Raw genomic sequence first — 56,503 nt, forward strand, 5'->3', positions numbered from 1 at the left:
TGATCGATGATCTCTCCCGTCACGGGATCGATCATCGCGTCTTCCAACAACTCGGTCGTGTCAGCCACGGCCGTCTCCTTTCGGATCAGGCCGGACCCCACACACCGTTATTCAGACAGTCCCACTGCAGGGTACGCGATCCGAGGTGCCCTCGAGAGCAGCACGACCCGGGTGCCCGCGTCGACGTCTGCGAAGACTCGTTCCCGCAGCGCACCCATGGCGACATCGGGGTTGGCAACTGCGATGGTCTCCATCTTGTCGACGAGGACAGTGCCTTCTACACGCTCCCGGTCGGGCTTCATGTAGTTGCGGACGGTTTCAACCTTCAGGTGCGATGAGGTCAAGGCGCGGCGGGCGGGTTCGTTGCTGGAGCCGAGTTGCAGGAACACCACACGTAGCTGCTCGACCTTCTGGTGGATGAGGTCCACCCACGCGGAGTAGTCGACGGCGCTCACACCAGCTCCAGGATGACGCTCGGCTGATACTCGCCATCGCGCTCGTGAATCAAGCCGAGATCTTTGAGCCGGCGCACGGCAACGTGCTCACTGGGGGCGAGTTCTTTGAAATCCCCGGGGTCGTCCATCAGCAGTTCGAGCATCACTGCCTCGGTCGCGTAGTAACGCTTGACATGCTGGATCATCTCTTCGACGTTCCCTTGGACGCGACTCCTCCAGTCGTCCAGTTCGGTCAGCACCGCCGAGCGGATCATGGTGCGTTGAAAGACATCCGTGGGTAGGTGTCCGACAACTGCAGAGCTGAGGTTTCGGTAGAGGTACGCGTGGCCTCCGGAAGCCTCGTGGAGAGCTTCCAGGGCGCCAGGCTCGATCTGTATCCCCATTTTTCCGCCCACGGTGCTCGCGAGCTCATCAGCTTCCTCACGTTTCAACGGTTTCACGTACACCGCTTTGGCCCACGAGAACAGAGGGTTTGGGCGTCCATAGAGTCGGCCGCCTTCGACGATGGCGCTGGTGAGCCCGGAGAGAACGAAGGTGAAGTTGTCGGACTCCTGAACGATGCTGCGCAGCGCGGACAGCAGCTGCGCCACGCGTGGCATGTCTCCTTCAGCAATGTCGATCCGGTCAGCTGGGGTCAGGTATTCGATCTCGTCCAGGAGCAGAAGAATGCGGTAGCCGTCCTTCCACAGGTGCTTGAGGATCACTTGCAGGGCATTCTTCAGTTCGAGAATGGACGGCCGTTCGGACAACTGCGACAACTCCTGGGTGCGAAGCTTATGCGTCTTGAGCTCGGCGATAAGCCGGCGGCGCAGATCGCTGACGATGTCGTCGGTGGGGTCCTCCGGTGGCGAGGGGAAGGCTTCGAGATCCATCAGCACGGTCACGATGTGATCGTCGTGAAGTTCCTCCTTCAGCTGCATGAGGATGCTCGTCTTGCCGGACTTCCGTAGCCCGAACACTCCCGTCACCTGCTGATTGAAGACATCGTCGCGCAGCGACTGCAACAAGGTGCGGCGGCCGAAGAAGCTCGCTCCGAAGACCGGAGTCGTCATGTAGAACAAGTCCCGCGCGTAGATATGGTTGCGCAACAACGTGATCAGGGACAGCTCATCCTCGTCGTCGATCAGGAAGGGGATGGCGAGCTTCGACGGTCGAGACCAATCGTTGAGCTTGATGCCCAGTCGCTGATCAGGGGACCACATGAAGAAGATGTCCGGAGTGACCGGCTGGTCCTTCCTCGCCAGCTCGCGAGCGGCCGCCTCGAACGTGCGGACTTGCAGGTCCTCGTGAGGGCTGTAGAACAGCATCACCTCACGCGTGAAACCGAACCCAGTTTCGATCGCCCCGCTGAATCGCACATGCACGATCACGCAGTCCCTGAAGCCATCCTGCCTGCACGGCCCGGCGTACACGACCTGTGACCCGAGACTGCGCAATGCGTCGAGATGATCACCGAAGGCAGGGAACCGCTGCCTGGTCTTCTGGATGTTCTTGAGCAGATCGGGGTGACGCGGCACGGGTACTGCACCCGCGCGCCACCCGTGTTGTCGTGACGACGGCGCAGTGGGGTCGAAGGTGGGGCTGTCCACGTACGGGTCGACGTGATCACGGCGTACGGGCGAGGGGCGTGGCGCGGGCCGAGGTGTGCGCACTCCGAAAGTCGCTCTCACTTTCGCGGCAACCGGCGCTTCGATGGTGGACGATGGGCTCTTGACGTACTCGCCAAGCAGCTTCAAACGCGCAAGTACCGTTGCGGCGTCGACACCGAGCTCGCTCGCGAGTTCGTGAACTCGAATCTTGGCCATGAATCTCCTCTCGAAACACGCTCTCGCCAGCGTCCTTGCGCGCCCCTGCCCGTCAGGCGGCGCACCACGTTAACCAGACTGCTCGGGTCTGCACGTGGGCCAGATTCTCTCGATGACCGCCGAGTTCGCGGACGTAGTCGTAAGCGTCGTCTGCCGTCAGCAGGCCGATGCGTGCGGCGAGTCGGAGCAGATCCCAGGTCGTGTAGGTGCGGATGCCGTGCTCCTGGGCGCGTTGAGCGGCAGACCGGTCGTCGGTAACGAAGAAGGCGCTCAAGCCGCGGTTGGTGATGATCGATATCGTCTCCGCTTCTCCGAGATGGCGAGTGGCTGGGTCACCGGGCGCGGCGAGGGAGGTGCGGATCGTGGTGGTGTCGACGATCTCTTGACCGGTCTGGAGGCGGAGGGGTTCGCCGAAGATGTTGTGAGCCTGAGTCATGGACTCCAGCCCCGGCTCCTGAGAGCTGCGAACGCACTCGCCGGCAACGGTGCCGCACCATCTGCCGTTGTCTCGGACGAGCGCGGCGAGCAGGTCCATTCGTTGGATCCGTGCGAAGCGGACCAGGACGGTGTTGTCCGGGAAGAGGAGGTGGGTGGTCACGTCGCCACGAACCCGAGTGCCCGCGCAAGTTCGTCGATATCCGCGTCGGGTGTGTCGGGTTCGTCGATCTCGATTTCGTCCTCATCCACGTCGAGCATCCATGCCAGGGTCGCCTTCGGAAGTCGCCCTTGGGAGATGAGTTCGACGTGCGCCGCTTGCAGTTCGAGGGGAAATCGTCGGGAGGCGGCGGCCTCCATGCGTTCGGTGATCTGATCGGTGCCGTCGTCATTCCAGCCGGGATACCGGCGCAGAACCTTCTGTGTCGTCCACCCGAGCACCTGATCCGTCGCCGCTGATGTCGGACATCGCAAGGCGGTGAGGCGGCGGCGTAACGCGTCCGTCGAGACTCCCCACTCCCAGAGTGCGGCCGCGACCTCGTCGCCAGACACGTTCAACCAGTCGACAGTCCTGAGGAGTTCGGTCGGGAGCAGCAGCTCCGCTGCGAACGCGTTAGCGGCGGTCTCCTGCACGTCGTTCTCAACTGGAGTGGGAGGCTCCGGGGCGTTCGCGTGGCCGTGAGCGAGGTGGCCAAGCTCGTGAGCGAGGGACCAATTCTGGTGGAACCAGTTGCCGGTCTCATTGAGAATGATGACCCCGCGCCCGGCGATACTCACAGAGCAGGCGTTGCGCAGCCCGCCGACGCGGATCACATCAATCCGGTACACATCCGCGAGCCTCTCAGCGAAGGGCCGAACGAAACCCCCGCCGAGCGCCTGACGCACGGCGGTCGCGTCGACGGGAACATCGACCGACTTGTCGGTCAACCGCGCCTGTCGGTAGGCGAGGGATACCTTCTCGATGGTGGACTTCAGGTCGTCCCAGTCCGCGTGGCGGCTCCGGGTGTCATGATCAAACTCATGACGGGCGACGACCAACGCTTCGGACGGGTCGCGCTCACCGGTGGCCAGCCAGTACATCGACGTGTTCAAGACCTCAGACAGGGCGGCGAGCTCAGCGGCAGAGAATCCACGACCGCCGTTCACAGCGCGGGAGAACGCATCGGGGGTCATCCCGATCTCTTCCGCAATGCTCGCGTGGGTGCGCCCTGGGAGGGCCTCGCGAACGCGCGCACGGACGCGCTCCCCAACCTCCATAACGACTATGCTACCAGAATTGGGATTATCCCAATCGACTGAGTTGGGATGGGTTCGAGGGCGTAGGGCGGGCATGGAGAAGTTCGAAGAGGGACTGCGGTGCCAGGACGTGCACTCCGGACTGCGGAACATCGACCCGAACTCCGCGATCCTGACGCCGCTGACCGAGACGCAGAAGATCGGTATGGCGGCGAGCCTGGCGGCCCTGGTCCGCGGGCAGGACGTGGTCTCCGACGCGGAATCACTCCGGGCGGTCGCGGCGGAGCAACTGGATGTGAGCCCGTATGCGTTCAACGACGTCATCTACTCGTTGGAAGCCGCCGGGTTCGTCACCAACATCAAGAGGTCCTCGACCCGGATCGTGTCGTTCAATGAGCAGGTCCCGATGTACCGCAACATGTACGAGGGTCTCGGCACGGCCTGGCGTGACAACGCGCCCACCGAACTCGAGCAGCAGGTAGTCGGCCTGGTCGACGGGCTGGCGTCCGCACCGATCCCGGTCGAGGAACTCTCCGCGCGGCTCGGACTTGATGAGGCGGAACTGCCGCAGGTGCTCGACGTCGCGACAGAGTCGAACCTGGCTCGACTGGTCGATATGAAGGACGGTCGGATGGCGATCTCGCCATTCATGGGCTTCGAGCACCCCGACGCCCTCGCCGACCTCGTCTCCGAACACGGTGGTCACGAACTCGCCGACGCATTCGCGACGCTCCGCGGGGAGCAGGGCATACCGCTGTCCCGCGCCGGCGACGTCATCGGGCAGGCGGTCGCCGGCGGACTGCTGATGGCCCCGTCGGTGGACACCCCCGGTGGGGTCGCCGAGTCATTCCCGGTGCTGCCGTACTCCGTGGACCCTGGGCTGCTGCGGGAGCGCAAGCCGGTGCTGGAGAAGGCTCTCGCGGTGATCGCGAGCCTGAAGTGCGGCGAGTACTACGGGGGCGCCACCTCGCTGGACCGTGCCCAGCTGGTACGGGTGATCAACAAGTGGCTGGACCCGAACCGCGGCTCACTTCCCCCGCACAGTTCGCACCGCCGCCAGTATGGGCTGATGCACTGCATGGGGATGATCCGGTTCGACCCCGACACGATGCCGGGCGGGTCCTGGGTGGTGCCGACGTTCATCGACTCCGCTGACAACCGGACCGCCCTCGAACTCGCCCGTGACCTTCTCACCTTCGGCGAGTCGGTCGGGAATCGGGTCGGGGATGATCAGGCGCGCGCGGCGCTCGCGCTGGGCAGCACGTACGTGTCCCCGATGCAGACGATTGGCCGGGTCCGGGAGAAGAAGAGCATGAATGTCGCCCAGTGGGAGCACGTCATCAGCGCCGCATACGGGCGGGCGGCGCTGTGAGCGAACTTGACCTCGGCCTGAAAGTCGCCTCCCGCCGGCTGCTGTGGCGGATGGGCTACTCCACCCGCATCGACGTGCCGCTGCGCGCGTTCGGCTCCGCCAGCACCCCCGCGCCCGGCCCGCGCACACCCATCGAGTCATACACCGACCTCGACGTGCTCGGCGTCACCCTCGCCCCCGGCGCCGCCGTCGAAACTGCGATCATCGACTGCAAGACCGGCGGCAGCAGCGCGATCAGCCGCATGTTCTGGATCCGCGGGCTCTCCGAATTCTTCTCCGCCACCTCGGCGTACATGGTCCGTGAGCGAGAGATATCCCGCGGCGGCCGGCAGCTCGCCGCCAGGCTACAGATCACGGCACTCACCAGCGAAGAAGTCACCGCGCTCGAAGCCCTCCACCCGACCGAGCTGCCCGTCGACCAGCTGCCCCTGTCTCACCTGTTCGACCGCGCCCATGTCGCCACGGTGAAGGAACGGTGGGCGGAGCAAGACCGCAAGCTGAAGTCACTGCTGGAGTACCGCGAGTTCGACTACTGGATCTACGACCGGCATCTCAACCTGATCCAGATGGTCGAACACCTCCGCGGCGTTCGCCGCCACCTGGACGGCCGCAACCCGCAACACCTCGCTATCCTCTTCGACTGCGCATGGCTCTACCTCGTGGCCGCGCTGCACGCTATCCAGACCATCCGGGGGGTGCACGTGTCCAACGTCGCCCTCGGCCTAAAAGAGTACGTGCTCGGCGGTGCCGAGCAGGTCCGCGAGAAGGAGAACCTCGGCTCCCTGCTGGCCGAGCTGCGTCGGGAAGGCAAACTCCCCGACACGGTCAGCATCGACCCGCTCCCGCAGTACTTCCCAGCCATGATCGACCTGATCACCCGGATCATGCGACGAAGCGACACCACGATCACGTCGCTGCAGTACCTCGAGTACCTCGCCAGCGCGACGATGGTCGCCGCACGCACCACCACCGCCGACGGGTTCGGCACAGTCCACGACGACATCGCGGCAAAGATCGCCGAGAACGTCGTCGCGTTCCTTGTCGAAGCCGCTGAACTGGACGGGCGGATGCTCGTCGCCGCACGCACCCGCCTCTTCGGCCCCGGCGCATCACCCACGCCCCCCGCAGGTGCCACGGCCCCCGCCTCTCGTAAGACCGACCAGCCCGTGACGCCGGACACACCGCAGGAACTGGACCTGGGGATCAGCGACCCCCCGGCGCCGTAGACGAGTGCCGCCAGGAGGACGGATGCGCGGATTCTGGGAAACCCACCACGCCGAGGCGATCCGCTTCACCCGCCGCCGGGGCGAGGCGCTGCAGTTGGCGTTGCCGCTCGAGCCGCCGACCAAGAAGACCCGAGCCGGAACTCGGCGGAAGGCCAGCGACCTGCTCGACGAGGCATTCGAGACCGACGCACTCGTCCAATACGCACGGCAGCGGACACGCTGGCCCAAGCCCCGCGCGGCGATCGCCCTCGATATCGAGGTGTTCGGTGCCAGTTCGAATGGCCCGCGCATCGACAGCATCTGCAAGTGGCTGCTCGACGAACTAGCCGGGCGGGTCTACACCGATGACCGGCAGGTGAAGCTGCTGTTCGCGCGCACCTGGCGGCCGCAATCAGTGTCATCCGTCGACCTTGTCACGTTCTGGGGTGACGCCGCCCCACCCCTCCCGGATGCCACTGGGGAGCGATCGGCGATGACGTATGTCACCGCGCAACCCCGCGCCAACGTCCTCGCTGACCTTCGGGCAGCGTCCCAGCTGGACGAACGATGGGATCCGTTCGACGACGACGACAGCGGGCGGTACGCGGATCCGCTCCACGCCAGCTTTCACCGCGATCACCTCGTGGACCATCGGGCACTGTTCGACCAGAACGATGAGCGTGACGCCGGCGAGCACCGCCTGCTGGGGCACCAGATCGACTACACCGACCAAGTACAGCAGCAGCGCTTGGTGGACCTCATCTTCTCGTCCCTGTTCACCCGGCTGCCCGTCGACGGACACAACCTGTGGGGGCGGGTGCGGGACTGGCTGGCGTACAGCCCCTACATCTTCCACCTCGGCGTGCTGCCCGAACGAGGTGGAAGCCGGGCATTCCAGCTCAACCTTCAGCAGCTGCTCGCAACCCGACGTGACCAGTTCCCGGGGTTGTTTCCCATGCGCTCCACGAGCGGGATCTCGATGATCTTGTTCGAGGACCCCGACACTGGCAAGGATCTCGACAACCTCGTCCGAACCGTGCTGCCCGACGTGCTCACCGTGCTCCGGCCGCCACGTACCGACCTGCCCGGCTGGATCGCCGAGGAAGCGGACCCCGCCAGCGGATCGGTCGACATCCCCTTCCTCGAGGTTGCCGCACTCCCGTCCCAGGGCACGGACATGCCCGCCGGTTCCGTCATCTTCGGGCTGTCCAGTGGGCATCGCCACCAGAGCTGGTGGGAATGCATCGCGGAACACCTCGAGCGCACCCTCGACCCGGACCGGCTCTGACCCCGCTCCCGTGGACACCGCGTCACCGGCGTGACAGACTGCTCTGTTCTGCTGGGAAGGGGGAACCACTGTGACGCACGCAGAAGAGAACAGCGACTGGGAACGGATCATCCGCGACATGATCGCGCGCAACACCGCGTCCGCACCCACCGAGCCGGGCGTCTACCGGATGCCGTGCGGGAACTGCTACGTCGACTTCTTCCACGGCTCCGACGGCACCGAACGGTGGCTCGTCCCCGGGGATGAGCGCAGCTACACCCGCGACACCGTCGCCACCTTCCGGCACGGCGATCACCCGTGGGAGCGGATGTACACCCTGGCCCACGCCGCCGCCGAGATCCGGTGCCGCGCGACCGCCGATGGCACACCCATTCATGTCCTGGTCGAGGAGCTGGCGGCGATCGCTGCGGCGGAGGATGCGGCCGAGGAGGAGGAGATCGCGCGCATTGTCCGTGAACGTCCCGTCGACAGTGATGAGATCCCGCTGGCCGACCTCGCCGGGAAGTTCGGGATCGACCTCGACGAGCTCTAGCGAGATCCATCAGGGTCTACCAAGACGCTAGACATCGCTAGATTCTGCAGAACACCCATCACCTGCGAGAGGGGCGTGGCCGTGGGCCAGTATCCGTGGTTCGACTTCAATCAGGTCGACTTCGTCACCGCGGACACCCATTTCAGTCACGCCAGGATCAGCGAACTCGCGGAACGCCCCTTCGCGACCGTCGAGGAGATGAACACGGAACTCATCCGCCGATGGAACGAGACGGTCAGCCCGACGGATGTGGTGCTGCACCTCGGGGATGTCGCGCTCGGCCCCATCGAGGAATCGATCGCCCTGACCGCGCAACTGAACGGTCGCCGATTCCTGGTACCCGGCAACCATGACCGGGTGTCGCCGGCGACGCAGTCCACGAAGGCAATTGAACGGTTCGCGCCCCTCTACGAGGCCGCGGGATGGGTCGTCCTTCCGGAAGTCATCGCGGGCACCCGGCGCGGGTACCGGATCCTCGCATCCCACTACCCCTACAAGGGTGACTCGCAGGAGTCGGACCGGCACACCACGCACCGACCGCGGTGGGACGACGGGATCCCGCTTCTGCACGGCCACACCCACGCCCGCGACCACGGACCCAACGGGCACCAGTTCCACGTCGGCGTCGACGCCCACCAATTCGCCCCCATCCCGTTCACCGTCATCGACGCCTGGATTCGCGGCCTGCCGGACGTCGAACCGCGGCTCGACGTGGCGATCCGCGAAGCCCGCCAGACCATCGCGGACCTCGACGGCAGCGAAACCTCGAACTCCGACGCGCTGTTCTACATGATGGGCTACAACGAACTGCGGGTCGTGCTGGAAGAACTCCTCGGCGCGCTCGACTCCTCCCACCCCGACTCGCCCCCGAACATCACTTGAAGGGACCGCTGCGGTGGTATGCCCCACGGCGCGGTAGATGTGAACCGTTCGCCGCCGGCGGGACCGGATTGGGAGACTTCGCGGTTCAGCTCGGAAGCGGATCCAGCTGTCGCGCCGCCAATGCATTATCGTCACGTTCCGCCCCGACGGCGACGTCGACGCCTTTCTATGCGTCACCTCAGCGTGATCCTCCGGCTACTTCCACATCGATGGCATCCATCACGGCCTCCACGCCGTTCAGGGCAAGTACGTCGATGGGGCGGGCTCCATCGAGATGCGAGTTGGGGCTGGTCAGCCAGACATCGATGGCGGGATCGGTCCAGAGCTCGCGCAATCTTGCCCGAACGGCGGCGATGTCGTGCGCGATGCTTTGCTCGACGATGTCGCGTCCGAGCCGCGCGGCATCGTCGCCGAACAGCGGGCTCTCGCCCGTGGTTGTGTTATCGCCGGTCATGCTGACGTCCTTCCCGGTTCGAGGTGGCCGCTCCCGTCCGGCAGTATTCTTTGGAGTTCGCGGGCCAGGCGCGCGCCGAGGGGTGTGAGAGTCATGGGGCGGCCGCGGGCTCCTGGGGTCAGAAGGGGACCGCCGGCGTCGCGGCTGAGCCGTGCGAGCTGCTTGCTGAGGGTGCTTTGGGTTGCCCCGATTTCGGCAGCCGCGGCCCGGATGCTGTTGTGTCGGGCGGCGATCAGGAAGCGACGGGCACGCTCGATCGTGTGCCTGCCGATGAGGGTACGGCGCAGGAGCGGCGAAGCTCCCGGGAGCGGATGCGGGTGCAGGGTCGCGGCTTCGCTCGCGCTCCCGGCGGGGCGGATCGGAACCCCGGCATCCCGCAATCGGCGACTGATCGTCGGGGTGGTGCATCCGACGAGGGAGGCGATCTGGCCGATGGTGAGCCGTTGGTCGAGGTACTGGTGTCGGAGCCACCGCTCATCGATCACATGCATGGGCGGTCGACCACGACGCGTCGAGGTGGATCGGTCAGCGAGCAGCCGGGAGACGGTCTGTCGGGACACCCCGGCCAGCTCGGCGAGCTGGTACGTGCTGGAGCCGGCCTGGTATTGATCGGCGATGCCGTCCGCGCCGACGCTCGCGTCGATCCGTGTACTGCACGGCCGGGCGGGAGGCCACGACAGCTCGCCGGGGACGTCCACGGCCGGGCCGATGTCGAACTGGGCGAGCGGTGGCGTCCAAGTGAGCGGTTCGTCAATACCGTGGGCGGCGATGAACTCGTCGCCAATCCGGTTGAGGTCCACGCGCAGTTTCTCGGGGATGCGGCCCACGAACCTCGCCTCGGACGCGAAGGTGACGTCGGCGGCATCCCAGCCCTCTGGCACTGCTCGCAGCGGGTTCCCGGTGATCAGACGGAACAGGTGCGCCCGAGCGTGCCGGTGTCGGCGCCCCGCTCCTGGGTGCACATTGTGCCTGCGGCACGCCTCGCGCCACTGCGTGTCGGGTAGCAGTGCGCTGCACTCGAGCGCACGTCGGCGCGCGTAGTCGATCGGTGGCTCGTGGCTGTCGAGGTAGGCGACGAGGCGGAGGATCACGCCTAGCGCGCGGTGTTCATGTTCTCCGCGACCGAACTCGCGCATCACGTTCGTGACCTGTCGCACCGGCGCTTCCGAGTCCAGCAGGGCGAGGGCGGCGGCGTGGGTCAGCCGGGTGCCGGCGAACACCACGGCCGCGGCGAGAGCGGACGCCGCGATCTCCCTGTCCATGCGCCCGGGGGCGAGCACGGCCGTCCACTCGTCCCAGAACTGCGCGGGCACCTTCCGTGCCCTCTCCCTCGGGTCGACATCGACCGGGCCAGCGGACTGGAGGAACCCGGTGGGGCGGCGCGTGCGACCGAACGACGCCGCGATCAGCGACTGCACCTGCGGAGTGCTCAACGTGTAGGACGTGCTGGCAGCGAGGCGGCCCCGCAGCAACTCGATCGTGCGACCGGAGTCGCCCAACGCCGCGATCGCGATCGCCGTCCCTGCCGCCGAGGCGGCCGAGGTCGACGACGAAGACCAGGAGGTGTCAATGCCTCCCCTGCGCAGATGCTCGAGCAGCTCCGTCCCGAGCACCGCGCCGTCAACCTGGCCGTCGTTCAACATGACGCGAGCCGCGCGAGAGAGCAGGCGAACATCCTCGAGGACACGCACCGCGGGCTGCGGGGCCGCGGCGTAGATCCCGAACCTGCCCTCCCCCGAAGACACGACCCGCATCATCGTCCGCTGGGCATGCAGCACCGCCTCCGACGCCGGGATTCGATCTGTGTCGACGGTGAGGTCGGCGCGGCAACGGCTCGCGATCGGGCCGATCGCCGCACCGCGCACCCGGTTGTGGCACTGCCCGGGCACGGGGATCACAGCGAGCGGATGCCCCACCTGGCGCGGATGCCGACCGCATGCAGGGCAGGCGTCGACGAGGATCCGACGATGCCTGATGCACGCGAACGCGAACGGAAACTGCCACGACATCCGCCACCGCCCACACGAGTCAGCCAGACACTCCGGACAGAACCGGCCCGCCGTCCCCGCAGCCGCGCACCGGACGCTGATCCTCCCATTGCGGGTGCGGCGGATCGCATGCCGCGCGAAACGCATCCTCGTCATCTCCTGAAACTGCGCCGCCGGGATACCCGTCGCCTGCCCCACACGGGCCGCCTGCGCATCGGTCAGCTCGGTCGCCCACGCGTTCGCCATCCACCACGTCGCCGACACCTCCGTCCCATGACGCTGCTCGATCAGACCCAGCGCGCACCCGACCTCCGCGATCGTCGCCCGGTTCGCGGCCGCCAACGCCTCCACCCACGAATCAAACGGCTCATCCGGAAGCGGCCGCACCCGAAACGGCAGCAGCCGCACATCGTCCGAGCGCAATACGTTGTTCGTTGTCATGCGGCGGCCGCCTCGTCGTCCTTGTTCTGGCGGCGGCGTCGTGCTTTCTGGTTCCGCACCTGCTGTTCGAGCTTCGCCTCGAGTTCACGACGTTCGGTCTCGGCGCCCTCGTCGATGCGGATGTCGTCGAGCAGTTCCCGGTCGATGGCCTCCCGGCCGGTGCGGATTGCCCGGGATACCCCGCGCCGGATGAGGTCCATCAGCGATCCGATGTTCCCGGTCGTGCGCGCGAACAGGTACCGGGAGAGGTCGACCAGCATCCCGGGGCGGGCATCGGTGAGCACAAGTGCTTGCTCGATACCGAACAGGAGCCGGTCCCATTCCTCCCGGCCTCGCTTGTGGGTGAGGGTGAATGGGCTGAGCCCGAGGACGGTCCATCGGCGGAAGGTCTGCGCCATTGCCGCCTCCTGCCCGGTGTGTCCTTCGCCGACCAGGCCTCGGGCGCGGAGGGCGACACCGGCGAACAGGAAGGTGGCGTTGTACTCGTTCGCGAGCCACTTCAACTGGTTGGCGACCTCGACCCCGTCGCGGGTGCGCATGTTCAGGAAGTGCAAGTCGTCGACGATCACCAGACGGGTGTCGTGCCGTTCGATGCATTCCGCCGCCGCCCGCGCCAGATCCCGACCGGCCATGGAGCGGTGCAGGATGCCAGCAGTGGCGGGGTGGGCGTAGAACCCGAGGATCATCATGTGAAGGCCTTTGATCGTCAGCCGCCCCGTCAAGGTGACGTGGCACACCGGTAGATGCCGTACATCCCGATCCGCATCCAGCCACTCCCCGGCCTCCGCGATCCGCTGCTGGTGAAAGACCCGGCCGAAGTTGTTCACCACGGTCGACTTGCCGAGCGCCGGCGGGGCGTCGATCGCCGCGGCAGACTTCACCCGGTCGGAGTCCTGCAGGTTCGAATCGAGGATGTCCGCCAGCTGCAGTTCGATGTCCTCGACCTGCCGGGTGCGCAGCAGGATGTTCGCGTGCCACACCCGCCTCTCCAGGTCGTAGACGGCTCGGTCCTGCGGCGACATGCCGTCGAGCTGGTCGCGGGTGAGCGGTTCGGGGCGGCCGCGCGCGGGTCGTTCGGCGAAGTCCGTCCACCCCTCGTAAGTGGACAGGCTTCGTTGGCGCGTCGACAGCTGCGGTTCGCTGGTGGGGGTGGTCATCGGAGCATCTCCATCGGTTCGAAGTGGTAGTCAGATCGGATGGTGGGCTCGTCGATATCGTCCTCATCATCGTCATCCCCCGTCTCGGGCAGGTCGACGCGTCGGCGCGGGTCGCGGGCGGAGCCGGTCAGCTCGGTGGCGAGATCGGACGAAGCGGTCAGTTCCGCGTCGAGCATCCGCTGCACGGTCCGCAGCGACCACACCCCGTCCGGGTCCGGCTCCTTATCATTCAGCTGCGCGGCCATCCGCGCGCTCATCCGCCGCTCCGACGGCGTCAACCCGCGACCGGCGCCCCAGTCCTCCAACAGCTGCGCGGCAACATCATCCACCTGGGACGGGCGGCCCTGCCGGATCGCGATCTTCTTCGCGTACTCGAGCGCGTCCAGACTGAACGGGGTGTCGAAGGCCCCCTTGTGCTCCCATTCGAGGGTGTGCCAGGTGTGGTCCTCGGGGTCATGGAAGTAGATCCGGGTCAGGTCGTCCGGGTTGACCACGAACGGCCACTCGGTGCCTGTGTCGCGGTGGATCGACCGGGCCCGGTTACGGTACTTCGCCACCGACTCGCCGGTGTAGCGGAGTTTGTGGATCTCCACCCCGTAGTGGTTGAACTGCCGCTTCACCACCGGCAGCAGCTCCAACAGCACGTTCCGGTCGGTCGGCAGCCGCAGCTGCCCCGCCACGGCGAGACCCTGGTCGTACCGTTGCGCGGGGCTGAGCTTCACACCCGGCAGGCTCGGGTCCACGAGGGACTCGTGGGGGCGGAGATGGTAGACGGTCGCGATCCACTCGCGGATGATCTGCTCCAGCTGCGGGACCGTGTAGACGGCCTCACCCTCCGGGTCGTCGCCCCGGCCGGACACATCGGCGCCTTTATAGCCGGGCAACTCCTGCAGCAGCGCGTCGAGGGTGCGGAAGAACCGCTCGACGGGGCTCTTGTCTGTGGGTTGGTAGACGCGGGCGGGCTGGATCGAGATTCCCAACCGGGCACATGCCGTGGTGACGTGTTCGGAGAGGAAAGGGCGGCCGTGGTCGATGACGATCGTCTCCGGCAGGATCCCTGCTCGAGTGAATCTGGCCACATCGGTGCGGGCAGGGTCAACGAGCACGGTGTCGGGAACGCCGTGATACGGCCAGCGGGCCGTAGCGTCCCAGCTTGTAGGTGCATCGAAGGGCTGCATCGCTTCGGCGAGGACGCCGGACACGTCGATGGACTTCGTCGACCCGGGCGTCAACCGCAACCCGAGGATGCACCTCGAGTACAGGTCGATCGCGACGGTGAGATCGGCGCACACCCACTTCCCGGTGACGGGGGCGACCGCGAACACGTTCAGCGGGGTGGTGTCCAGCAGGACGATCTCGCCCGGCCGAGTCGCGGTCAGCCTGCCGTAGGGTGCGGGCGGCCGGTTCGCGATCGACCGTTTCGCCTTCGTCGACCCCGCGAATGTGCCTCGGCCGCGGGAGAGCTCGCCCAGCGCCCGGTAGCCGCCGGCGGTCGAGGGGAGCCTGACGACACCGCGACCGTAAACCCGCTCGACACGGGCGGCGATCCTGGCCAAGACGATCTTCTTCTGCACCTTGGCCTGATCGTCCTGCTCGTCGAGAACGATCCGCGCAGTGTCCACCCAGCGCGGATCGAAGTTCGTCAGCGCTGCGCCCGTTCGGGATGTGCGGGTGTCGATCAGGCCGGCCTCGCCGGTGTCTCGGTAGCGGGCGACCCACCGTTCGAGCGTTCGAAGCCCGATGTCAAGCTCCGTGGCCTTGGCCTTCTGCCTTTCCCGCAGCGGGCGCTGCGGGTGGTACTCCAGCCGCGGTTCCCCGTCGCGGGCGATTTCGCGGGTTCCCGACCGGTACCCGGTGAGCACCTCACGCACATGGTCGGCTCGATCGTGAGCGGCCGCCTGCGCGGACCCCGTCGCATCCGACCACACCAGCATCAAAGGCTCCGACACGTTGTCGTCGCTCCGTCTGCCTGGGATGTGTGTCTTGCCGCCTTCCGCTGCGGGCCGCAGCACGTCGATCATCCGCAGTCGACGTGTGCGGCCATCGGCGGTGCGGACTATGACGGCACCGTCGCCGATCTCCGCGACCGTGCACATCTCGCCGTCGTACGCGAGCTGTGAGCCGGGAGTGATCTTCCACGTGTTCTTCATCTGTGCGTTCCTTCCTGAGTGGTCATGCGGCAGGTCGATGGCCGGGTAGATCGCGGATGAGAGCGTCGATCGCGCGGAAGACCGACTCGGCGCCGCACTTGTCGCCCATACCCGGTGGCACCGAGACCTCGGAGATCCCCAGTCCGGCGCACACCCGGCCCAGGTCATAGCGACCGGTGTCGCCCGACGGGCCAGTTCGGTGTGCTCTCGCGGCGACTGCCCTAAGAACTACGTCAACTGCCAGATGTCGGGTGTGACCGGTGCGTTGATCCCGGGCCAGGACCGTACCGCCCAGAACGCGGAGGATCACGAAGTCGTCGTCGCGGTGGGTGAACGTCATTCCGCGGCGCAGGTCATGCGGGGTCATGTCGGCTCCAAGAGGCTGGTGGTGCTCAGTGGGTGGGTCAGGTCCGTGAGCAGCCGCCGCGTCCACAGCAGATGCAGCACGAGGGAACGAGCGAACCGGGGGTTGCCCGTGATCGGAGTGACGGCCCTGACCGCCTCCCCCAGCGTCAGCGGCGTGCGAAGCTCCGCGGCGGCGGCATCGACCTCGGCGTCCAGGAACTGGAATCGGCGGCGGTAGCCGGCAAGGAACTGCACGTTCACCAGGAGCGTCGGGTCGGGCTCGGACTGAACCCGATATTCCCACCCGTGGTGCTCGAGCACGCGCCGCGACCACGCCAAGGAGTCGCGCACTTTCGGTCGCGACAGCTTCTCCGCCGGCTTCACGTCGACCACGCACGCCGACTCGTCCGCGTGAACGAGCAGGTAGTCCGGGATACGCCGGCGCGTCGTGCCGCGGTCGTCGCCTTCCATCAAGAACGGCTGCGAGAGGATCCACACCACCCGCGGATCGAAATCCGCCAACAGCAGGTTCACGTACTCCAGCCGCGACTCGTACCCGACCGGCGCCTCCATCGTCGCCGACCAGTACGACCCCGAGAAGTGCCGCTGTTTGCGGTACCAGCGGAACTCCCGCCACGGCACCGCCGTGTCGAACTGACGAACACGGACAGCGTCCAACGCAACGACGTCGACCTGGTCATCCGACTTGCGGATCCGAATGGTCGGCGCCGGCCCGGTCACAGTCCCGACGCTCCTCGGTGCGGGAACCGGCTCACAGCAGCGTCTGCGGCGGTCTCCCGGTTTGTGATCATGCGGCCATCATGGGCGCCTGCTCTCACGCGCAACAATGCACGAAACCACCATTAGTACGTAAGTCACGTCGTACCGAATCGCTCTTGCAATTCGGGTTAATACGTACTACGTGACGTACGTCCTAGTGAATGTCACATTCACTGTACCCTCGAAGCGGCAACAGTCAAGTTGTGTATGTGAGATAGACAACACCGGAAGGAGATCGCCTCGGAATCACCTTCGCGCACGTGCCCGGGGTCGGCGACGTGTGCGAAACTCGGGGCATGACGATAGTGGAGCCGATCGCACCCGAGGAGTCACGCCTGTTCTTCGGCAACAGCTACATGAACGCCGTCGTCATCGAAATCGCCGCCCTCGAAGGCGACACCTTCTCACCCAAGCAGATCGTCGAGGCAACCGGCCTCCTGGGCAGCATCGTCCACCCTCTCATTCACAAGCTCCGCGACGCGCACTTCCTCGAGTTCGTCGGCCGCGTCCCGGGAGAGCGGACTCTGCTGTACCGGATCCGCGACAACTACTGGTGGGAAGCCGCCCGACGCTACGCCGCCGACCGGCAGGCCGCGGCCGAGCGCGCAGCTTCCTAACCGGCCGGCGACTGCAACGGCAGGTAATACGCGTCGAGATCGATCGCCAACGCCGTGCCCAGCCGGGAGAGCGCGCGATACAGACGAGTCGCGAACCAGATGAGCTCCTGTCCGGGCGGCGCGTAGGCGATCCCGTCCGTCCGGTCAAATGCGCCGCCGCGCACGGCGATGCCGAGATCAAGCGCTGTGGGCTGGTCCTCGGCGATGGACCCGACAGCCGCGGCACCGCGGATGTCGCTCCAGTCGAGGTCTGTGCTGAGAAAGACACCCAGAATCGGCTTGCTGTCCGGTTCCTGTGGCGGGTAGGTGCCGCCGGCGTGCCGGATCTCCGCTGAGGTTCGGTGAAGCCGCCGGACGCTGGCGACCTTGTCCCGGGCGTAATCGAGATTGTCCTTGTTCATGCGAGGTTTCACCTCGCACACGGCGTACACGCTTTCCGCGGGCACGAAGCTCACCTCCCCCTGTTCGAAGAACAGGGGCGAGTACTGCCGGTCGTAGATGCCGATGTCGATCTGACCGCTCTGCTGCCCGAGGGAGTCGATCGCGAAGATCGGCCCCACGCCGTACCGCTGTGGGAGGAACTCACGAAGCACGCTGGTCCACTGCTCCTCGGTGGCGTCGCCCTTCGTTCCAGGGTGATCGGTGAACTGCGGCGTGAGTCCCAGCCCGGTGAGCATGTGATCCTGCTTGGCTGTGTAGGCCTTGGCGAGGTCGAACGGTTCAACCATGTGTGTGCTCGCTCTCGGTCGAGGGGGTGGGCAGGTCGCCCGCGGGGATGATGTCACACGGTCGGAGCTTGACGCCGCGCGCCATGTGCAGGTCGATCGCGTACTTGTCCTCGACACGTCGTGCGATCAACAGCAACGTCGGCTGCATCGTGCGGACCGCTGTCGTCACGGTGGTCAGCCTGTCGGTCGTGCTGGCGGGGACATCCATCGGGTGAGAGTGCCAGTCCCCGAGATACCCGAGCCGCGGATCCAGATCGCGAAGCTGTCTCACCGTTCGTCGCGTCACGCCCGCGGGGAGGCGATACGCGGTATGCCCCCGCTCGACGGCACGAACCTCGACCACGTGGGTGACCCACGGGTGCTGACTGGCGTGGACACCAACGAGAATTCCCCCGGTCTCAAACGGATGGGACAAGGTCGCCGCCTCCCGGATCCTGTCGAGCGCCGACTCCGACACGTGCACTTTGGTGCTCGTACTATGCATTCGGCCGCTCCCGCTCCCACCCGTCTGCAGCCGGGAACGCGAAGCTGCCTCGCGCGTTGAACGGGGCGGCATCGATCGGGTGGAGGACAGTGACGACGTCGTCCGCACCTGTGTCACGACCAGCGAGGAGTTCCACTGCCAAGAGCGCTGTGTCGGCGGCTGCTCGGAGGACGGCAGTCGGCGGCGCGTTGTGTACCGGGGCGGTGCAGCCGAGCTCCAGGAATCCCTCCGTCTCCTCGTCGTCACCAGGAGGGATCGCCGGATACGCCGGGCTCGTGCGCTGCAGAATCGGCGCATCCCCCTGGGCTTGCCGCTGGATGCGAAACAGGCGGCCGCCGCGATGCAGCGACACCGAGACAAGCGAAACGTTCTCCAGCTCGCATGCGCGGGCGAGCGCGAACGTTGCAGCGAACATCCCCGTGCAATCGACCACAAGGTCGAACCCTCCAATGACGTCCGCGACCTGCTCCGGGTCTAGCGGAAGCGCCGCTCCCTCCACCGTCCGACACCACGGTGCAGAACCCGCGATCCTCACGCTCAACCCCACGGTCTTCGAGTACCCGACGAGGTAGTCATCGAGGACATGCCGGGCAAGGTTCACCGAGCGGAGCTCGTCATCGTCACGAAGGTGGAGCTCACCGACACCGCTACATGCCAGCGACAGCGCGACCTGACCGCCCACCGCACCCACACCCGCCACGAGTACGCGCTTGCCTTGCAAGATGCTGGCGTCGGGTCCAGCACGTCGCAGTCGGCTAGCAACATCACTCGGCGAGGTCGAGTGCGGCGACGCAACCAGCTCTGCTCCGGCGCCAGCGAAGGAGAGCACCAGTGCTTCGAATTGCCCGTACTTCGGCCAGGCGAGAACCGCGAAGTCATATCCACCGCTCGCCTCTCCTTGAGCCGCGCCGTCGCGGCGCCCAAGGCCATGATTGAGATTGTCCCGCTGCCGGCGCGTGAGAGCGGCGCGGAACTCGTCGAGCGAGCGGGGGGCCTTCCGCACACTGTCGCGGTACATCACCACACCCTCCAGCGGGTGATCGTCGCGTGCGTTCTTCGTGAGTGTAAGGATCGCTTTGGACTTCCCGTGGACGACGTGGATGTCGCCGTTACGCGGCGTCGCTAGCAGCGCCGGTAAGTCGAGTTCGGCGCGCACAGCGGCGATCCCCGGGAACAGGACCCACGAATCAAGGGCACGGTCCTCCAGTTCGAACCCGCCCCTCGCGCTCGCGGCCCAACGATCTAGACGCTCCGAAAACGTGCTCCACGTCTGTCCGTGGATCTGCGCCGGATCGTCGTCAGCCCACAAGCAGATGTAACCCGACTTCGGCAGCACGTGATCAGCGATCAAGCCCGGCACGAACGCCTTGGCTGCCACCGCCGGCCACCCGTCAATGATCGCGATCTCCATCACACGCGCGTCAGTCAGCGGCTCGATCGACTCAGGAATCGCACCCGTCCAGTGGCGCCCCTCCGAGCCGACCGTGGGGCTGAAGCCGGCGCGGACCAACTCCGCACAGAATGCCTCAAACGCCGCCTGGTCGTACACGAACCCCGACACGACGCCATCACCCGTTCGATCGCGCGAAGCCCCGTGCCCGCGCCGGTCCCGTCGCGCTCACCGCCGCAACGCCAAGGATCGGGCGCCCATCCGCTCCGCACCCGGGCGGAAGGGGGAGCACCTGGCCGCGGTCATTCGAACCCAGGATCTCTCGCCAGATCGCCGCCGCGGCACACGCGTCTGCACGGAGCGCTTGCTCGGCCCGGGACGCCAACAGGCCGAATCGTTCCGAAGCGATCTGCCACTGTGCCTCGGAGAGGGCGGGACGGAGCGGCGTCTGCAGAATGGGATCGGGCAACCCCGCCCTTGCCGCTCGTTCGAACTCAGCGGCGACCTCGCGGAGCGAGCCAGCGAGCAACTCGGCCCACGAATCGCCGACCACGCGACCGGCCTTCCACGCGTAGTACGCGGCGATCTCGACATACAAGCCGCCCGGCTTTGCGTCAGCCAGGTGCGTGTGGCGCACCTGCCGCAGCAGCCGGACCACCGGCTTGTACGCGTTCCGAGATCCAACCGTCGGACTCGACGCGCTCGTCGAAAGCGAATCCGTCTCCGCCGCGAACAACACGGGACTCGTCTTGATCCATCGCGTCGACGGCTCCGACCAGGAATCGCGGTCCCGATTCGGGATCCCCCAATGCTCCCCCCACGGGACGGCGGGAACAGCATCAACGCTAAACGCCAAGTCGGCTTGCGCCCCCGGCGCCGCGAAGTCGATCTTCACGCTCCGCGCCTGCAGAGTCACACGGCCACCCTGCTCAACCAGCCCATAGTGGGCGATCAAGACCTTCGCAACCCGGTCATAGATCGTCGTCGGACTGGACGACGTCGACAGTGCCTTGAAGCGGAGGAAGACGTCGACATCCTTCCCCGGGTAGCGACCGGTCTCGCGTGCATACGACCCGATCAGGATCGTGTCGATCCCCCACTCCTTGAGACCGGAGTCCGTCTCCAGCAGCTCTCTGACTTCGGTGTGAGCCGCAATCGCGCGCTGCCGCTTCTCGCCGCTGATTGACACGTTCGACACGGCGTCTTCGAACTGATCCCCCAGGAACTCCATGGATCGCATCCTCTACATCGCTCAAGCACTCGACACGTTGGTGGTTGCTAGCCCGTCCTCGGACCTTTCGCCGACCTCTGACAGTAACGGCGACCCCCGACAGCTGGCGAACGGCGACGAAGCGAGCGCCTACGACGGCAGCCACCGCGCCACGCCGCGTTCTCAGGAAGATGGCGGAACCGCCATATACCCGCCACTTCAGTTGAGAATCCGCCATCATCGCCGAGAACCTACAAGCCCGACTACATCCCCGGCGCCATATCCGCGAACCGCGAATAATGCCCCTGAAATGCCACCGTGATCGTGTCCGTCGGCCCGTTACGGTGCTTCGCCACGATCAGATCCGCCTCGCCCGCGCGCGGGGAGTCCTTCTCGTACGCGGCCTCACGGTGCAGGAGCACGACCATGTCGGCATCCTGCTCGATCGAGCCCGACTCACGGAGGTCGGACAGGGCCGGCTTCTTGTCGGCACGCTGCTCGGCACCACGGTTCAGCTGCGACAGGGCGATGACGGGAACCTGCAGCTCCTTCGCCATCAGCTTCAGCGCACGTGAGAACTCGCTGACCTCCTGCTGACGCGATTCGACGCGCTTACCGCTCGTGAGCAGCTGCAGGTAGTCGATGACGACCATCTTCAGACCCTCGCGCTGCTTCAGGCGACGGCACTTCGCGCGGATCTCGACGAGCGTCATGTTGGGGCTGTCGTCGATGTAGAGAGGAGCGTCGTTGATGCGACCGCGGGTCGCGGCGACGGTGGTCCAGTCACGGGAGTCGAGGGTTCCCTTGCGCATGCTCTGCAGGGGGATGGCGCCCTCGGCGCTGAGCAGGCGCATGGCGATCTCGCTGCGCCCCATCTCGAGCGAGAAGAAGATGCACGGCGCGTTCGACTTGATCGCGGCGGCGCGGGCGAAGTCGAGCGCGAGCGTCGACTTACCCATGGCGGGACGCGCGGCGAGAACGATCATCTGGCCCGGGTGCAGGCCGTTGGTGAGCTGGTCGAGACCGGCGAAGCCGGTGGGGATGCCCGTCATCGACCCGTCACGACCGCGAGCGGCCTCGATCTCGTCGACCGCGGCATCCACCGCCACCGTCAAGGGGATGTAGTCCTCGGCACTGTCGTCGCCCGAGACGTTGTAGATCTCGGCCTGCGCGCTGTTCACGAGCTCGACCGGGTCGCCCTCGCCGGCGTAGCCCATCTGCACGATGCGCGTGCCGGCCTCGACGAGGCGGCGCAGCATGGCGCGCTCCGACACGATCGACGCGTAGTAGCCGGCGTTGGCGGCCGTCGGCACGATCGAGGTGAGCGTGTGAAGGTAGTCCGCTCCCCCGGCGCGCTGCAGCTCACCGGTCTTGATGAGCTCGTCGGTCACGGCGACGACGTCGGTCGGCTCGCCGTGCGAGTAGAGCGTGAGGATGGCCTCGAAGATCAGCTCGTGCTTCGGCACATAGAAGTCGGGACCGCGCAGGGTCTCGATCACATCGGCGACGGCGTCTTTCGACAGCAGCATGCCGCCCAGCGCACTCTGCTCGGCCAGCATGTCGTGCGGCGGCGTGCGCTCGGGGCGGGGTGCTTTTCCGAGACGGTCTTCGGCGATGTCAGCGATGGCCACGTGCTCTCCTTCAGTGCTCGGACGCCCCGTCTCCACCTCACGCGCGCGCGTGAGGAGATCGGAAACGCTGCGGGTGGGACGACCTCGCCAGCATGGAATCACCGACATCCGACATCGACGCGCGTCGGTGGTGAAGGGGATGCCCGAGGGGCTGCACCCACGCTAGATACCACGGTCTCCACATGCAAACAGACCTGTGGATAACTCTGTGGACAGTTTGCGGGAAACGCCGCCACGTCTGTGCACAACTACTGTGGAGAACTCGGTGGATGGATAGGAATTTGGCCGTCGAAACCCTGCTTGACCGGGTAAAAATCTCTCCACAGCTTTCCTGCGTAAAACCTGCGTGAACTTCGGCTTGAAGGTTGTGCGCTAGGGCGTCCACATGTGTACAACCCGGGGGATAACTCGCCGAACCCCTACCGATCCGAGACCCCCGCTGTCAAATCTTTTTTCCCATCCGGCGTGTCGGCGGTCACCTGACCGTCACCCGTCGACTACTGGGATTTCACCCACACCCTTTCGATCCCGCGGATGCAGGCGTACCGTGGCCCGCGCAGAATCGCCGACGATTCTTTTGGGGGTGCATCGATGGATGCCATGGCGGGGCGAAGGGTGTCGCACGTGCTGCGACTGCTCGTCGCCGGCGCCTGCGCGGCATTCGCCCTCGCGCTCCTCTCCCTCGTCCTGTCGGTGACGTCGGCCTCGGCCGACGACGGCGGAGGATCGGGTCTGCTCGGCGGGATCGCCTCGACCGTCGACGACGCGACCGACACGGTCGCCGACGTCGCCCGCCCGATCACCGACGCCGTCGAACCCGTCGCCGATCACGTGGCCGACACCGCGGCATCCGTCACCGACACCGTCTCAGAAGCGCTGCCCGAGCCCGTCGCGGCCCCGGTGACCGAGATCGCCGACACGGTGACCGACACCGTCACCGACACGGCGGGCGACGTGACCGGCGGAGCGCTCGACACGGTCGACACCGTCGTCGACGACGCGACGCAGGGAGTGTCCGACGTCGTCGACTCCGGCGTGGTCGGCACGATCGTCGAACCCATCGTCGACACCGTCGAGACGCTGCCCGTGGTCGGACCCATCGTCGGCGACACGGGCCTCGGCGACGTCGTCACCGACGTGGGCGACACCGTCGACGGCACGGTTCCGGTGATCGTCGGCGAGCTGCCCTCGGTCGACCCCGTCACCCCGATCACCCCCGTCGTCCCGACCACCCCGATGCCCATCGAGCCGGTCGACCTCGGCGGAATCGTCACGGCCCCGGCCGCGACCCTCGCGACCGACACCACGCCCCCGCCGGCGGTGAGCGCACCGTCGACGGCTTCCCCGGCCGCCCCCACCGATGCGCTCACCGCGCAGGCCCGCGCGACCGCCGTGTTCTTCACCGCCGCCGCGCACTCCGCACCCGCGGCGCAGGTCGCCGCCGCCCCGGCATCGCCCGCGGCTCCCGCCGACGCTCCCGCGCCTCTCGCCGCGCAGAGCGTGTCGGGCGTCCCGGCCTCGTCGACGGCATCCGGAAGCTCCTCCGCCGGCTCCTCCCCCGTCGCAACGCCCGCCGACGCCGCCTTCGGCGCCGGCCTGCTACTTCTCGCTCTCCGCCACGACGTCGACGACGATCTGCCGGGGAGCCCCGTCTTCGCCACCGACGTCTCTCCTGACTGAGGACGGTCGCGCCGTGCCCCGCACGGCACACGACCCCGCGCGTTCGCGCACCCTCATTCACACACAGGAGAAACACTCATGCGCAAGTTCTACTCGCGTGCCCTGCTGGGCGCGCTCGTCGGGGGCGGCTTGGCCGTCCTCGGATGCGGCATCGCCAATGCCGCGGAGACCTCGGGAGCAGACGGTCTGCTCTCGGGAGACCAGGCCGGCATCTCGGTCGACCTGCCCGTGACCGTCGGCGGCAACGCCGTGTCGCTCATCGGCGACAGCCACAGCGAGGATGCCGACACCTCGGCCCCCGCACCGGATGCCGCCCCGGTGACCACCACCGACGGCAGCGACGGAGTGGCCTCGGGCAACCAGGGGATCATCTCGATCGACGTGCCCGTCGCCGTCGGCGGAAACGCCGTCTCGGTGATCGGCGACAGCCACAGCGAGGATGCCGACACCTCGGCCCCCGTTCCGGCCCCGGAGCCCGCTCCCGAGCCGGAGACGGCTCCCGAGCAGCCCCCGCTGCACGTCATGCCGGTCTACACCGACGAGGTGCCCGCGCCGGCGGACTCCACGACCACCGACGGCACCGACAGCGTCGCGGGTGGCAACCAGGTCGTCGCGCCGGTCGAGGTTCCCGTCACCATCGGCGGCAACGCCGTCTCCGTGATCGGCGACAGCCACACCGAAGACGCCACCACCACCGGCGGCACCACCGGCACCGGCTCCACCGGCGACGTCAAGACCGACGGCACCGACAGCCTCCTCGGCGGCAACCAGGCCATCATCCCGATCGACGTACCCGTCACCATCGGCGGAAATGCCGTCTCGGGCGTCGGCGACAGCCACAGCGAGGATGCCACCACCACCGGCGGCACCACCGGCACCGGCACCGGCTCCACCGGCGACGTCGAAACCGACGGCACCGACAGCCTCCTCGACGGCAACCAGGCCATCATCCCCATCGAGGCGCCCATCACCATCGGCGGCAACGCCATCTCCGTGATCGGCGACAGCCACACCGAGGACGCCACCACCACCGGCGGCACCACCGGCACCGGCACCGGCTCCACCGGCGACGTCGACACCGACGGCACCGACAGCCTCCTCGGCGGCAACCAGGCCATCATCCCCATCGCCGTACCCGTCACCATCGGCGGAAACGCCGTCTCGGTCATCGGCGACAGCACCTCGACGGGTGCGACGACCACCGGCGGCTCGAACGGTGGTGGTGATGGTGTCATTGGGGGCATCATCACCGACGGCACCGGCAGCATCGGCGGTGGAAACCAGCTGATCATCCCGATCCAGCTGCCCGTCACGATCGGCGGCAACGCGGTCTCGATCATCGGTGACAGCACCACCGAGGGCTCGCACACCGGCGGCACGCCCGGCACGCCGGGAACCCCCGGTACGCCCGGCACCCCGGGAACGCCCGGTACCCCCGGAACCCCCGGCACCCCGGGGACGCCCGGCACCCCCGGAACGCCTGGCACGCCCGGCACGCCCGGCACCCCGGGAACCCCCGGCACCCCCGGCACCCCGGGCACTCCCGGAACCCCCGGAACGCCCGGCACCCCCGGCACCCCCGGCACCCCCGGCACCCCCGGCGGTCACACCACCACCGGCGGCACTCCCGTCGTCGGCTCGGTCGCCTCGGCGAGCACCGTGACGCCGCTCTCGACGAGCGCGGCGAAGACGCTCGCGGTCACCGGAACCGACGGCTCCACGGCCCTCGGACTCGGTGTCGCCGGCCTGCTCGCGCTGCTGATGGGAGGCGTGCTGCTGCGCCGCCGCCGCTCGCTCTCGTGAGCCACGGAGGGCGCTGACCCTCAGCGGAACGACACCGGATGCCGACGTGCTGTCGCGGCGTCCGGTGTCGTGGCGCGCCCGCGACGGGGCGCGACCGGGCGCCCTGGCCCCTTCGACAGGCTCAGGGCCCTCCGCCGCGGGAGTGCCGGGCTACAGGGCCCCGGCGCGGGGGTGTCGGGCTACAGCGCGCCGCCGCGACGCTCGCGCTCGAGGAACGCGATCGTCTCGGGGCGCTGCGGGTCGTCGAAGATCTGCGCGGGCGTGCCCTGCTCGACGATGCGGCCGCCCTGCATGAACACGATGCGGTCGGCCACCTCGCGCGCGAACGACATCTCGTGCGTGGCCATGAGCATGGTCGAGCCGCGGTCGCGCAGCACCCGCACGAGGTCGAGCACCTCGCCGACCAGCTGCGGGTCGAGGGCCGAGGTGATCTCGTCGAGCAGAAGGAGCTCGGGGTTGGTCATGACCGCGCGCACGATCGCGACGCGCTGCTGCTGCCCGCCCGAGAGGCGGTCGGGGAACTCGCGGGCCTTGGCGCCCAGACCCAGCTGTTCGAGCAGTTCGGTTCCGCGAGCGTAGGCCTCGGCCTTCGGCATCCCGTGCACTTTGCGTGCGGCCAGCGTGACGTTGTCGATCACGCGCAGGTGCGGAAAGAGGTTGAAGTGCTGGAACACGACGCCGATGCGCGCGCGAGCGGCGTCGGGGTCGATGGTCGGGTCGGTGAGGTCGTCGCCGTTGAGCAGGATCTGCCCGTCGTCGACGCGCTCGATGAGGTTGATGGTGCGCAGCAGCGTCGACTTCCCCGACCCCGAGGCGCCGATGAGCACGACCACCTCGTGCTGGGCGAGCTCCAGGTCGATGCCGTCGAGCACCACGTGGTCGCCGAACGCCTTGCGGACGCTGCGGACGTCGAGCACGGTCATACGGTTCCGCCCATCTGCTCGCGCTTCGCCAATCGCGCCGAGACGTAGTCGGTGAGGCGGATCATCGGCAGCGCCATCGCCACGAACAGCAGCGCCGCGACGATGTACGGCGTGAAGTTGTACGCCTGGGCCGAGGCGATCTGGGCCGCGCGGACGGCATCCACCGCTCCGAGCACCGAGATGAGCCCCACGTCTTTCTGCAGCGACACGAAGTCGTTCATGAGCGCCGGCACGACCTTGCGCACGCCCTGCGGGATCACGACGATCCGCAGCGTCTGCGCGTGACTCAGGCCGAGCGAGCGGGCCGCGACGCGCTGCGAGGGGTGCACGGCCTCCATGCCCGCGCGCAGCACCTCGGCGATGTACGCCGAGTACGTCAGCACGATCGCGATCGTGCCCCACAGCACCACCGGCACGCGCCCGAAGACGCCGAGCGCGGGAAGCCCGAAGCCCACCAGGTACAGCACGATCAGCAGCGGGATGCCGCGGAACAGGTCGGTGTAGATCGTCGCGAGCGCGCGCAGGGGGAAGAACACCGGCCCCCGCAGCGAGCGCAGCACCGCGAGAGTCGTCCCGAGGATCGCGACGGCGATCGCCGCGACGAACAGCACCTGGATGTTGACCCACAGCCCCGCGAGGATCGACGGGAAGCTCGCCAGCGCGATCTCGGGGTCGAAGAACGCGCGGCGCACGTCTTCCCACCCCGGGCTCGACAAGATCGCCCAGCCGACGACGACGACGAAGACGACCGAGCTGACCAGCGCGATCAGCACTGACTTCGTCGACTGCCGACGCCGTGTGGCGCGCCGACCGAGCTCGAGCTCGCTCGGCCGCCACACGGCCTCGGAGGGGGCGGATGCCACGGGGCTTACTTCAGCACGGGAGCCGCGTCGGTGCCCCCGAGCCAGGTCTGCTGCAGCTCGTCGAGCGTGCCGTCGGCGCGCAGGGCGTCGACCGCGTCGGAGACGGGCGCGGTGAGCGGCGAGCCCTTGGGCAGCACGAACGCGAGCTCGTCACCGCCGGCCGAGGAGTCGGGCAGCTGACCGACGACCTTGCCGTCGTCGAGCACGGCACCGGCGAGGTAGAACGCGGTGGGCAGGTCGACCACGATCGCGTCGACCTGGCCGGACTGCAGGGCGGCGACGGCATCGTCATTGGAGTTGTAGACGCTGAGGTTGCCGGTGCCGAGCTGATCGGCGGCGACCTGGTAGCTGGTGGTCGCGCTCATGACGCCGACGGGCAGGTTCTTCAGCTCGGCCACGGTGGTCGCCGACGCGGCGGGCGACGAGCCGGTCGAGACGACGGCCTGCGTGGTCGTGTAGTACGGCGACGAGAAGTCGACGGCCTGCTTGCGCTCCTCGGTGATCGAGAACTGCTGCAGGTTGAGGTCCCAGTCCTTGGCGCCGGGCGCGATCGCGCTGTCGAAGGTGCTGCGCACCCACACGACGTTCTCCTTCGAGAAGCCGAGCTCGGTCGCGACGGCGGCCGCGACCGCGGCCTCGAAGCCCTTGCCCGAGCCGGGGTCGTCGTTCTCGACCCACGGCGAGAAGGCGGGCTCGCCCGTGGCGATGGTGAGCTTGCCGGCCGTGACGGTCTGCAGGGCGCCCTCGGAGGCGGGAGCCGCACCGGCGTCGGAACCGGTCGGGGCGAAGGCGCAGGCGGTCAGCGACGCGACCGTGGCGGCGGCCAGAGCGGTCAGGGCGGCGGCGCGGCGCAGGCGTGCGAAAGCGGTCACGATGTCTCCTCGTGGACGTATCGGGGTCATCCCCGGAGTGCTGTGATGTGCACAGCGTACCGGCGGTGTGTTTCGGGGAAGGTCGCGGGCGAAACCTGGCGACACGGGGCACCGCAGGGACGGTGGGGCTGTGACCTGTCGCGCAGGGTGCGTGGCGTCGGGCGCGGGTCACGGCATCCTGCCGATGCGCCCCCTACTCGGCCAGGCGCCAGTCGTCGAAGCTGAACCCCGGCGACACGAGGCAGCTCACCACGACCTCGGCGTCGCCCGCAGGCCGGGCCGCCTGCCACACGCCCGCCGGAACGGTGTGCTGCAGCACGTGTCCCGCCTCCAGATCGGGGCCGAGCGTGACCGTCTGCGCCTCGCCCGGCTCGGCGCCCGCTCCGCCGAGCGACAGCTCGAGCGCGCCGGGACCGTGCCACAGCCACACCTCGTCGCTCGTGACGACGTGCCACGCGCTGCGCTCGTCGGGCCGCAGCAGGTAGTGGATGCAGGTGGCCGCGGGACGCTGACCCGCGGGAGTGTCGACGGCGTACGACCCCGTCCACCTGCGGCGGAACCACCCGCCCTCGGGGTGCGGTTCGAGGTCGAGCAGCCGGGCGGTCTGCGGGCGGTCGGTGTCGGCTGGATCGGTCATGCGCGCACTCCTGTCTCACGGGTGAAGGCGGGCGAGGCGGAGCGCGCCTCGCCGTCGATGAACGTCGCAGCTGCGCTTCCCGCCCCGGCCACCACGAGGTGTTCGATCGTGGCATCCACCTCCGACACCGGGATGTCGAAGAACGCCAGATCCGCCACGGCGCCCACCGCCAGGTAGCCCGTGCGGGCGGGGCCGGTGTCGAGGCCCATCGCGTGCGCCCCGCTGAGGGTCGCCGCGCGAAGCAGCAGCTCGGGCAGGTCGCGATTGACGTAGCCCTGGGCCCGCGCGAGCCGGTGCAGTTCGGCGACGTCGGCGAGCAGATCGAGGGAGGGACTGGATGCCAAGGAGTCGGTGCCCACGGCGAGCGCATTGCCCTCGACGAGGTAGGCCGCCACCGGCGGCTCGTCGAGTCCGATCACGGCGTTCGAGCGCGGGCACAGGGCCACGGTCGTGCCGCGGGCGCGCAGGATCGCCCGGTCGCGCGCCGTCATGTAGACGCCGTGCGCGATGTGGCAGTCGGGGCCGAGCACGCCGAGCTCGTCGACGAACTCGGTCGCCCCGGTGCCGAACCCCTCGTCGCGCAGGGCGCGGAAGCTCGCGGGACGCTGCTTCTGCCACGGCACCGCCTCGCCGTGCTCGCGCTCGAACGCCGCCTCACCGAGGTGCAGGTGCAGGCGACTGCCCCGCTCGCGAACGATGTCGGGGATCTCGAGCAGCGGCTCGACGTCGAGCGAGTACGGCGCGTGCGGAGACAGCCCGGTGCCGGGCGGAGACGGCAGCGCGTCGAGCCGGGCCTCCACCTCGGCGCGCCCGCGTTCGGCCCACGCGGCGTTGGTCCAGCTCATCACCTCCCAGTAGGTGATGCCGTGCAGGCGAGCGTCGTGCAGCGCCGAGGCGGCTTCGACGTCGGTGACGATGTCGGCGACGGCGGTCGTTCCCGCCGCGATCATCTCGCGCGCGCCCGCGGCGGCATCCTGAGCCCAATCGTGACCCGCGCGGTACACCGGGGTGAACGCGTCGTCCCAGTCGTCGAAGCCCGCGTACGACCCGCGACCCACCTCGGCCATGCCCGTGTACTGCAGGTGCGAGTGCGCGTTGACCAGGCCCGGGGCGAGCACGCCCGGCCAGTGCACCTCGTCGAAGGCGACTCCCCGCGCCCGCAGCTCGTGCACGACCCACTCGCGATCGCCGACGTGCCGGATGCGTCCTCCCGCCACCGCGATCGCCCCGCCCGGAATGGGCGGCGCCGTGATCGGAAGGACGAGGGATGCCGAGTACACCCTCATCGCGCACCCCCGGCGTAGCGCGGAGAGCGCCAGTCGTCGAGACCCTCGGGGTCGAGGGCTCGTGGCGGGTCGATCTCGGCGCCGCGCACGCGGAGCGCCTCGCGCGCGACGAGGTCGTCGACCTCGGGACCCACGGCGTGCACCCCGGGCGCCGGGCGACGGCGCAACAGCTCGCCGAGGGCGGCGAGCTGCACGGCGAACGACAGGTCCATGATCTCGATCGGGTTGCCCTCGGCCGCGGTGATGTTCACGGCTCCTCCCCCGCCGAGCACTTCGGCGCCGGCGTCGACGCCGTCGGCCGCGACCTCGCCGGGCACGCCCCCGGCTACGGCGACGACCCGTGCGACCGCGGAGAGGTCCGCGGTCACGGTGCCGGGTACGCCGGTCGCCGAGACGACGAGCGCCCCGGCGGCGAGCTCGTGCGCCGGTCCCGTGGGGAAGCCGTCGTGCCGCGCCTCGAGCGCCCGCACCGGGTCGGTCTCGGCGACGCGCACCGCGGCGCCGAGCGCGCGCAGGTGCGCCGCGACGCCGCGTCCGACGGGACCGTACCCCAGGACGAGCGCGGGCTGATCGGTGAGCGCGATCCCCCGCTCCTCGAGCAGGTCGGCGATCGCGAACACGCACGACTGGCCGGTGCCGTAGCGGTTGTCGAACATCGTCTTCGTGCGGGCGTCGTTGACCGCCATCACCGCGGTGCGCAGGATGCCGGCACTCTGCATCCGCCGCAGCGGGGTGAGCCCGCTCGTCGTCTCTTCGCACGCGCCGATCCAGTCCGCGACGAGGGACGGATCGTCGTCGTGGGCGAGGCGGATGAGGTGCGCGCCGTCGTCGAGCAGCACGTCGAGACCCGCGCGCAGGAAGGCACGGGCGGCGGCGAGCTCCTCCGCGCCGCTCAGCGCCGGATCGGCCGTGACCGCGAAACCCTGCGCCCGCAGCGCGTCGGCCACCGCCGGATCGGTCTCGTCGGGATGCGCGTACACAGACACCTCGGCCCCCCGCTCGCGCAGCAGCAGCGACAGCACCGCGGTCTTGGGCTCGAGCACCATCGCCACCCCCACGCGCAGTCCGGTCAAGTCGAGGCGTTCGGCCATCGCGGCCGAGACGGGCATGTGCGCGCGAGCGAAGGAGATGCGGCCGGCGGCATCGCCGCGCTCGGGCAGCGGCGCACCATCGAGGTGCACCGTGTCGGCATCCAGATCGAACTCCACCCGCCCGGGAGTCGGTTCGGGACTCGGGATGCCGCCCAGCCGCACGAGCAAATCGTGCAGGCCCGACGCCTCGGCGCCCCGCACGGCGAAGGGGCGGCCGGCGAGCATGAGGTTGGACGCGCGCGCGAAGCGCCGGACGATGCGCTCGGGTGCGCGAGGGTCGGTCACGGGGTTCAGCCTAGGGTCGCGGGTGCGGGCGAGCGTGCGGCGGGGGCCCTCCGGCGCCGTGAGGCTCAACGCCCCCGCGGCCCGGTTCGGGTGCGCATGTCGCCCTCTGGGGCGAACGATTCGCGCCCCGACCGCGAGAATCCGCCCCGACCCCCCGGAGACGAGAACGAAAAGGCCCCGCCCTGCCGAAGCAGGAGCGGGGCCTATTCGTGCGTCGCGAATTACTTCGCGGCGACCACCTGGAGGGTGATCACGGCGGTGACGTCGTCACGCAGGCGAACGGTCGCCTCGTGCTCGCCGACCGACTTGATCGAGGAGGTGATCTGGATCTTGCGCTTGTCGAGCTCGCCCAGGCCGGCAGCCTTGACGGCGTCGGCGACGTCGGCGGGCTTGACCGAACCGAAGAGGCGACCCTCGTTGCCGGCCTTGACGGCCAGCTTGACGGTGTTCGACTCGAGCGAGTTCTTCAGCGACACGGCCTCTTCGTGGTCGTGGATCGCGCGGGTCTCGCGGGCGGCGCGGATCGAAGCGACCTGCTTCTCGCCACCGCGGCTCCAGGCCACGGCGAAGCCCTGCGGGATGAGGTAGTTACGGGCGTACCCGTTCTTGACCTCGACAACATCACCGGCGCTACCGAGCCCGGTGACCTCATTCGTGAGAATCAGCTTTGCCATCGGGTGCTCCTTAGCGGCCGGCGCCGGCGTAGGGCAGGAGAGCCATCTCGCGCGCGTTCTTGATGGCGCGGGCGATCAGGCGCTGCTCCTGCACGGAGACACCGGTGATACGACGGGCGCGGATCTTGCCGCGCTCCGAGATGAACTTGCGGAGGGTTGCGACGTCCTTGTAGTCGATGACGCCGACGCGGATCGCCTTCGCGGGGGCTGCGTTCTTCGCGCCCTTCCGCGGCTTGCGGCGGTCGCCAGTGGCCTTTCCAGCCATGCTTCCTTCTTTCGTGTGGTTCGGATGCCGAGGCGGTCACGCGGACCGGGATGCGGCATCCGGAATTTCAGGGGGTCGTCGTGCTCGAGAGAGCGCGGCGAAGATCAGAACGGGGTGTCGTCGCCGTAGGAACCGGGAGTGCTCCACGCGTCAGCGCCGCTGTTGCCGCCGCCGTTGTTCGAACCGGGGGTCGACCACGGCTCGTCGTTCGACTGCTGCACCTGCGCGCGCTGGCCGCCTCCGCCACCCCCGCCGCCGCCGGCGGCACGGGTGACCTGAGCGGTCGCGTAGCGGAGCGAGGGTCCGATCTCATCGACTTCGAGTTCGATGGAGGTGCGGTTGTTGCCCTCGCGGTCCTGGTAGGAACGCTGCTTCAGACGACCGGTCGCGATGACACGGCTTCCCTTGGTCAGCGAACCGGCGACGTGCTCGGCGAATTCGCGCCACACCGAGGCGCGCAGGAAGAGCGCCTCGCCGTCCTTCCACTCGTTCGCCTGACGGTCGAACGTGCGGGGGGTCGACGCGATGGTGAAGTTCGCGACCGGGAGCCCGTTCTGCGTGTAGCGCAGCTCGGGGTCGGCCGTGAGGTTACCCACGACGGTGATGACGGTTTCGCCGGCCATCGTCGTTACTTCGCAGCCTTCTCGGCGGACTCGACCTTGCGGGGAGCGGCGGCCTTGCGGGCGGCCTTCTCCTCGGAGCGCTTGGCCTCGGCGGCGACCTGAGCGATCGCTTCTTCGGCGCGCAGGACCTTGGTGCGCATGATCTGCTCGTTCAGCTTCAGCTGACGGTCGAGCTCGGTCGTGGCCTCGCTGGTCGCGACGAAGTTGACGACGGCGTAGATGCCCTCGTTCTTCTTGCGGATCTCGTAGGCGAGACGACGGCGGCCCCAGATGTCGATCTTGTCGATGGTTCCTCCATCGGCCGTGATGACCTTGAGGAATCCGTCGAGCTTCGGAGCGACCTGGCGCTCGTCGACCTCGGGATCGAAGATGACCATGAGTTCGTACTGGTGCGTCACTAACCCACCTCCTTCGGACTAGAACGGCTGACGGGCATTTCCCGGCAGCAGGAGGGTGTGTTGCACGTCGTCGCGGACTCACACGCGCATGGGCGTAGCCGGACAACCTTCGTAGTCTAACGGATGCCGCCTCCCCCGGGGAATCCGGATCGATAGCCTGGGGAGCACCGACGACGGCAGGGGGCCGGGATGACGGGGATCCGACCGTTCGACGCGCGAGCGCTGCTGGCCGCGCCCGACCGCGCGGCGGCAAAGGCGTTCTCGAAGCGACTGCGCGACGAAGGGCGGCTGCCGGGCGGCTCGGCCGCGGCGATCCTCGGCTGGGTGCTCGCCTTCGTCCTCATCGGCGGCATCGGCATCGCGCTCGTGGTGACGCTGATCGTGCTGTCGACGGTGCTGCGCGAAGGCGCCCTGGTGGTCGGCCTGATCTTCGCGTTCCCCCTCGTCATCGGACTGGTCGGCCTGGTCGTCGCTCTGCTCTTCGGCATCCGCGGGCATCACCGGAGCGAAGAGAAGCGGTGGCGTCTGGCCGGGTTCGGTCGCGACGTGGGCATGGAGTACGTTCCGGCGGTGCGGGAGCCCGATCTTCCGGGCTCGCTCTTCTCGATCGGCTCCGGGCGCGTCGCATCGGACATCCTCCGCGGGCGCGAGCCGCGCTTCGTCGAAGTGGGCGACTACTCCTACGTGGTCAGCAACGGCAAGAATTCGCAGACCGTGCGGTGGGGCTACATCGCCATCCGGCTCGACGTCCCTCTGCCGCACATCGTCTTGGACGCCACCGCCAACGACGGCGTCTTCGGGTCGAATCTGCCCGTCTCACTCGCCCGCGGACAGCGACTGAGCCTCGAGGGCGACTTCGATCAGCACTTCCGACTGTTCTGCCCGCGGGGCTACGAACGCGATGCGCTCTACTTGTTCACCCCCGACGTCATGGCACGCTTCATCGACAACGCATCCGTCCTCGATGTCGAGATCGTCGACGACTGGCTGCTCCTGTACTCCCGCGAGGAGTTGTCGACGACGGACCCGGCCCGATGGGCGTGGGTGTTCTCCGTGATCTCCGCGCTGCTCGACAAACTCGACGGGTGGGCGCGCTGGCGAGACGATCGGATGCCAGTGGCTCCGCCCCCCTTCGAGGATCGGCGTCACGCGCTGCCCGCCGTCGACGTCGCGGCTCCCCCGCCGGGCGGATTCCCCGCCCGTCCGCAGGGCGGCGTCGCCCCACCGGGGCGGCGTCTGCGCCGCGCGAACCCGTGGATCGTCGTGGCGATCGTGCTCGGCATCCTGGGTCTCGGAGGTCTCGTCGTCACCGTGGTCCCGCTGCTGGTCCTCCTCGCCGCGTGAGGGGTCGGTACCTGCGGCTCGGTGACACACGTGCCGAGGACGAACGAAGATGAGGGCCGGATGAGAGTCTTGGCAACCCCTGGCCTCGTCCATGGAGCGTCGGTAGCTTTCCTTCGGTGGGTGCTCGTATCTCTTTCGATCCCGGGCAGATCTCCGCTGCCGCAGACCGCCTCGGCGTCGCCGCCGACAGCATCTCAGCCGAGTTGGACCGACTCGACGCAGAAGCCGACAAGCTGCGTTCGGCATGGAGCGGCGACGCGCGCGAGGCGTACAGCCGGGCGCACGACCAGTGGGCGACGAGCCTCCGAGCCCTACGCGGCATCTTCGCCGACGCGTCACGCGCGGGCCACGCGTCGTCCGAGCGCTACGCCGCCGCCCAGGCTGCGATCGAGCAGAGGTGGGCATGATGCCGACGCACGACCCCTCGAACGTCGGCGGCGCGCTGTCGCTGGTGATGTCCGCGGCAGGCGTGATCGCAGCGGGCATCTCGGCGCTGCAGCTCTTCCTGGCAGCGAGTCAGGGCAGTGCCAACAAGCTCGACGATCTCATCACTGCGATGCCCGAATGGAAGGCACCCAGCTTTGCAATTGTTCAGTAAGAAGAAGGCCCTCGCTCTCGTCGCGACGGGATCGGTCTTCATGGGACTCTCCGGCTGCAGCGCGCCCTCCGCGCAGCCCGATCCGACCGCCGTCGTACGGACCTATCTCGACGCGATCGCCGAAGGCGACGCTGCGACCGCAACGTCGATGGACCCCGCGTCGGTGGCCAGTGACGCCGACGCGGACGCGGAAGCCCTGCGCACGGATGCCGTCCTCCAGGGTGCGGTCGAGCGGATCACCGATGTCGAGGTGGACGCCGACGCGCGCACGGACGGCTCGAACGACGATGCGCGCCGAGTGACGTTCACCTACGAGCTCGCCGGGCAGCGCGTGTCATCGTCGCTGGCCGTGAGGTGGGATCAAGAGAAGGGCGACTGGTCTTTGACCGAGTCGGTCGCGGGCCGCCTTTTCGTTCAGGCGTCCGCGAGCGCCATCGACGCCGAGGTGATCGGCTACAGCGTGCCGGGGGCGACGGTGACGGTCTCCGATCCTCCGCGGCTTTTCCAGTGGGCCTATCCGGCGGTGTATGAGGTCACGCCCGACGTCGACGCGAACCTCCTCTCCGATCCGGATGCCGGCACGCAGACGGCGACGGTGTCGCCGACCGAGGACACCAAAGTCGATGTCGCGGTGACGAGCCTCCCGACGCCCGCGTCGTGAGCGCAACGGTCTGAACGGCCGCTCGCTCCCCCGAGGAATTCCCGGCCCCGCGTTAGGGTCTGACTCGGGGGTGCGACATGACAGACGCCACGACGTTCGATCCGACACCGCTGACCGCGCCGGTGGACCGCAAGGCGGCACAGGCCTTCTCTGCGCAGTTGCGGCGAGAGGGCAAGCTCGGCGGCACCCTCGTGCCGATCATCGTCTTCGCCCTCGTCGGCGCGGCGTTCCTGTTCATCGCGGTGCCCGTCTTCGCCACCGTCGCCTCCTCGATGTTCTCGAGAGGGAGTTCGGGACCGCTCCCGCTGCTGTTCGTCGTCTTCTTCCTCATCGTCGCCTCGTTCATCGTCGGCGCCATCGTGCGGGCGTTCGGGGGCGCGGCCGAGCGCCGTTACCGCCTCGACCGCTTCGCGCGCGCGAACGGGATGACCTGGCATCCGGGAATCGACGACCCCGCCCTTCCGGGCATGATCTTCGACCTCGGCCACGACCGCGAGTCACGCGACCTCGTGCGGGCGCAGAACCCCCGGTTCGTCGAGGTGGGCAACTACCGGTACGAGACCGGATCGGGCAAGAGCAAGCAGACGCACCGTTGGGGCTACGTCGCCGTCCGCCTCGACACTCCGCTCCCCCACATGGTTCTGGATGCCGTCGGCAACAACGGTCTGTTCGGCGCGTCGAATCTGCCGGTCACCTTCGGGCGCGGCCAGCGCTTGAGCCTCGAGGGCGACTTCGACCGGCACTTCGCCCTGTACTGCCCCGAGGGCTATGAACGCGACGCGCTGTACCTGTTCACGCCCGACGTCATGGCGCGCTTCATCGACAACGCCGCCGCCCTCGACGTCGAGATCATTGATGACTGGCTCTTCCTCTACGCGCGTCGCGACCTGTCGACCCTCGATCCGGCGACGTGGCGGTGGCTGTTCGCCACGGTGGCGGCGATCGACGACAAGCTCGCCCAGTGGGCGCGCTGGCGCGACGAACGCCTGGCCGCCGAGACGCCGTCGGCGGCGCCCACGGCGGGGGCGGCGGCATCCGGGATCCCCGGAGAGGCGTCGGCCCTGCTCACTCCCCCGCCGGTCGGGGTCGCGCGCGAGGGACGACGCCTGCGCCGCGGGTTCTCGTGGGTCGGCGGCGTGGTCGCCGTCCTCGCGATCGGGTGGTGGCTGCTGACGGTCGTGACCGACATCTTCGTGCGCTGACGCACGGCGACCCCGCGCCCGGTCGCGCCTCAGGCCCCGCGCGTGGTGCGCCAGAGCTCGCGGCGCGCCTCCTGCTCGACCGGGTCGGGCACGGGCAGCGACGCGAGCAGCCGCCGGGTGTAGTCGTCGCGCGGCTCTGTGAGCACCTGCACCGTCGTCCCCTGCTCCCGGATAACCCCCTGACGCAGCACCACGACGCGGTCGGCGACCTCGTCGACGACGGCGAGGTCGTGGCTGATGAACAGGCAGGCGAAGCCGAACTCGGCCTGCAGCTGCGCGAACAGCTGCAGCACGCGCGCCTGCACCGACACGTCGAGCGCCGAGGTCGGCTCGTCGGCGATGAGCAGCTTCGGGTCCAGCGCGAGGGCGCGCGCGAGCGACGCCCGCTGACGCTGACCGCCCGACAGCTCGTGCGGGTAGCGGTCTCCGAACGTCTGCGGCAGCTGCACCGCGTCGAGCAGCTCGTTCACCCGCTGCCGCGCCGCGCGGGCTCCAGAGGCGCGCTTGTGCACGATGAGGGGCTCGGCGATGCACTCCGCGATCGTCAGCAGCGGGTTGAAGCTCGTCGCCGGGTCCTGGAAGACGAACCCGATGTCGGGGCGCGTCCGGGCCAGGTGGCGGGGCTTGGCGCCGCGCATCTCGGTGCCGAGCACCTTCAGCGATCCGCCCACCACCGAGGTCAGGCCGACCATGGCGCGACCGATCGTGGTCTTGCCCGACCCCGACTCCCCCACCAGGCCCAGCACTTCGCCGGGGCCGATCCAGAAGTCCACACCCTTCACGGCGACGACCCCCGCGGAGCCGAAGCGCCCGGGATAGCCGATCTCGACCTTCTCGGCCACGACGAGACTGCCCTCGGGCGGAGAGGTCGGTGCGAGGGTGTCGAGCGACTGCCGCGCGCTCTTGCCGCGGCCGACGTGCGGCACGGCGGCGAGCAGCTCGCGGGTGTAGTCCTGCTGCGGTGCGGCGAACAGCTCGCGCACCGGGGCCTGCTCGACGATGTCGCCGCGGTACATCACGATGACGCGGTCGGCGAGGTCGGCGACGACGCCCATGTTGTGGGTGATGAGCACGATCGTCGCCCCGAACTCGTCGCGGCACGTGCGCAGCAGGTCGAGGATCTCGGCCTGCACGGTCACGTCGAGAGCGGTGGTGGGCTCGTCGGCGATGATCAGGCCGGCATCCAGCACCAGGGCCATCGCGATCACGACGCGCTGCTTCTGACCGCCGGAGAACTGGTGCGGGTAGTCGTCGACGCGCTTCTCGGGGTCGGGTATGCCGACCCGGCGCAGGATGTCGACCGCCTTGGCCTTCGCCTCGGCCTTCGAGAGCTTCTCGTGCGCGCGCAGGCCCTCGGCGATCTGCCACCCCACGGTGTAGACGGGGTTCAGCGCGGTCGACGGCTCCTGGAACACCATCGCCGCGTCACGGCCGCGCATCTCGCGCAACTGCGCGCCGGTGGCGTGCACGATGTCGGTCTCGCCGCCGTCGCGGCCGCGCACGATCACGGCGCCCGACAGGGTCGCGGTCTCGGGGAGCAGCCCCAGCAGCGTGTTCGCGGTGACGGTCTTGCCCGAGCCCGATTCGCCGACGATCGCGAGCACCTCTCCGGCGCGCGCGTCGAGCGAGATGCCGTTGATGGCGGCGACGGGGGCGCCGTCGGTGGCGAAGGTGACGCGCAGGTCGTCGATACGGGCGACGGATGCCGCGGTGCCGGTCATGAGGGGGTCCCGTCGGTCGTGTGGCCCGGGGTCGCGGTGGTCGACGCGTCGGCGGGAGCCGCGGAGGGGTCGACGGCCGTGATCGGAGCGGGGGCGCGCCCGGCGCGGCGGCGCGTGCGCAGGCGCGGGTCGCTGAGGTCGTTCAGGCTCTCGCCGACGAGCGTGATGCCCAGCACGGCGAGGACGATCGCGATCCCGGGCGGGATGGCCGTCCACCAGATGCCGCTCGTGACGTCGCTGACCGAGCGGTTGAGGTCGTAACCCCACTCGGCCGCGGCGGTGGCCTCGATGCCGAAGCCGAGGAAGCCGAGCCCCGCGAGGGTCAGCAGCGCCTCGGAGGCGTTGAGCGTCACCACGACGGGCAGCGAGCGCGTCGAGTTGCGCAGCACGTGGCGCAGCAGGATGCGCCCGGTCGGCACGCCGATCACGCGGGCGGACTCGACGAACGGCTCGGCCTTGACGCGCACCACCTCGGCGCGGATGACGCGGAAGTACTGCGGCACGAACACCACGGTGATCGAGATCGCGGTGGCGAGGATGCCGCCCCACAGGGTCGACTGCCCCCGCGTGATCGCGATCGACATGACGATCGCGAGCAGCAGCGAGGGGAAGGCGTAGATCGCGTCGCACAGCACCACGAGGATGCGGTCGAGCCAGCCGCCGAAGTAGCCGCCGACCAGACCGAGGAAGATGCCGAGGAAGATCGAGAACGCGATCGCGCACACGATCACCAGCAGCGCCGTCTGCGCTCCCCAGATCACGCGCGAGAGCACGTCGTACCCGCCGACGGTCGTGCCGAGCAGGTTCAGGGCGTCGGGCGCCTGCTGCGTCCCGAACTTCACCCCGTCGGCCTCCTGCTGCGCGAAGCCGTAGGGCGCGAGCAGCGGGGCGAAGACCGCGATGATCACGAACACCGTCGTGATGACCAGGCCCAGCACGAGCATCCCGCGCTGCAGGCCGACGCTGCGGCGCAGGTGCGAGACGACCGGCAGGCGATCGCGCAGCGGGACCTTGCGCTCGGTCAGGGCGGTGGGCGTCGTGGCATCCGACATGTCAGTACCTCACTCGCGGGTCGATGATCGCCGCGATGACGTCGACGAGGAAGTTCGTGAAGGCGACCAGCACCGCGATCATCACGACGATGCCCTGCACGGCGACGAAGTCGCGGGCCTTGAGGTATTCGCTGAGCATGAAGCCCAGTCCCTTCCACTCGAACGTCGTCTCGGTCAGCACCGCGCCCGACAGCAGCAGGGCGATCTGCAGGCCGATGACTGTGATGATCGGGATGAGCGCGGGCCGGTAGGCGTGCTTGGTGACCAGGCGGTACTCCCCCACGCCGCGCGAGCGCGCCGAGGTGACGTACTGCGACCCCAGCGTGCCGATGACGTTGGTGCGCACGAGCCGCAGGAAGATTCCCGCGGTCAGGATGCCGAGGGCCACACCGGGCAGGATCGCGTGGATCAGCACGTCGCCCACCGCGGCACCGTCGCCGAGGCGGATCGCGTCGAGCAGGTAGATGCCGCTCGGGGAATCCAGTGTCGCCAGCTTCAGCTCGGTGCGGGTGTTCGCTCGCCCGGCGACCGGCAGCACGCTCAGCCACACCGCGAACACGAGCTTGAGCAGCAGGCCGACGAAGAAGATGGGGGTCGCGTAGCCGAGGATCGCGCCGATGCGCAGCGTCGCATCCTGCCAGCGATCGCGGCGGTACGCGGCGATGAGACCGAACGGGATGCCGATCAGCAGCGCCACGACGAGGGCGTAGATCGCCAGCTCGAGCGTGGCCGACCCGTACTGCAGGAGGATGCCGATGACCGGGCGGTTGTCGGTGATGGTGGTGCCGAAGTCGCCCCGCAGCACCCCCCAGATGTACTCGAAGTACTGCTGGTAGAGGGGGCGGTCGTACCCGGCGGCGGCGATGCGCTCCGCGAGTTGCTCGGGAGGGAGGCGCCCGCCGAGAGCGGCCGTGATCGGGTCGCCGGTGACCCGCATGAGCAGGAACACGACGGTCACGAGGATGAAGACCGTGGGGATGATCAGGAGGAGTCGGACGAGGATGTAGCGCCAGAGGCCGCCGCCTTTCGGGGCGGCGGGCGCGGCGATGACGGGGGCGTCGACGGCGGTGGCCATGAGGACCTAACTGGGGAACGGAAAGCGGCGGGTACCCGGTCCATCCACGGAGGGACCGGGCACCCGCCGATCGATTACTTGTGCAGCGGGGCGTAGCGGAACTTGAAGGATCCGTCGAGGACGGCGCCCTCCACGCTCGAGCCCACGACCGCGACCTGCTTGCCCTGGAGCAGGGGCAGCGTCGACAGGTCGGCGGCCACCTTGTCCTGGATCTCGCCGAGCTGCTGCTCGCGCGTGGACTTGTCGGTCTGCGTCGCCTCTTCGACGAGAAGCTTCTGCACCTCGGCGTTGTCGTAGTGGTTGCCGAGGAAGTTGTCCGCCGAGAAGAACGGGGTCAGGTAGTTGTCGGCATCCGAGTAGTCCGGGAACCAGCCGAGCTGGTATGCGGGGTAGACGTCGGCCGTACGGTCCTTGGAGTACTGCACCCACTCGGTCTGCGCGAGGTTGACGGTGAACAGACCGTCCTCCTCGAGCTGCGCCTTCACGGCGGCGTACTCGTCACCCGACGAGGGGCCGTAGTGGTCGCCATTGTATTGCAGGTTCAGCGTGACGGGCGTCGAGACACCGGCAGCCTCGAGCGTCGCCTTCGCCTTCGCGGCGTCGGGCGCTCCGCTGCCGTCGCCGTACAGGCCCTTGAGGGCTTCGTTGGCGCCCGCGACACCCTGCGGCACGTAGGAGTAGAGCGGCGAGTAGGTGTCCTTGTACACGTCGGTCGCGATCGACTGACGGTCGATCAGGTCGGCCGCCGCCTGGCGCACCGCGAGCGACTTGGCCGCGTCGGCCTCGGGCGTCGTCGCGCCGTAGGGCATCGTGTCGAAGTTGAACACGATGTAGCGGATCTCGCCGCCGGGGCCGTCGACGATCTTGACCGCGTCGTTCGACGACAGGTCGGCGATGTCGGTCGCGCTCAGGCTGCGGAAGGCCACGTCGATCGCGCCGGACTGCACGTCGAGCTTCAGGTTCGAGGCGTCGGCGTAGTACTTCGCCGAGATCCCGCCGTTCGCGGGCTTCGGCAGCGAGCCCTGGTAGTCGGCGTAGGGCGCGTACGAGATGAGCTCGTTCTGCTTGTACGACTCGATCGTGTACTGACCGGCGAAGGGCTTGGCCTCGACGATGGTGTCGTCGGGGGTGACCGCGTCGGCCGAGAAGACCTCTTCGTCGACGATGGGAGCCGCGGGGCTCGACAGGATCTGGGGCCAGATCTGGTCGTTGCCGTTCTTCAGGGTGAACACGACGGTGGTGTCGTCGGGCGTGGCGACGCTGTCGAGGTTGCCGAGCAGCGAGGACGGGCCGTTGGGGTCGGCGATGGTCACCTGGCGGTCGAACGAGAACTTCACGTCCGACGAGGTCAGGTCGTGGCCGTTGGCGAACTTCAGGCCCGACTTCAGCTTCACGGTGTACTCGGTCGGCGAGGTGAACTCGGCCGACTCGGCGATGTCGGGCGTGACGTCCGAGGTGCCGTACTGGCTGTTCAGGAGGAAGGGGTAGACCTGGTTCATCACGGCGAACGAGCCGTTGTCGTACGAGCCGGCCGGGTCGATCGAGCTGATCTTGTCGGTCGTGCCGACCACGAGCGGGTCGGTCGAGCCGCCCTCGGAGCCGGTGTCTCCGCCGCCGGCGGAGCAGCCGGCCAGGACGAGTGCCGAGGCGCCGAGAGCGCCGAGGGCGAGACCGAGACGGCCTCGACCACTGGTGTGCAGTGTCATTGCGTTACCTCTGCTGTGAAGTGTCGATCGCGACAAATGCCGCCATCCTTCGGACATCTTTGTCCTCGGCGGGCCTGTCACCAACTGCTCCGAGGTTTTTTAACGTTACCGAAACTCGCGGCAGAAGTCGGATTTCTTCCGGCGCGGTCTCACACTGCCCCGAAGATCTCCGCGGGGGAGCGCTCCCGACACCGAGCCGTCGCGGTCAGTGCGCCGACCAGCCGCCGTCCATGACGTAACTGGTGCCCGTGACCATCGCGGCATCCGGACCCGCAAGCCAGAGGGCGAGGGAGGCGACCTCGCTCGGCTCGACGAGCCTCTTGATCGCGGCATCCTGCAGCAGCACCGTCTCGAGCACCTCGGACTCCGGGATGCCGTGCGCCCGCGCCTGATCGGCGAGCTGCTTCTCCACGAGCGGCGAGCGCACGTATCCGGGGTCGATGCAGACGCTGGTGACCCCGCGCGGTCCCCCCTCGAGGGCCGTCGTCTTGGACAGCCCCTCCAGCCCGTGCTTCGCCGTGACGTAGGCGGCCTTGTATGCCGATGCGCGTATACCGTGCACGCTCGACACGTTGAGCACCCGCCCGAACCCTCGCTCGTACATGCCGGGGAGGGCCGCGCGGATGAGGAGGAACGGCGCTTCGAGCATCAGGCGCAGCATGAACGAGAAGCGCTCGGGGGCGAAGTCCTCGATCGGGCTGACGTGCTGGATGCCGGCGTTGTTGACGAGGATGTCGACGTCGAGGCTCAGGTCGGCGAGGGCGGCGGTGTCGGACAGGTCGACCGCCCACGCGCGGCCGCCGATCTCGTCGGCGAGCGCCTGTGCACCCTCGGCGTTCAGATCGGCGACCGTCACCGTGGCGCCGGCCTCGGCGAACGCCCGCGCGATCGCCGCACCGATGCCGCTGGCACCGCCGGTGACGAGGGCGCGGCGTCCGCTGAGGTCGATGCTCATGGCTCCTACTTCCCCCGCGCGGCGCGCTCGGCGTCCGCGGCGTCGATGTCGCGCAGCGAGATGCCGCGCGTCTCCTTCAGCGACAGTACGGCGATCGAGGTGATCACGCAGGCCCCCACGATGTACAGGGCGATCGGCAGCCACGACCCGAAGTCCTTGAGCCACTGCGTCGCGAGGATCGGGGCGAGCGAGCCGGCGAGGATCGCCGTGACCTGGGCGCCGAGCGAGACGCCCGAGTAACGCATGCGCGTCGGGAACAGCTCGGCCATGACCGCCGGCTGCGGCGCGTACATGCCGGCGTGGAACACGAGGCCCAGCGCCACCGCCGCGACGATGACGACCGGGTTCAGCGTGTCGAACATCGGGAAGGCGAAGAAGGCCCACGTCGCGCTGAGGATCGCGCCGGTGAGGTACACGGGCTTGCGGCCGATGCGGTCGGCCAGGCGCCCGATCGGGGGGATCACGGCGAAATGGATGATGTGCGCGATCAGCAGCGCGAGCAGCAGCTGGCTGGTGTCGTAGGAGTGCACGACCTTGAGGTAGACGATCGAGAAGCTGACGACGATGTAGTAGACGATGTTCTCCGCGAAGCGCACGCCCATGGCCTGGACGACACCCTTCGGGTAGCGGCGCAGCACCTCGACGACACCGAACGACGTCGCCTTCTCCTGCTCGACCTGCTTCTTCGCCTCGAGGAAGATCGGGGCCTCCTCGACGTGCGTGCGGATGTAGAAGCCGACCAGCACGATCACGGCGGAGAGCCAGAACGCGACGCGCCAGCCCCAGTCGAGGAAGGCGGCGGGGGAGAGGATGAACGACATCACCAGCAGCACGGTCGTGGCCAGCAGGTTGCCGACGGGGACGGCGGCCTGCGGCCAGCTCGCCCAGAACGCACGCGAGCGGTTCGGGCTCTGCTCCGCGACCAGGAGGACGGCACCGCCCCATTCCCCGCCTACGGCGAAGCCCTGGATGAAGCGCAGGGCCACGAGCATCGCCGGGGCCCAGTAGCCGACGGAGGCGAAGCCCGGGAGGCATCCCATCAGGAACGTCGCGGCACCGACGATGATGATCGTCGCCTGCAGGGTGGGCTTGCGGCCGAAGCGGTCGCCGATCTGCCCGAAGACGATGCCGCCCAGGGGGCGCGCGACGAACCCGACCGCGTATGTGACGAAGGCGGCGATGATGCCGTCGAGCGGAGAGCCCGACGACGGGAAGAAGAACGTGCCGAACACGAGGCTGGCGGCCGTGGCGTAGAGGAAGAACTCGTACCACTCCACGACCGTTCCGGCCATCGACGCGGCGACGACCCTCTTGATCCTGCTCGTGGGGGCGTCGGGGGAGGCGTTCGCGGTGCGCTGCTGCGCGGCGGGGGATTCCATGCTGGCTCCTTCGGTGTCGACGGTGACATCCGGTGACGAGTCTGCGGGCGTCCGGAGATTGCGACAATGCCCATTCGTGCTCGCGCGCTGTGCACAATTGCACAATGGATGCCATCACCGCACGCGCCGACGACCTGCTCATGCTCCTGGCGGTCGCGCGAACGGGCACCTACAGCGCCGCGGCGCAGGTACGCGGCGTCGACCACACCACCATCGCCCGCCGCATCGCGGCGCTCGAGGACGCCCTCGGGGGCCGCGTCGTCGCCCAATCGGGCCGCGGGTGGGAACTCACCTCCCTCGGCCGCCGCGCGACGGAGGCCGCCGGGCGCATCGAAGCGGCCATGACGCAGCTGGCCGCCGGGGGAGAGGAACCCGACCCCGTCGCCGGCGTCGTCCGTATGTCGGCGACCGACGGCTTCAGCGCGTTCATCGCGGCCCCCGCGATCGCCCGCTTGCGCGAGCGGCATCCCGACCTCGTCGTCGAGATCGTCGCCGCGCAGCGCCGCGCGGCCCTGCACCGGCCCGGTCTCGACCTCGAGGTGGTGGTCGGTCGTCCCCAGACCTCGCGAGGGACGACAGTCGAGCTCGGCTCGTACACGCTCGGCATGTACGCCTCGCGCGCCTACCTCGCCGAGCACGGGGAACCGCGCGACATGGACGAGCTACAGACGCACCGCCTGGTCTACTTCGTCGACGCGATGCTGCAGGTCGAGGCGCTCGACCTGCCCCGCCGGGTGGTCCCACGCATGCGCGACGGCGTCACCTCGACGAACGTGCTCGTGCAGGTGGAGGCCACGCGCGCCGGGGCGGGCATCGGCATGCTCCCGTGCTTCGTCGCCGACCGCCACGACGATCTCGTGCGGCTGCTGCCGCAGCTCGTGACCGAGCGTCTGCCGTACTGGATGGTGATCCGCGCGGATTCGCTCCGGATCCCCGCCGTCGCCGCCCTCGCCGACGCCCTGCGCGAGCAGACGGCGCGCTCGCGGACGATGCTCGACGGACGGGCCTGAGCCCGGTTCAGCGGGAGACCGGCTGCGCTCCGAGGTCGTGCAGCTCCGCGGCGGCGCGCGCGCCCGTGCGCAGCCCGAGCCGCGGCGCGACCTCCGCGGCCAGCAGCTCGATCGAACGGAGCGTGATGTCGGCGGCCGGATCGACGGAATGCACCTGGAACGCCACGTCCGTGGCGAGGGAGAGGGTCCGGTCGGCGGAGAGCGATGCGACGACCTGCTCGACCGTCCCGAGGTGGGTGTCGGTCGACCGCGCGAGGTCGCGGAGATCGCCCTCCGCATTCCTCTTGAGGAATGTGCGGGTCAGACGCCGGACGCCGTGATCCGCCGCCCTCCAGGTCTCGTCGAGGCGGTCGGCATCCACCACCACCGCGGTGCGCGAGGCCAGGATGCGAGGCGCAACGCCGTCGGGCAGGGCGGCGAGATAGGCCTCGACGATGGGCACCTGCACCTCGTGCAGCGCCTGCCCCTCGTCGCGCGGCTGCGTGCGGGACAGCAGCAGACCGTCGCCCGCGAGCCCCGCGCGGCGGCCCCCGTCGACCGAGAAGGTCGCCTGCCAGAGCCGGCCGCCGAGGTGGGGTGCGGCGGGGTTGAGACGCAGATCGGTGTTCCGGATGCCGCGACCGCCGAACGCGTCGCGCAGCACCGTCACGTGCGCAGCCTGGATCTCGCGCCGATCGTCGGAGGAACGCTCGAACGCGGCGAACGACGACGGGGTCCCGCCCGTCCCGATACCGAGCTGCACGCGGCCCCCGCTCAGGGCGTCGACGACGGCGGCATCCTCCGCCACCCGCACCGGCTCATCGAGGGGGAGGGTCACGATGCCGGTGCCGAGCGCGATGCGCTGCGTCTGCACGGCCGCGGCGGCGAGGAAGGGGAACGGAGACGGCAATCCGCCCTCGTCGCGGTCGAAATGATGCTGAGCGACCCACGCCGACGCGAACCCGTTCTGCTCCGCGGCACGTACCTGCGCGAGCGCCGCGCGGTATCGCTCGCCGTCGGTCCCGGCATCCAGAAGCCGCGTGAAGAACCCGAGCCGTGCGCCGGTCATCCGCCATCCTCTCCGACGCATTCCCGTCACGGAATGCCGTCACCCTCCAGGCTAGGACCGTTCGGAGAGAGGGCGACCGGATGCCGGCGACTCCCACGCTCCTCTCAGCGCGATGCGACGTCGATGGGGTCGCCGGTGCGGGCGAGGTCGGCCTCGATCTCGCGCACGATCGGGATCACCGTCTCACCGAAGCGCTCGAGTTCTTCCTGGAAGTGCAGAAAGCCCAGCAGGAACAGATCGACCCCGCGCTTCTTGTAGGCGATGATGCGCTCCGCGATCTGCTGGGCGTCGCCGAACAGCTGCGTGCGGAAGCCGTCGTTGTACTGCACGAGGTCGTCGAGGGTCGAGTCGGCCCACATCCCCTTGCCGTCTTTCGTGGAGGCGCCAGCTTCCTGCACGCTCTTGCGGAACCCGTCGACCGCGCCGCCGTCGGCGTGGGCGATGATCTCGCGCAGCTGCGCCTCGGCCTCGGCGCGGGAGTCGCGCTGGATGACGAAGCCGTTGAGCCCGAAGCGCGTACGGCGCCCGTGCTCGGCGGCGATGCGCGTGACGTCGTCGTACTGCTCGGTGAAGCCGTCGAAGTCCTTGCCGTTCGAGAAGTACCAGTCGGAGTACGCGCCGCCGTTGAACCGGGCCGCCGTGGAGTTGCCGCCCTGGAAGATGTCGGGGTGAGCGCGTCCCGGCACCTCGTACGGGAACGGACGCAGGGTGAAGTCGGTGATGTCGTAGTACTTCCCGTGGAATGAGAACTTCTCCTGCGTCCACAACCCGCGCAGCACCTGGATGAACTCAGCCGCACGCTCGTACCGCTCGTCGTGCTCGAGCCACTCGAGGCCGAGGTCGGTGTACTCGTCTTTGAACCATCCGCTGACGACGTTGACCGCCGCACGCCCGTGCGAGAACTGATCGGCGGTGTTGATGAACTTCGCCAGGACCGCCGGATGCCAGATCCCGGGGTGGATCGCCGAGATGACCTTGAGCTTCTCGGTGTTCAGCAGCAGCGCGAGGCTGATGGAGGTCGACTCGTGCTGCTGCGCGGCGCCGTAGCTCGAGGCGTAACGCACCTGGCTGAGGGCGTATTCGAAGCCGACGCGCTCCGCGGTCTGCGCCAGCTTCACGTTGTAGTCGTAGCCCCAGTCGGTGCGCTGCTCGATCGAGCTGATCACGAGCCCGCCGCTGACGTTGGGCACCCAGTAGGCGAACTTCAGCGGCTCGTGGGTGGGCGTGGTCTCGGTCATGGGGTCCTCCTGGCGGGATCGGAACCCGGCTACCGTCGCACCGGTCCGACGCACCGTCAACGACATGTGACGGACCGTTTCGTCGTGTGACGCCGACGGACGCGCTCCGGGCGAGGATGGAGCGCATGACCTCTCCTCAACGCGTGCGTTTCGGCTACTGGACCCCGATCTTCGGCGGCTGGCTGCGCAACGTCGACGACGAGCACACGCCCGTCTCGTTCGCGCACATCGCCGAGATCGCGCGGGCCGCGGAGGAGGGCGGGTTCGACCTGACGCTCATCCCCGAGCTCAACCTCAACGACATCAAGGGCGTCGAAGCGCCCTCGCTCGATGCCTGGGCCGTCACCGCCGGTCTCGCCGCGGTGACGTCGAAGCTCGAGCTGATGACCGCTGTCCGCCCCGGTTTCCACAACCCGTTCCACACCGCGAAGCAGGCCGCGACGATCGACGAGATCAGCGGCGGCCGGTTCACCCTGAACGTCGTGTCGGCCTGGTGGGCCGAGGAGGCCAAGCAGTACGACGGCCTCTTCAGCGCGCACGACGACCGCTACGCCCGCACGATCGAGTGGGTCGAGGTGCTGCGGGGCCTGTGGTCTCAGACGCCCTTCGCCTACGAGGGCGAGTACTACCGCACCGAGGGGACGTACACCGAGCCGAAGCCGCGGGTCGTGCCGCGCCTGTACGCCGGGGGCGAGAGCGAGGCCGGGCGCACCGCGATCACCCGCTACGCCGACGCGTACCTCACCCACGGGGGCACCCTCGAGGAGCTCGAGACGAAGGTGGCCGACATGCGCCGTCGCCGTGCCGAGGCCGGTTCCGCGCCGTTCGAAGCCTTCGGCATGGCGGCGTACGGCATCGTCCGCGACACCGAGGAGGAGGCGCAGGCCGAGGTGGAACGCATCACCGACGTGCGCGGGGGAGCGGCCTACGGCTCGTACCAGGACTTCGTCAGCAAGTCGAAGCTCGACACCCAGGTCGACCTCAAGGAGTACTCGGTCTCGAACCGAGGCCTGCGCCCGAACCTCGTCGGAACCCCCGATCAGGTCGCGGAACGCATCGTCGCGTTCGCGAACGTCGGCGTCTCGACCCTGCTCCTGCAGTTCTCTCCGCACCTGCCCGAGATGCAGCGGTTCGCGGCCGAGGTCATCCCGCGCGTGCGCCGTCTTGAGGCGCAGCGCGACTCCTGACGAACGCCGTCGCGGTCTGAGCAACGCGAGGTGGCTGAGCGACGCGAGGTGGCTGAGCGACGCGAGGTGGCTGAGCCCGCGTGCGAGGTGGCTGAGCGACGCGAGGTGGCTGAGCCCGTCGAAGCCACCGCCCCACCGCACCCTCGGACCCTTCGAAAAGCTCAGGGCCCCGGAACGCCCGCGCGAGGTGGCTGAGCCCGTCGACGCCACCGCCCCACCGAATCCGGCCCCTTCGACAAGCTCAGGGGCCCGGCTATCCCGCCGCGCGGAGCGCCTGATCGAGGTCGGCGATGAGGTCGTCGGCATCCTCGAGTCCGATCGACAGGCGGATGAGGCCGTCGCCGATCCCGAGGCGGTCGCGCGTCTCTTGCGTGAAACCGAGGTGCGTGGTGGTCGCGGGGTGCAGGGCCATCGATCGCGTGTCGCCGATGTTGGTCATGCGGCTGAACAGGCGCAGAGCATCGAAGAAGCGTTCCGCCGCGTCTCGCCCTCCGCGCACGGTGAACGAGAACACCGAACCCGAGAGTCCGTCGTAGTAGCGGACGGCGAGCGCGTGCTGCGGATGCGACGGGAGTCCGGCGTAGTCGACGCTCTCGACCGCGCCGTGCCCCTCGAGCCATTCCGCGATCGTGCGGGCACTGGCGAGGTGCTGGCGCATGCGCACCGACAGGGTCTCCATGCCCTGCTGCAGCAGGAAGCCGTTCAGCGGCGACAGGGCGGGACCGGTGTCGTTGGCGATCCCGAACCGCAGCGAGAGCTCGAACGCGCGTGCACCGAATGCCTCGACGAAGGACGAGTGCGCGGCGACGGGCGTCTCGGTGAGCGCCGGGTAGGAGCGGTCGGATGCCGCCCAGTCGAACGTTCCGCCGTCGACCACCGCACCGGCGAGGTTGGCACCGTGGCCCGAGAGGAACTTCGTGGCCGAGTGCACCACGACGTCGGCGCCGTGCTCGATGGGGCGGATGAGGAAGGGCGTCGCGATGGTGTTGTCCACGACGAGGGGGATGCCGTGGCGGCGCGCGATGCGCGAGACCGCGTCGATGTCGACGACGTCGTTCTTGGGATTGGGAAGCGTCTCGGTGAAGATCGCCTTGGTCTCGGGCCGGATCAGGGCGTCCCACTCGGATTCGTCGAGAGGGTCCCAGACATACTCGACGCGCACTCCCATGCGCGCGAACGTGCGGTCGAAGAGCACGCGGGTTCCGCTGTAGATGCTCGCGGTCGAGACGATGTGCTCTCCGCTTCCCGCGAGACCCAGGAGCGCCATGGTGATCGCGGCCTGGCCCGACCCGACGACGAGCGCTCCCGATCCGCCCTCGAGAGACGCGAGACGCCGCTCGGCGACCTGGTTGGTGGGGTTGGCGTTGCGCGAGTACAGATGACCCAGGTCGACGGCGCCGAATCGATCGGTCGCCTCTTGGAAGGAGGCGAACCGGTAGGCGGCCGAGAGGTGCACGGGCGTGATGCGCGACCCGTGCGTGAGGTCTTCTTCTTCGCCCGCGTGCACCTGGCGGGTGGCGAAGCCGAAGCCGGTCCAGTCGTCGTGCGGCGGTGCGGGCTCAGCCACGGAGACCGATCGCTTCTTGCGGGAGGAGCGAGCCGAGCCAGCGCGCGATCTCGCGGGGCCCGGAGCGGGGGGCCGTGGCTTCGACGTCGGGGTTGTAGTTCGTGTTGGTGTTGACGTCGTACGTGACGGTGCGCCCGTCGCGCGTCTCGATGAACTCGATGCCGGCGATGCCGACCCCCTCGGCCGCGAGGAAGGCCAGGTAGCGGTCGATCAGGGCGGGATCGACGTCGTCTCGTCGACGGAAGAGCGGCTCGGGCTCCACGCCGTCGGCCCCGGGAACGGCGCACGCCTCGGCGGGGCAGAGTTCGAAGCTGCCGGCGCTCGTGTCGACGCGGACGGCGTAGACGAACTCGCCCGCGACGAACTCGGCGCGCGTGATGAAGGGAGTCTTCGCGACGAGGAGCTCTTGCAGCAGGGTGATGCCGTCGGGGGAGGGCTCGAACGAAGGGCCGCCGACCCACGCGGCGAACTCGTCGACCGTCTCCCATCGACGCACACCGAGGCCCTTGCCGCCCTGGTTGTGCTTGCTGATGAAGGGGGCGCCGAACTTCTCGGCCTGGGCGACGATGTCATCCGTTCCGAAGACCGCGACGGTGCGCGGGACATCGATGCCCGCGTGCCGGAGCGCCGCGTGCTGCGCGACCTTGCTGACCTCGAGCTCGAGAACGTCGGCGCCGTTGATGACCGTGCGCCCCCACGAGGAGAGCCACCGCAGGACCGCCCGCCCGAACTCCTTGCTGTGGGCGTGATCGCGCGTGTGGGCGGAGGCGCTCAGCCGCGACCAGAACACACCCTCGGGCGGCTCCACCCCCAGGTCGATCGACCCGTCGGTGAGCATCCACTCCTCGAACGGCACGCCCTCCGCCTCGAACGCCGCCGCGAACGGCGGAATCCACTGGGGGTTCTCGTGGATGACATAGACCTTGCCCGACATGTCGCCAGGCTAACCCGGAGCTCCGACATCGCCGCCCTCGTCCGTCACGAGGCGACACCGAAACGACGGGTCCCTAGTCTGGAGGTCTGCCGGAAGGATGCCAATGACCTCTGATTTCATCGCCGCCAATCGCGCCAACTGGGACGAACGAGCGACCCTGCACGCCGCGCGTGACGGATCGGGCTACGGCGTGCAGCGCTACGTGACCGAACCGGAGGCGTTGTCCGACGTCGTCCGCTTCGACGCACCCCTCCTCGGAGACATCGCCGGCAAGCGCACCGTGCACCTCCAGTGCCACATCGGCACCGACACCCTCTCCCTGGCGCGTCTGGGCGCTCGAGTGACCGGTCTCGACTTCTCCGAGAACGCCGTCGCCGAGGCGCGGCGACTCGCCGCCGAGGCGGGAGCCGACATCGAGTACGTCCGGGCGGAGGTGAAGGATGCCGCCATCGTGCTCCCGCGCGAGTCGTTCGACCTCGTCTACACGGGCATCGGCGCCCTGTGCTGGCTTCCCTCGATCGACGAATGGGCCGGTGTGGTGGCCGACCTGCTGGCGCCCGGGGGAACCCTGCACATCCGCGAGGGACACCCCGTGCTGTGGTCGATGAACGAGACCCTGCCCGGTCTGACTCTGGCCTTCCCGTACTTCGAGCAGCCCGTGCCGATCGAGTGGGACGACGACAGCACGTACGTCGAGGTGGCGGCGCCCCTGCAGTCCACCCGGACGTACGAGTGGAACCGGGGTCTGGGCGAGATCGTCACCGCCCTCCTCTCCCGGGGCTTGCGCATCGACACGCTCGTCGAGCACGACAGTGTTCCGTGGGAGGCGCTCCCGGGTCGGATGACTCTGCGAGCCGATGGCGAGTACGGGCTGACCGAGCAGCCTTCCGTCATGCCGCTGAGCTACACGATCAGGGCGTCGAAGGCGGGATGACGGTCGGTTCCGGCGAGGAGGTCATCTGCGGCTGCAGTTCGAAGATGTCCCCGGGGACGCAGGGGCTGACGTAGCTGAAATTCACGATGCCCGTTCCGATCCACAGATCGGAGAGCGAGCCGTCTGGATTGACCCCGGAGAGGTACGGCGGGTCGGACAGGATGTAACGCACAGGGTCGAGCGTCGTGTCGACGGCGGTCTCGGCATGAACTCCGAGTTTCCCCCAGGCGTCCTGCACACGTTTGACGATCTCCTCCGGCTCGGCATGTAAAGGCTGGGCGAGGCGCGCTTCTCGGCGCAGCACCACCCCGTTTTCTCCGCCGGGGGCGTCGCACGCAAACCATTGGCTGTGCTGGTCCCACCCCTCCCTGCCGAGTACCGCGGTAGCCGCCTCGAAAAGCGAATTGCCCGTCTCAGCTACCTGTTGCGGCGTCACGACCGACTCCCCCCGTCCTGGTTGAGAGGCACACGCGGCCAATGCGCCCCCCATTGAAAGCAGGAGGACAGTGCCTCCGAAGATTCTCACGATGGCCGAATAGCCCACTTGCTACCTCCCATGGCCGCTCGTTCGCTCGATGTTCCGCCCATGACAAGGCGTTCATCCTGTCCCATCGTCGCCAGTGCGGTGTTGTGCAGCGCGGTGGTGTTGTTCGTGAAGTAGCTCGCATCGCCGTTCTCCACCGAGCCGAGCGGGCCGTGTCGGCGCACCGTTTCGAGGATCAAACCCTCCGTCTCGGCTGCTTCGGATGAAAAGACCCGTGCCCCGAAGTCCGGCGACGTAGGATCTTCCCGTCCCGACAGGAGTTGCCCGATCGGTGCCCACTCGTCGTGGACTGCCTGCGACGCGAATACCTGGCAAGGGGGCACGTTGAGGTCGGAGACGTGCTCGACCTCATCCGCAACCCCCGCGGATCCCAGCAGAACAAGATGATCTGCTCTTGCGATTTCCAGCCCGAGGGTCGCAACGTCTGTCCCGTAGGAATGCGCGACGATGCTCAGATCGAGCGGGGCGGACGCCGCCTGTCTCATCTGTTGGAGTGCGTCGATATCGTGCGCGAGGTTTTCAGCGCCCGCACGCGCCCGGTCGTCGAGAAGGACCTCACCGGCAGCCACTGTTGGCATGGGCGGGTGGTAGCCGATCCAGGCGACAGCGGCGAGCGATTCTCGGGTTGTATCGGTCAGTTTCTTCTGCTCTGCGATGAGCGCGTCTGCTGCTCGCACGTAGTTCTTGATATCCCCGCCCACCGTCGTCCCCATCCCCGGCACGATCACGCTCACATGCTCAGCCGCATCCAGATCCCCGACCGCCACCTGCGCCAGCGGTGGCCGGTCCAGCACAAGTGAGGCGATCGTGTTCCCCGCGGCCGCTCGTTCCAGTGCCTCCAACGCCCGCACCTGCTCCGACTGGTCCCACGGACTGTTCCGCGCCTCGGCGAGCGCTTGCGCCAGCACGATGCGATTCGCGCGGTCGCGCGCGGCGTACGCCACCCCGCCGAGGTTCCCGACGACCCCCGGCGCCTCGGCGATCAGCACGTTCTGTTGCGCAGGGCTCAGTCGCCGCCACCACGGCGCGACGACCTCCGACGCCGTCTGCTTCAGACGCTCGATCAGATCGGGGCGAGCTCGCAACAGCGCCGTCAGCGACCCCTCATCGAGGGACTGCAGCACGTCGAGGACGCGCTCCGCAGTGACCGACACGAGACCCAGACCGACTCCCACCGACGCCCAGACGTCTCCTCGTGCTCGAACCTTCTCGATCGCCGCCCGAACGGCCTGAGCAGCGATCTCGCCAGCGGCCACCACGTCGGCGCGAGCGTCGGCCAGCATCGCCTCGGCGCGGGCCCGCGCCTCCTCCGCTCTCGGGGGAACCGGACCCTGATGGCGGGGGTCGGCGATGAAGGCGGGCCAGCCTTGCGCGAACGAAGCGAATGCTCCCGCTGTCGCCGTGGCATCCTCCGGGAGAGTCGCCGCGAAGCTCCACGCCTCGATCGCCGCCGCCGCCAGCCCCTGCGCCCGTCGGAGCGCCAGAGCGTACGTCCGCATCGGCTCGACGATCATCGTCACGCCCTGACCGATCTCCAGCCACCGTTTCGCAACGGCCTCCATCCGCGCGGTGTACGCGTCGGCGCCTTCGCCGGTCCAGCCTTCGATATCGGCTTGCCAGCGCACTCGCTCCACCACTTCGGCGGTGACCTTCGCGCGCCGTTCCGCCAGATGGGAGACCTCGTACGCCGCTTCGACGGATCCGGGCACGATCTCCTCGGGAACAGACGCGGACGAAAGGCTGCTCATGTGTCACCCGCCAGCGCCCTGATGGTGGCATCGGAACCTTCTTCGACCCGCTCGTACAACCCCGCCGACTCTCGAAGACCCGCGGCGGTGTCGTCCACCTGGGCCGTCGCCTCCGTCCAGCCTCCCGTCATCGCCTGCATGAAGGCGTCCACGGCCTGGCCGAGCTGCCCGTGCCCGAGCTGTCGCGCGTCGGCGACCGCCGTCTCCGCCTCGGCTGCTCGCGCCGTCAGGTCGAGCGATCCGGCCGCGCGACGCAGGGTGTCGGTGATGACGGTGAGGCTCCGCATCCCGGAACCGTACTGAGATCTCGATACGCCGCCGCGAAGTTGTCCACAGGCTCACCCGGATGGCGGCGATCCCTCATTCATCTGGACGACCGTGCCACCGCAGCGGTCCGGGCGGTAGGAAGAGGGTCGTCACCGTCGTTCACGGGGCCGGATCCGCCGCGGCGATGCCCGCGATCATCACCGCCCGAAGAACAGCGCGGCGCCGCCCGCGATGACCATCGCGGCGAGCACGACCCCGAGGTACAGACCCACGCGAGCGCCGTTCACCCGCGATCCCCGCGACTGCAGGGGTGCCGCGGGGACCGCACCAGCCGGCGGTGCGGCGGCC

55 protein-coding genes and 1 pseudogene (1 of these 56 cut by a window edge) are annotated in these 56,503 nt (G+C 68.6%); 16 read left to right on the plus strand and 40 right to left on the minus strand.

Features of this window, described 5'->3' with window-relative positions; all coding sequences use genetic code 11:
• Window positions 1–107: 107 nt before the first annotated feature.
• Genes AB1K56_RS13035 through AB1K56_RS13050 form a run of 4 tightly spaced genes read right to left on the minus strand, consistent with a single transcriptional unit; the run spans window position 108 to window position 3,868 of the window.
• Window positions 108–455 (minus strand): hypothetical protein, encoded by a 348-nt coding sequence (locus tag AB1K56_RS13035; protein WP_371206000.1) that lies wholly within the window; start codon window positions 453–455, stop codon window positions 108–110.
• A complete protein-coding gene (locus AB1K56_RS13040; protein ID WP_371206001.1) occupies window positions 452–2,260 on the minus strand; it encodes a translation initiation factor IF-2 N-terminal domain-containing protein in 1,809 nt (602 codons plus the stop codon). Before AB1K56_RS13040 ends, AB1K56_RS13035 begins: the two co-directional genes overlap by 4 nt.
• 52 nt (window positions 2,261–2,312) lie before the next feature.
• A complete protein-coding gene (locus AB1K56_RS13045; RefSeq protein ID WP_371206002.1) occupies window positions 2,313–2,858 on the minus strand; it encodes a hypothetical protein in 546 nt (181 codons plus the stop codon).
• Window positions 2,855–3,868 (minus strand): ImmA/IrrE family metallo-endopeptidase, encoded by a 1,014-nt coding sequence (locus AB1K56_RS13050; RefSeq protein WP_371206003.1) that lies wholly within the window; start codon window positions 3,866–3,868, stop codon window positions 2,855–2,857. Before AB1K56_RS13050 ends, AB1K56_RS13045 begins: the two co-directional genes overlap by 4 nt.
• A 157-nt stretch (window positions 3,869–4,025) precedes the next feature.
• Between AB1K56_RS13050 and AB1K56_RS13055 the strand changes: the two genes are divergently transcribed.
• The 5 genes from AB1K56_RS13055 to AB1K56_RS13075 all read left to right on the plus strand — a co-directional run bounded on the left by AB1K56_RS13055 (window position 4,026) and on the right by AB1K56_RS13075 (window position 9,210).
• Complete coding sequence (locus tag AB1K56_RS13055) at window positions 4,026–5,303, plus strand: hypothetical protein (RefSeq protein WP_371206004.1); 1,278 nt, start codon at window positions 4,026–4,028, stop codon at window positions 5,301–5,303.
• Window positions 5,300–6,529: a hypothetical protein gene (locus AB1K56_RS13060; RefSeq protein WP_371206005.1), complete on the plus strand. Its 1,230-nt coding sequence runs from the start codon at window positions 5,300–5,302 to the stop codon at window positions 6,527–6,529. The genes AB1K56_RS13055 and AB1K56_RS13060 overlap by 4 nt, the downstream gene beginning before the upstream one ends.
• Window positions 6,530–6,551: 22 nt before the next feature.
• Window positions 6,552–7,796, plus strand: coding sequence for a hypothetical protein (locus AB1K56_RS13065; RefSeq protein WP_371206006.1), 1,245 nt, complete (start codon window positions 6,552–6,554; stop codon window positions 7,794–7,796).
• 70 nt (window positions 7,797–7,866) lie between these two features.
• The gene (locus tag AB1K56_RS13070; RefSeq protein WP_371206007.1) at window positions 7,867–8,328 is read left to right on the plus strand and encodes a zinc ABC transporter ATPase; all 462 of its coding nucleotides are present in this window, start codon (window positions 7,867–7,869) and stop codon (window positions 8,326–8,328) included.
• A gap of 75 nt (window positions 8,329–8,403) precedes the next feature.
• Window positions 8,404–9,210 (plus strand): metallophosphoesterase, encoded by an 807-nt coding sequence (locus AB1K56_RS13075; RefSeq protein WP_371206008.1) that lies wholly within the window; start codon window positions 8,404–8,406, stop codon window positions 9,208–9,210.
• Between the two features lie 178 nt (window positions 9,211–9,388).
• Here AB1K56_RS13075 and AB1K56_RS13080 read toward each other — a convergent pair whose 3' ends face one another.
• The 7 genes and pseudogenes from AB1K56_RS13080 to AB1K56_RS13110 form a co-directional block, all read right to left on the minus strand.
• Window positions 9,389–9,664, minus strand: coding sequence for an antitoxin Xre/MbcA/ParS toxin-binding domain-containing protein (locus AB1K56_RS13080; RefSeq protein WP_371206009.1), 276 nt, complete (start codon window positions 9,662–9,664; stop codon window positions 9,389–9,391).
• Window positions 9,661–11,307: a LysR family transcriptional regulator gene (locus tag AB1K56_RS13085; RefSeq protein ID WP_371206196.1), complete on the minus strand. Its 1,647-nt coding sequence runs from the start codon at window positions 11,305–11,307 to the stop codon at window positions 9,661–9,663. Before AB1K56_RS13085 ends, AB1K56_RS13080 begins: the two co-directional genes overlap by 4 nt.
• 330 nt (window positions 11,308–11,637) lie before the next feature.
• Window positions 11,638–12,093 (minus strand): annotated as a pseudogene (locus tag AB1K56_RS13090) (TniQ family protein); the annotation flags it as partial.
• Complete coding sequence (locus AB1K56_RS13095) at window positions 12,090–13,115, minus strand: AAA family ATPase (RefSeq protein WP_371206010.1); 1,026 nt, start codon at window positions 13,113–13,115, stop codon at window positions 12,090–12,092. The pseudogene AB1K56_RS13090 and the gene AB1K56_RS13095, both read right to left, overlap by 4 nt.
• 131 nt (window positions 13,116–13,246) lie before the next feature.
• The gene (locus AB1K56_RS13100) at window positions 13,247–15,400 is read right to left on the minus strand and encodes an integrase (RefSeq protein ID WP_371206011.1); all 2,154 of its coding nucleotides are present in this window, start codon (window positions 15,398–15,400) and stop codon (window positions 13,247–13,249) included.
• A gap of 22 nt (window positions 15,401–15,422) precedes the next feature.
• Complete coding sequence (locus AB1K56_RS13105) at window positions 15,423–15,767, minus strand: hypothetical protein (protein ID WP_371206012.1); 345 nt, start codon at window positions 15,765–15,767, stop codon at window positions 15,423–15,425.
• A complete protein-coding gene (locus AB1K56_RS13110) occupies window positions 15,764–16,486 on the minus strand; it encodes a TnsA-like heteromeric transposase endonuclease subunit (protein WP_371206013.1) in 723 nt (240 codons plus the stop codon). The genes AB1K56_RS13105 and AB1K56_RS13110 overlap by 4 nt, the downstream gene beginning before the upstream one ends.
• Window positions 16,487–16,821: 335 nt before the next feature.
• Between AB1K56_RS13110 and AB1K56_RS13115 the strand changes: the two genes are divergently transcribed.
• A complete protein-coding gene (locus AB1K56_RS13115) occupies window positions 16,822–17,142 on the plus strand; it encodes a hypothetical protein (protein ID WP_371206014.1) in 321 nt (106 codons plus the stop codon).
• Here the strand turns inward: AB1K56_RS13115 and AB1K56_RS13120 are convergent.
• The 5 genes from AB1K56_RS13120 to dnaB form a co-directional block, all read right to left on the minus strand.
• The gene (locus AB1K56_RS13120; RefSeq protein WP_371206015.1) at window positions 17,139–17,870 is read right to left on the minus strand and encodes a DUF6602 domain-containing protein; all 732 of its coding nucleotides are present in this window, start codon (window positions 17,868–17,870) and stop codon (window positions 17,139–17,141) included. The two genes, AB1K56_RS13115 and AB1K56_RS13120, sit on opposite strands and share 4 nt — an antisense overlap.
• Window positions 17,863–18,426, minus strand: a complete 564-nt coding sequence (locus tag AB1K56_RS13125; RefSeq protein WP_371206016.1) for a Mov34/MPN/PAD-1 family protein — start codon at window positions 18,424–18,426, stop codon at window positions 17,863–17,865. The genes AB1K56_RS13120 and AB1K56_RS13125 overlap by 8 nt, the downstream gene beginning before the upstream one ends.
• Window positions 18,347–19,915, minus strand: a complete 1,569-nt coding sequence (locus AB1K56_RS13130) for a ThiF family adenylyltransferase (RefSeq protein ID WP_371206017.1) — start codon at window positions 19,913–19,915, stop codon at window positions 18,347–18,349. The genes AB1K56_RS13125 and AB1K56_RS13130 overlap by 80 nt, the downstream gene beginning before the upstream one ends.
• Window positions 19,916–19,922: 7 nt before the next feature.
• Window positions 19,923–20,975 carry a nucleotidyltransferase gene (locus AB1K56_RS13135; RefSeq protein ID WP_371206018.1) on the minus strand — a complete coding sequence of 351 codons (1,053 nt, stop codon included), beginning with the start codon at window positions 20,973–20,975 and terminating at the stop codon, window positions 19,923–19,925.
• A 242-nt stretch (window positions 20,976–21,217) separates the two neighbouring features.
• Complete coding sequence (gene dnaB, locus AB1K56_RS13140; protein WP_315994599.1) at window positions 21,218–22,513, minus strand: replicative DNA helicase; 1,296 nt, start codon at window positions 22,511–22,513, stop codon at window positions 21,218–21,220.
• Between the two features lie 663 nt (window positions 22,514–23,176).
• On the opposite strand from dnaB, the gene AB1K56_RS13145 reads away from it, so the two are divergent.
• Together AB1K56_RS13145 and AB1K56_RS13150 are read left to right on the plus strand one after the other, a co-directional pair.
• Entirely contained in the window at window positions 23,177–24,265 is a 1,089-nt protein-coding gene (locus tag AB1K56_RS13145; protein ID WP_371206019.1) for a hypothetical protein, read from the plus strand.
• A gap of 78 nt (window positions 24,266–24,343) precedes the next feature.
• A complete protein-coding gene (locus tag AB1K56_RS13150) occupies window positions 24,344–26,068 on the plus strand; it encodes a chaplin family protein (RefSeq protein WP_371206020.1) in 1,725 nt (574 codons plus the stop codon).
• 179 nt (window positions 26,069–26,247) lie between these two features.
• Here AB1K56_RS13150 and AB1K56_RS13155 read toward each other — a convergent pair whose 3' ends face one another.
• The 10 genes from AB1K56_RS13155 to rpsF all read right to left on the minus strand — a co-directional run bounded on the left by AB1K56_RS13155 (window position 26,248) and on the right by rpsF (window position 33,985).
• A complete protein-coding gene (locus AB1K56_RS13155) occupies window positions 26,248–26,991 on the minus strand; it encodes an amino acid ABC transporter ATP-binding protein (protein WP_264629526.1) in 744 nt (247 codons plus the stop codon).
• Window positions 26,988–27,854, minus strand: a complete 867-nt coding sequence (locus AB1K56_RS13160) for an amino acid ABC transporter permease (RefSeq protein ID WP_264629527.1) — start codon at window positions 27,852–27,854, stop codon at window positions 26,988–26,990. The genes AB1K56_RS13155 and AB1K56_RS13160 overlap by 4 nt, the downstream gene beginning before the upstream one ends.
• A 5-nt stretch (window positions 27,855–27,859) precedes the next feature.
• The gene (locus AB1K56_RS13165; protein ID WP_371206021.1) at window positions 27,860–28,726 is read right to left on the minus strand and encodes an ABC transporter substrate-binding protein; all 867 of its coding nucleotides are present in this window, start codon (window positions 28,724–28,726) and stop codon (window positions 27,860–27,862) included.
• Window positions 28,727–28,919: 193 nt separating this feature from the next.
• Window positions 28,920–29,363 (minus strand): cupin domain-containing protein, encoded by a 444-nt coding sequence (locus AB1K56_RS13170; protein ID WP_371206022.1) that lies wholly within the window; start codon window positions 29,361–29,363, stop codon window positions 28,920–28,922.
• Window positions 29,360–30,649: an amidohydrolase family protein gene (locus AB1K56_RS13175; RefSeq protein WP_371206023.1), complete on the minus strand. Its 1,290-nt coding sequence runs from the start codon at window positions 30,647–30,649 to the stop codon at window positions 29,360–29,362. Before AB1K56_RS13175 ends, AB1K56_RS13170 begins: the two co-directional genes overlap by 4 nt.
• Entirely contained in the window at window positions 30,646–32,025 is a 1,380-nt protein-coding gene (locus AB1K56_RS13180) for an adenosylhomocysteinase (RefSeq protein WP_371206024.1), read from the minus strand. Before AB1K56_RS13180 ends, AB1K56_RS13175 begins: the two co-directional genes overlap by 4 nt.
• 221 nt (window positions 32,026–32,246) lie before the next feature.
• Window positions 32,247–32,699 (minus strand): 50S ribosomal protein L9, encoded by a 453-nt coding sequence (gene rplI, locus AB1K56_RS13185; protein WP_136586419.1) that lies wholly within the window; start codon window positions 32,697–32,699, stop codon window positions 32,247–32,249.
• A gap of 10 nt (window positions 32,700–32,709) precedes the next feature.
• Window positions 32,710–32,964, minus strand: a complete 255-nt coding sequence (gene rpsR, locus AB1K56_RS13190; protein ID WP_013584646.1) for a 30S ribosomal protein S18 — start codon at window positions 32,962–32,964, stop codon at window positions 32,710–32,712.
• A 104-nt stretch (window positions 32,965–33,068) separates the two neighbouring features.
• Window positions 33,069–33,587, minus strand: a complete 519-nt coding sequence (locus AB1K56_RS13195; protein ID WP_076673071.1) for a single-stranded DNA-binding protein — start codon at window positions 33,585–33,587, stop codon at window positions 33,069–33,071.
• A gap of 5 nt (window positions 33,588–33,592) precedes the next feature.
• Window positions 33,593–33,985 (minus strand): 30S ribosomal protein S6, encoded by a 393-nt coding sequence (gene rpsF, locus AB1K56_RS13200; RefSeq protein WP_371206025.1) that lies wholly within the window; start codon window positions 33,983–33,985, stop codon window positions 33,593–33,595.
• A 189-nt stretch (window positions 33,986–34,174) separates the two neighbouring features.
• Here rpsF and AB1K56_RS13205 point away from each other — a divergent pair, with 189 nt between their 5' ends.
• From AB1K56_RS13205 to AB1K56_RS13225, 5 genes are all read left to right on the plus strand, one after another.
• The gene (locus AB1K56_RS13205) at window positions 34,175–35,329 is read left to right on the plus strand and encodes a hypothetical protein (protein ID WP_371206026.1); all 1,155 of its coding nucleotides are present in this window, start codon (window positions 34,175–34,177) and stop codon (window positions 35,327–35,329) included.
• Window positions 35,330–35,445: 116 nt separating this feature from the next.
• Window positions 35,446–35,736 (plus strand): WXG100 family type VII secretion target, encoded by a 291-nt coding sequence (locus AB1K56_RS13210; RefSeq protein WP_371206027.1) that lies wholly within the window; start codon window positions 35,446–35,448, stop codon window positions 35,734–35,736.
• Window positions 35,736–35,927: a hypothetical protein gene (locus AB1K56_RS13215; RefSeq protein ID WP_371206028.1), complete on the plus strand. Its 192-nt coding sequence runs from the start codon at window positions 35,736–35,738 to the stop codon at window positions 35,925–35,927. The genes AB1K56_RS13210 and AB1K56_RS13215 overlap by 1 nt, the downstream gene beginning before the upstream one ends.
• Complete coding sequence (locus AB1K56_RS13220) at window positions 35,911–36,588, plus strand: hypothetical protein (protein WP_371206029.1); 678 nt, start codon at window positions 35,911–35,913, stop codon at window positions 36,586–36,588. The genes AB1K56_RS13215 and AB1K56_RS13220 overlap by 17 nt, the downstream gene beginning before the upstream one ends.
• A gap of 77 nt (window positions 36,589–36,665) precedes the next feature.
• A complete protein-coding gene (locus AB1K56_RS13225; protein WP_371206030.1) occupies window positions 36,666–37,790 on the plus strand; it encodes a hypothetical protein in 1,125 nt (374 codons plus the stop codon).
• 29 nt (window positions 37,791–37,819) lie between these two features.
• On the opposite strand, the gene AB1K56_RS13230 is transcribed toward AB1K56_RS13225, so the two are convergent.
• From AB1K56_RS13230 to AB1K56_RS13255, 6 genes are all read right to left on the minus strand, one after another.
• Entirely contained in the window at window positions 37,820–39,511 is a 1,692-nt protein-coding gene (locus AB1K56_RS13230) for a dipeptide ABC transporter ATP-binding protein (protein WP_371206031.1), read from the minus strand.
• The gene (locus AB1K56_RS13235; RefSeq protein ID WP_371206032.1) at window positions 39,508–40,563 is read right to left on the minus strand and encodes an ABC transporter permease; all 1,056 of its coding nucleotides are present in this window, start codon (window positions 40,561–40,563) and stop codon (window positions 39,508–39,510) included. Before AB1K56_RS13235 ends, AB1K56_RS13230 begins: the two co-directional genes overlap by 4 nt.
• A gap of 1 nt (window position 40,564) precedes the next feature.
• On the minus strand, window positions 40,565–41,638 hold the full coding sequence (locus tag AB1K56_RS13240; protein ID WP_264629535.1) for an ABC transporter permease: 1,074 nt from the start codon (window positions 41,636–41,638) through the stop codon (window positions 40,565–40,567).
• A gap of 74 nt (window positions 41,639–41,712) precedes the next feature.
• Window positions 41,713–43,344: an ABC transporter substrate-binding protein gene (locus tag AB1K56_RS13245; protein ID WP_371206033.1), complete on the minus strand. Its 1,632-nt coding sequence runs from the start codon at window positions 43,342–43,344 to the stop codon at window positions 41,713–41,715.
• A gap of 205 nt (window positions 43,345–43,549) precedes the next feature.
• Window positions 43,550–44,299 carry a 3-hydroxybutyrate dehydrogenase gene (locus tag AB1K56_RS13250; protein WP_371206034.1) on the minus strand — a complete coding sequence of 250 codons (750 nt, stop codon included), beginning with the start codon at window positions 44,297–44,299 and terminating at the stop codon, window positions 43,550–43,552.
• Between the two features lie 5 nt (window positions 44,300–44,304).
• Window positions 44,305–45,678: an MFS transporter gene (locus tag AB1K56_RS13255; protein ID WP_371206035.1), complete on the minus strand. Its 1,374-nt coding sequence runs from the start codon at window positions 45,676–45,678 to the stop codon at window positions 44,305–44,307.
• Window positions 45,679–45,782: 104 nt separating this feature from the next.
• On the opposite strand from AB1K56_RS13255, the gene AB1K56_RS13260 reads away from it, so the two are divergent.
• Window positions 45,783–46,688: a LysR family transcriptional regulator gene (locus AB1K56_RS13260; RefSeq protein ID WP_371206036.1), complete on the plus strand. Its 906-nt coding sequence runs from the start codon at window positions 45,783–45,785 to the stop codon at window positions 46,686–46,688.
• Window positions 46,689–46,695: 7 nt separating this feature from the next.
• On the opposite strand, the gene AB1K56_RS13265 is transcribed toward AB1K56_RS13260, so the two are convergent.
• Both AB1K56_RS13265 and sfnG read right to left on the minus strand, forming a co-directional pair.
• The gene (locus tag AB1K56_RS13265; protein WP_371206037.1) at window positions 46,696–47,736 is read right to left on the minus strand and encodes a putative FMN-dependent luciferase-like monooxygenase; all 1,041 of its coding nucleotides are present in this window, start codon (window positions 47,734–47,736) and stop codon (window positions 46,696–46,698) included.
• Window positions 47,737–47,840: 104 nt separating this feature from the next.
• Entirely contained in the window at window positions 47,841–48,974 is a 1,134-nt protein-coding gene (gene sfnG, locus AB1K56_RS13270) for a dimethylsulfone monooxygenase SfnG (protein WP_371206038.1), read from the minus strand.
• 125 nt (window positions 48,975–49,099) lie between these two features.
• On the opposite strand from sfnG, the gene AB1K56_RS13275 reads away from it, so the two are divergent.
• Window positions 49,100–50,161 carry an LLM class flavin-dependent oxidoreductase gene (locus AB1K56_RS13275; RefSeq protein ID WP_371206039.1) on the plus strand — a complete coding sequence of 354 codons (1,062 nt, stop codon included), beginning with the start codon at window positions 49,100–49,102 and terminating at the stop codon, window positions 50,159–50,161.
• 253 nt (window positions 50,162–50,414) lie between these two features.
• On the opposite strand, the gene AB1K56_RS13280 is transcribed toward AB1K56_RS13275, so the two are convergent.
• Entirely contained in the window at window positions 50,415–51,728 is a 1,314-nt protein-coding gene (locus AB1K56_RS13280) for an O-acetylhomoserine aminocarboxypropyltransferase/cysteine synthase family protein (protein ID WP_371206040.1), read from the minus strand.
• Window positions 51,721–52,662: a RimK family alpha-L-glutamate ligase gene (locus AB1K56_RS13285; protein WP_371206041.1), complete on the minus strand. Its 942-nt coding sequence runs from the start codon at window positions 52,660–52,662 to the stop codon at window positions 51,721–51,723. The genes AB1K56_RS13280 and AB1K56_RS13285 overlap by 8 nt, the downstream gene beginning before the upstream one ends.
• Window positions 52,663–52,765: 103 nt before the next feature.
• Here AB1K56_RS13285 and AB1K56_RS13290 point away from each other — a divergent pair, with 103 nt between their 5' ends.
• The gene (locus AB1K56_RS13290; protein ID WP_371206042.1) at window positions 52,766–53,596 is read left to right on the plus strand and encodes a class I SAM-dependent methyltransferase; all 831 of its coding nucleotides are present in this window, start codon (window positions 52,766–52,768) and stop codon (window positions 53,594–53,596) included.
• Here AB1K56_RS13290 and AB1K56_RS13295 read toward each other — a convergent pair.
• The 4 genes from AB1K56_RS13295 to AB1K56_RS13310 form a co-directional block, all read right to left on the minus strand.
• Window positions 53,574–54,032: a hypothetical protein gene (locus AB1K56_RS13295; protein ID WP_371206043.1), complete on the minus strand. Its 459-nt coding sequence runs from the start codon at window positions 54,030–54,032 to the stop codon at window positions 53,574–53,576. The genes AB1K56_RS13290 and AB1K56_RS13295 overlap by 23 nt on opposite strands.
• A gap of 86 nt (window positions 54,033–54,118) precedes the next feature.
• Window positions 54,119–55,888, minus strand: a complete 1,770-nt coding sequence (locus tag AB1K56_RS13300; protein ID WP_371206044.1) for an alpha/beta hydrolase — start codon at window positions 55,886–55,888, stop codon at window positions 54,119–54,121.
• The gene (locus AB1K56_RS13305) at window positions 55,885–56,175 is read right to left on the minus strand and encodes a hypothetical protein (RefSeq protein ID WP_371206045.1); all 291 of its coding nucleotides are present in this window, start codon (window positions 56,173–56,175) and stop codon (window positions 55,885–55,887) included. Before AB1K56_RS13305 ends, AB1K56_RS13300 begins: the two co-directional genes overlap by 4 nt.
• Before the next feature lie 177 nt (window positions 56,176–56,352).
• Window positions 56,353–56,503, minus strand: partial view of a hypothetical protein gene (locus AB1K56_RS13310; protein WP_371206046.1) — the final stretch only. It continues 686 nt past the right edge of the window; 151 of the gene's 837 nt are visible here — the last part of the coding sequence; the start codon falls outside the window, past its right edge — the gene reads right to left on this strand; its stop codon occupies window positions 56,353–56,355.

The sequence above is a fragment of the Microbacterium sp. BWR-S6Y genome (assembly GCF_041379845.1).
GTDB classification, from domain to species: Bacteria; Actinomycetota; Actinomycetes; order Actinomycetales; family Microbacteriaceae; genus Microbacterium; species Microbacterium hydrothermale.

Bases quoted from the DNA above. Each gene is read 5' to 3' on its own strand.
- AB1K56_RS13040 (WP_371206001.1), bottom strand. From the start codon at position 2,260: ATGGCCAAGATTCGAGTTCACGAACTCGCGAGCGAGCTCGGTGTCGAC.
- AB1K56_RS13050 (WP_371206003.1), bottom strand. From the start codon at position 3,868: ATGACCCCCGATGCGTTCTCCCGCGCTGTGAACGGCGGTCGTGGATTC.
- AB1K56_RS13055 (WP_371206004.1), top strand. From the start codon at position 4,026: ATGGAGAAGTTCGAAGAGGGACTGCGGTGCCAGGACGTGCACTCCGGA.
- AB1K56_RS13065 (WP_371206006.1), top strand. From the start codon at position 6,552: ATGCGCGGATTCTGGGAAACCCACCACGCCGAGGCGATCCGCTTCACC.
- AB1K56_RS13080 (WP_371206009.1), bottom strand. From the start codon at position 9,664: ATGACCGGCGATAACACAACCACGGGCGAGAGCCCGCTGTTCGGCGAC.
- AB1K56_RS13085 (WP_371206196.1), bottom strand. From the start codon at position 11,307: ATGTTGAACGACGGCCAGGTTGACGGCGCGGTGCTCGGGACGGAGCTG.
- AB1K56_RS13095 (WP_371206010.1), bottom strand. From the start codon at position 13,115: ATGTCGCCGCAGGACCGAGCCGTCTACGACCTGGAGAGGCGGGTGTGG.
- AB1K56_RS13100 (WP_371206011.1), bottom strand. From the start codon at position 15,400: ATGAAGAACACGTGGAAGATCACTCCCGGCTCACAGCTCGCGTACGAC.
- AB1K56_RS13105 (WP_371206012.1), bottom strand. From the start codon at position 15,767: ATGACCCCGCATGACCTGCGCCGCGGAATGACGTTCACCCACCGCGAC.
- AB1K56_RS13115 (WP_371206014.1), top strand. From the start codon at position 16,822: ATGACGATAGTGGAGCCGATCGCACCCGAGGAGTCACGCCTGTTCTTC.
- AB1K56_RS13120 (WP_371206015.1), bottom strand. From the start codon at position 17,870: ATGGTTGAACCGTTCGACCTCGCCAAGGCCTACACAGCCAAGCAGGAT.
- AB1K56_RS13125 (WP_371206016.1), bottom strand. From the start codon at position 18,426: ATGCCGCCCCGTTCAACGCGCGAGGCAGCTTCGCGTTCCCGGCTGCAG.
- AB1K56_RS13135 (WP_371206018.1), bottom strand. From the start codon at position 20,975: ATGGAGTTCCTGGGGGATCAGTTCGAAGACGCCGTGTCGAACGTGTCA.
- dnaB (WP_315994599.1), bottom strand. From the start codon at position 22,513: ATGCTGGCCGAGCAGAGTGCGCTGGGCGGCATGCTGCTGTCGAAAGAC.
- AB1K56_RS13145 (WP_371206019.1), top strand. From the start codon at position 23,177: ATGGATGCCATGGCGGGGCGAAGGGTGTCGCACGTGCTGCGACTGCTC.
- AB1K56_RS13150 (WP_371206020.1), top strand. From the start codon at position 24,344: ATGCGCAAGTTCTACTCGCGTGCCCTGCTGGGCGCGCTCGTCGGGGGC.
- AB1K56_RS13155 (WP_264629526.1), bottom strand. From the start codon at position 26,991: ATGACCGTGCTCGACGTCCGCAGCGTCCGCAAGGCGTTCGGCGACCAC.
- AB1K56_RS13170 (WP_371206022.1), bottom strand. From the start codon at position 29,363: ATGACCGATCCAGCCGACACCGACCGCCCGCAGACCGCCCGGCTGCTC.
- AB1K56_RS13175 (WP_371206023.1), bottom strand. From the start codon at position 30,649: ATGAGGGTGTACTCGGCATCCCTCGTCCTTCCGATCACGGCGCCGCCC.
- rplI (WP_136586419.1), bottom strand. From the start codon at position 32,699: ATGGCAAAGCTGATTCTCACGAATGAGGTCACCGGGCTCGGTAGCGCC.
- rpsR (WP_013584646.1), bottom strand. From the start codon at position 32,964: ATGGCTGGAAAGGCCACTGGCGACCGCCGCAAGCCGCGGAAGGGCGCG.
- AB1K56_RS13195 (WP_076673071.1), bottom strand. From the start codon at position 33,587: ATGGCCGGCGAAACCGTCATCACCGTCGTGGGTAACCTCACGGCCGAC.
- AB1K56_RS13205 (WP_371206026.1), top strand. From the start codon at position 34,175: ATGACGGGGATCCGACCGTTCGACGCGCGAGCGCTGCTGGCCGCGCCC.
- AB1K56_RS13215 (WP_371206028.1), top strand. From the start codon at position 35,736: ATGCCGACGCACGACCCCTCGAACGTCGGCGGCGCGCTGTCGCTGGTG.
- AB1K56_RS13225 (WP_371206030.1), top strand. From the start codon at position 36,666: ATGACAGACGCCACGACGTTCGATCCGACACCGCTGACCGCGCCGGTG.
- AB1K56_RS13230 (WP_371206031.1), bottom strand. From the start codon at position 39,511: ATGACCGGCACCGCGGCATCCGTCGCCCGTATCGACGACCTGCGCGTC.
- AB1K56_RS13235 (WP_371206032.1), bottom strand. From the start codon at position 40,563: ATGTCGGATGCCACGACGCCCACCGCCCTGACCGAGCGCAAGGTCCCG.
- AB1K56_RS13240 (WP_264629535.1), bottom strand. From the start codon at position 41,638: ATGGCCACCGCCGTCGACGCCCCCGTCATCGCCGCGCCCGCCGCCCCG.
- AB1K56_RS13245 (WP_371206033.1), bottom strand. From the start codon at position 43,344: ATGACACTGCACACCAGTGGTCGAGGCCGTCTCGGTCTCGCCCTCGGC.
- AB1K56_RS13250 (WP_371206034.1), bottom strand. From the start codon at position 44,299: ATGAGCATCGACCTCAGCGGACGCCGCGCCCTCGTCACCGGCGGTGCC.
- AB1K56_RS13255 (WP_371206035.1), bottom strand. From the start codon at position 45,678: ATGGAATCCCCCGCCGCGCAGCAGCGCACCGCGAACGCCTCCCCCGAC.
- AB1K56_RS13260 (WP_371206036.1), top strand. From the start codon at position 45,783: ATGGATGCCATCACCGCACGCGCCGACGACCTGCTCATGCTCCTGGCG.
- AB1K56_RS13265 (WP_371206037.1), bottom strand. From the start codon at position 47,736: ATGACCGGCGCACGGCTCGGGTTCTTCACGCGGCTTCTGGATGCCGGG.
- sfnG (WP_371206038.1), bottom strand. From the start codon at position 48,974: ATGACCGAGACCACGCCCACCCACGAGCCGCTGAAGTTCGCCTACTGG.
- AB1K56_RS13275 (WP_371206039.1), top strand. From the start codon at position 49,100: ATGACCTCTCCTCAACGCGTGCGTTTCGGCTACTGGACCCCGATCTTC.
- AB1K56_RS13285 (WP_371206041.1), bottom strand. From the start codon at position 52,662: ATGTCGGGCAAGGTCTATGTCATCCACGAGAACCCCCAGTGGATTCCG.
- AB1K56_RS13290 (WP_371206042.1), top strand. From the start codon at position 52,766: ATGACCTCTGATTTCATCGCCGCCAATCGCGCCAACTGGGACGAACGA.
- AB1K56_RS13300 (WP_371206044.1), bottom strand. From the start codon at position 55,888: ATGAGCAGCCTTTCGTCCGCGTCTGTTCCCGAGGAGATCGTGCCCGGA.
- AB1K56_RS13305 (WP_371206045.1), bottom strand. From the start codon at position 56,175: ATGCGGAGCCTCACCGTCATCACCGACACCCTGCGTCGCGCGGCCGGA.